Origin of the sequence: Pseudomonas segetis, from assembly GCF_900188155.1 — a bacterium.
GTDB classification, from domain to species: Bacteria; Pseudomonadota; Gammaproteobacteria; order Pseudomonadales; family Pseudomonadaceae; genus Aquipseudomonas; species Aquipseudomonas segetis.
The window spans coordinates 826,117-882,505 of the sequence record NZ_FZOG01000002.1 but is presented as its reverse complement, the minus strand read 5'-3'; the positions used below and the strand labels follow the sequence as shown (position 1 = coordinate 882,505).

Sequence of the window (56,389 nt, the reverse complement as noted above, 5' to 3'; positions counted from 1 at the left end):
CCCGTAACCTGATCAACGCGCCGGTGCTCAAGGCCTTGGGGCACAAAGGTTATTTGATCAATATTGCCCGCGGTTCAGTGGTCGATGAGCCGGCGCTGATCGATGCCCTGCAACAGCATGTGATTGCCGGTGCGGCCCTTGACGTATTTGCCCATGAGCCCAAGGTGCCACAGGCCTTGCGTGAGATGAACAACGTCTTGCTGCTGCCCCATGTCGGCAGCGCAACAGTGCAGACCCGGCAACAGATGGAAGACCTGCTCACAGCCAATATCAAGGCTTTCGTCGAGTCAGGAAAGTTGCTGACGCCGCTTTGACTCGCAAGCGCTGAGGTCAGTCTTTAGACCTCAGCGCTGACCGAGGCTTAAGCCTGCTCTGGCAGTTTAGCCACGACTTTGATCTCGAACTGGAAACCATAGAGCCAGGTCACGCCCACGCAGGTGATATTGGGAAAGGGCGCATCACCCCAGAATTCAGGCACCACCTGCCAGATTCGTTCGAACTGTTTTTCGGGGTCGACGATAAACACCGTCACATCAACCACATCATCAAAGCTGCAATCAGCGGCTTGCAGAACCCCATTGAGATTGGTGAATGCCAGCCTCACCTGATCTTCCAGGTTCGGTTCGGGTGAGCCGTCTTCCTTGCTGCCCACCTGGCCGGATACAAATAGAAAACCGTTGGAACGAATCGCTGGCGAGTAACGGTTGCGTTCGTACAAGGCCTGGCGGCCAGCTGGAAAAACTACATCGCGCTTGTTCATGGTCCGTCTCCTTAATCGGCCTCGTTTGGCCCGTAATTAACTTGAAAACGACTTTATGGGCTTGTGCTCGGGCGATAAACCGGCAACCTTGTTCATCACTGTTTGTAGAAACCAAACAATCAACAAGGCTGGATGCTATGGACCGTTTTGATGCGATGCAGGCGTTTGCCCGGGTGGTGGAAACGGGCAGCTTTACCAAGGCGGCTGAAACCTTGCACATGAGCAAGACCACCGTGAGCCAGCTGATCCAGCAACTTGAGGCGCGCCTGAGGGTCAGGCTGCTCAACCGCACCACCCGCAAGGTTGCGCTGACCGCCGATGGCGCGGTCTTCTACGAGCGGGCGGTCAAGCTGCTCAATGATATGGATGATGCCGAAACCAGCCTGTCTGCAGCGGCGTCATTGCCCCGTGGGCGCTTGCGGGTGGATGTGCCGAGCCCCTTTGCCCGCCTGATATTGATCCCGGCCTTGCCTGACTTCCATGCCCAGTACCCGGATATCCAGATTGATATGGGCGTCAGCGACCGCATTGTCGATATCCTGGGTGAGCATGTTGATTGCGTGGTGCGCGGCGGCGAGATAACCGACCAGTCACTGATAGCCAGGCGCATTGGCGACCTGCAATTGGGCATCTACGCCGCGCCGAGCTATTTGCACCGCCTTGGCACGCCAACGCACCCGCGAGAACTTGAAGATTCTACCCAGCGTACGGTTGGCTTTATTTGGGCGCGCACCGGCAAAGCGTTGGCCTATACCCTCACACGTGGAGATGAACGCCAGCATGTTCTGGGACGCCATGTCTTGGCGGTGGATGATGGCAATGCCTATCTCGCTGCCGGGCTCGCTGGACTGGGCGTACTGTGGTTGCCGGACTACATGGCCAGGGATCATGTAGCCGCTGGCGAGTTGGTGCCTTTGTTTCAGGACTGGCAGCTCGAACCCATGCCGATGTATGTCGCATTCCCGCCTAACCGGCACATCAGCATCAAGTTGCGGGTGTTCATCGACTGGGTGGCTGGGCTGATGCAGCAGCACGCGCCGTTGATCGAGCGTGGGGGTAATACAGGTTGATGCCGGTCATCATTTTTGAGCGGCAATTGGTCTAAAGTAGTGGGCTGGTGACGGCGCCCCACCGTGCTCGTCTATAGTGTCTGAATTTTACGCTCGCCATGACAGCGGAGGTTGCGATGCGCTACAACGGAATATTGCTGGGCTTGGTACTGGGTTTGCTCGGTGCCTGTGATTCTTCTTCGGGAACAGCCCCAGCCCCGGTTGCCACGGCGCAAGCGCCTGATGCACCGGCCGTTGCCGCCAGCCCCGCGCAGCCCAAGCCGGCAATCGACCGAGAAGCGCTGGCCGAGCGCTACGCTGGTCGTGAGCTCAGTGTGATCGACGCCTCCGAAGTACAGCTTGACGGTGCCAGCGCGCTGTCGGTGAGCTTCTCCGTACCGCTTGATCCCGATCAGGATTTTGCCAAGCGCCTGCACCTGGTCGACACCAAGACCGGTAAGATCGACGGTGCATGGGAGCTGGCCGACAACTTGATGGAATTGCGCCTGCGCCATCTTGAACCCAAGCGCAAGTTGGTGCTGACGGTCGATGCCGGTGTGCGCGGCTTGAATGGCGCCACGCTTGGCGATGAAAGCATCACCCGCCTGACAACCCGGGACCTGCAAGCCAGCGTTGGCTTTGCCAGCCGCGGTTCGTTGCTGCCGACTCGCCTGGCCGAAGGGTTGCCGGTGATCGCCCTGAACGTCGACAAGGTCAATGTCGAATTCTTTCGCATCAAGCCTGAATCGCTGCCCGCGTTTCTCAGCCGCTGGGGGCGTAGCGCCAACCTCGACACCTGGGACGCGCAGTCGCTGTTGCCCATGGCTGATCTCGTCTACGGCGGGCGGTTTGACTTGAATCCTGCACGCAACACGCGTGAAACACTGGTGCTGCCAATCACCGGCCTTGAGCCGTTCAAGCAACCCGGGGTGTATCTGGCCGTGATGCGAGCGGCAGGCGGCTACAGCTACTCGCAACCCGCGACGCTGTTCACGCTCAGTGACATTGGCTTGTCAGCACACCGTTATCACAACCGCCTGGATGTATTCACCCAGGCGCTTGAGGGTGGGGAAGCGCAGGACGCAGTCGAGCTTGAGTTGCTCGATGCAAAAGGCAAGGTGCTGAGCACGGCAAAAACCGACAGCAAGGGCCACGCCCAGCTGCCGCTGACCAACAAGGCCGATGTGCTGCTGGCGCGCAAGGGGACACAAACCAGCCTGTTGCGCTTGAACAGTTCGGCGCTGGATCTGGCCGAGTTCGATATTGCCGGGCCCAAGGCGCACCCGTTGCAGTTCTTTGTCTTTGGCCCGCGTGACCTGTATCGCCCGGGTGAAACCGTATTGCTCAATGCGTTGCTGCGTGATGCCGATGGTCGGCCGCTTAAGTCGCAGCCGGTGAATGTCGAAGTGCGCCGCCCGGATGAGCAGGTCAGCCGCAAGTTCGTCTGGACTGGCGACGACTCAGGTTTTTATCAATATCAACTGCAGTTGGCCGAAGAGGCGCCAACCGGGCGCTGGCAACTGGTGCTGGATTTGGGCGATGGCTCGCCACAGCTGTATGAGTTTTCGGTCGAAGACTTTTTGCCTGAGCGCATGGCGCTTGAGCTGAAGGGCAGCGAACAACCGCTGGCGCCGCAACAGGACGCGCAATTTGCAGTGACAGGTCGCTACCTTTACGGCGCGCCGGCGGCGGGTAATCGCATCAGCGGTCAAGTCTATGTGCGGCCATTGCGTGAGGCCGTCAAGAACCTGCCCGGTTACCAGTTTGGTTCGGTGACCGAAGAACAGCTCGATCAGGATATCGAACTGGATGAGCAAAAGCTCGATCCGCAAGGCAAGGCGACGCTGGATGTGGAGTCGCGCTGGTCGGACATCAAGTCGCCCGTGCAATTGATTTTGCAAGCCAGCTTGCAGGAGTCTGGCGGGCGGCCCATTACCCGGCGCCTGATTCAGCCGGTATGGCCCGCCGAGCGTTTGCCCGCGGTGCGTGGCCTGTTCGAGGGTGACGAGGTTGATGCCGATAGCCAGGCTGAGTTTGAAGTGCTGGTGGCTGACCCCGATGGCAATAAGCTGGCAGCTGACCAACTGACGGTACGCCTGGTCCGTGAGCGCCGCGATTACTACTGGAACTTCTCCGACAACGACGGCTGGAGCTATCACTACAACGAGAAGTACCTCAACCTGAGTGAGGAAAACCTCAGTGTTGCGGCCGATGGCACCGCCAAAGTCAGCTTCCCGGTGGAGTGGGGGCCATATCGCGTTGAAGTGATCGATGGGCAAACCGGTATGTTGAGCAGCCTGCGTTTCTGGGCTGGCTATCGCTGGCAAGACAACGCCGATGGCGGCGCTGTGCGCCCGGATCAAGTCAAGCTGGCCCTGGACAAACCGGCGTACGCCGAGGGTGAGACCGCCAGGGTAACAGTCACTGCACCGGCAGCAGGCAAGGGCTATTTGATGGTCGAGTCGAGCGACGGGCCTTTGTGGTGGCAAGAAGTTGAAGTCCCAGCCGAGGGCAAGAGCTTCGATATACCAATCGCCAAGGACTGGGCACGCCATGACCTGTATGTCAGCGCATTGGTGATCCGCCCTGGTGAGCGGGCAAGCAATGCCACGCCCAAGCGTGCCGTGGGGCTGTTGCATCTACCGCTGCAGCGAGCCGAGCGCAAGTTGCAGCTGAGCCTCGAGGCACCGGCGAAAATGCGCCCGTTGCAACCCTTGAACATCAAGGTCAAGGTGCGTAACGCCGACGGCAGTATCCCCAAGCAAGCGAAAGTACTGGTGGCGGCCGTTGACTCAGGAATCCTGAGTATCACCGATTACGCAACGCCGGACCCCTTCGCTAACTTCTTCGGTCGTAAAGCCTATGGCGCCGACCAGCTGGACGTGTATGGCCAGTTGATCGAAGCCGGGCAAGGACGCCTTGCCAAGCTGGCATTCGGTGGCGACGCGGCGTTGGCGGCTGGCGGCAAGCGCCCGGATACCAGCGTGCTCATTGTCGCGCTGCAAGCCAAGCCCCTGAGCCTGGATGCGCAGGGCGAAGGCGTGGTCAGTCTGGATATTCCGGATTTCAACGGCGAGCTGCGGTTGATGGCGCAAGCCTGGAGCACGGATCATTTCGGCATGGCCGAGGCTAAAACCCTGGTTGCCGCGCCGCTGGTGGCCGAGCTGTCGGCGCCGCGCTTTATGGCTGGGGGTGACCAGACCACCTTGGCGCTCGACCTGACCAACCTCTCGGGGCAGGCGCAAAGTCTCAAGGTCAATGTCACCACCAGTGGCCAGCTACGCAGTGAGTACAGCGAGCAGTCGCTGCAACTCAAGGATGGGCAGCGCAATACCCTGCACATCCCGGTCAGGGCGCTTGGCGGTTATGGCCAGGGCCATATCAAGGTGGCCGTGCAAGGTCTGGAGGTACCCAATGAGGTGCTCGGGCCCTTTGCCCGCGATTGGGACTTGGGGATTCGTCCCGCTTACCCCGCGCAGGTCAAGCAGTATCGCAGCGTGATCAAGGATCAACCCTGGAGCCTGCCGGAAGGTGCGCTGGATGTGTTTGAGGCGGCTGGGCTTGAGGCGCGGCTGGCGGTTTCCAGTCGCCCGCCGCTCAACCTGGGTGAGCAGATTCGCGCGCTCAAGGCGTACCCCTACGGTTGCCTGGAACAAACCACCAGCGGCTTGTATCCGTCGCTCTATGCCGATGCCAGCATACTCAAGCGTCTGGGCATCACTGGCGAGCCGGCACAGCAGCGCAAACGCTCGATCGAACTGGGGATCGAGCGCTTGCTGAGCATGCAGCGCTACAACGGCAGTTTCGGCTTGTGGGGCGCGGACAGCCCGGAAGAATACTGGCTGACTGCTTATGTGACTGATTTTCTGCTGCGTGCCCGCGAACAAGGTTTTGCGGTACCGGCCGAGGCGCTTAAAAAGGCCAATGAGCGGCTGTTGCGCTATGTACAGGAACGTAATCTGGTTGATGTCGATTACAGCCAGAATGTCGAACACAGCCGGTTTGCCGTGCAAGCCTATGCGGGCTACGTGCTTGCGCGCAGCCAGCAAGCTCCCCTGGGCGCCTTGCGTAGCCTGTATGAGCGTCGTGGCGATTCGCGCTCTGGCTTGCCACTGGTGCAATTGTCGATTGCCTTGGCGAAGATGGGCGACCAGCCCCGCGCTGACACAGCATTGGCCGAAGGCCTGGCACGGCAGCGTGCGGCCAACACCTGGCTGGCGGATTACGGCAGCCCTCTGCGCGATGATGCCTTGATCCTGTCGCTGCTGGAGGAGAACAACCTGGCGGCGAGTAACCGTGAACAGCGCTTGTTCAAGTTGGCCGATGAGGTGGCAAGTCATCAGTGGTTGTCGACCCAGGAACGCAATGCGTTGTATCTGGCCGGGCGCAACCTGCTGAGCAAACCCGAGCCTGACTGGAGTGCGGCCTTGCGCAGCGGCGACTTCAGCTTTGACCTGAGCAATCAGCAGTCCGGTATCAAGCTCGATGGCACTGAGCTTGCCGCGCCATTGACCATCAGTCATCAAGGCGATGATGCGTTGTACCAGCAACTGAGTATTTCCGGTTACCCGGCACAGGCACCGGCCGCTGGAGGTACGAACCTGAGCATTGAGCGTGATTACCTGGGCATGGATGGCAGGCCCCTGGATGTCACTGATCTGCAAAGTGGTGAATTGGTGCTGGTGCACCTGACTGTGCGCGCTACAGAGCAGCGAGTGCCGGATGCCCTGGTGGTGGATCTGCTGCCTGCCGGGCTGGAGCTGGAAAATCAGAACCTGGCGCAAAGCGCGGCAAGCCTGGATGACGCCAGCCGCCAGGTGAAGGATTGGCGCGATTCGATGCAGAACGCAGGTATCAAGCATCAGGAGTTTCGTGCCGATCGCTATGTGGCTGCATTGAATGTAAGCCGTTACCAGAGCAGTCATTTGCTCTATCTGGCGCGGGCTGTTACGCCGGGAAGCTACCGTGTGCCACCGCCGCAGGTTGAGTCGATGTATCGACCCAGCTGGCAGGCTTTGGGGCATGCCCCGGCGCGCATGGTGGTCAAGCCGCGTTGATCGACTGGCAGCCCGTGGCTAGCTGCTGCGGGCTGCAACACAGCGCGTTGAGGGCTCGTCCCTTCGGGGCGCAACAACGGCAACGACCGTCGCACGAACGACTGCCGCAGCAACGGCTGCCACAGCAACGACTGGCGTACTAAAGTGCGTTCAGCCTAAAGGATTTGAGCGGCTTTTCGACAGGATATGGCTGGTGCAGTAGTTGCTCAGCGGTGCTCAGGTAATCAAGCCGCTCAGCAGCCACAGGCCCAGGAAAGCCCAGATCAAACCTGCGATAATGCCAGCCCGCATAAAGGCGCGAACCGCTTTGTAGAGCATTAGCAAACCAATGATCAGGACCAGAACACTGAGGATGGACGGGGTAATGCCAAGGGTTTTCGACATGCCATTGATAAAGCCTCCAATGGCACCACCAAATGCGTTGAAAAAGCCGCTGAGGGCATCGACTATAAACTTGACCACGGCGCCAAATGCCTGGCCGAGTGACTCAAAAAAACCTGCTACCTGCATCGTGTTATTCCCTTCAATTCCGGGCTCATCATACCCGAGCCTGAGCAGCCTGCCTTGCTCACAATAACCGCCAGTGTGCCATTCATTCGCCTTTGCTGCTGGCGTATTGGTCTGCAAAGAGCAGTGCCGGGTTCCCCTTGCGCCGTGAAATATTCGCTGTACAGGGGATGGCTTTGACCGCGCCAATGCTCGCCAGGCGTTGGCGGCTGCCCATGCGTTGGCGGCTGCTGGTTGTGATGCCAGTGGTGCTTGTCGCCGGTTTATTGATACTCGACAGGGTGTTTCCCTTGCCGATGCCCGGTGATGACCAGGCGCGGGTGGTGTTGGCCGAGGATGGCACGCCGCTGTGGCGTTTCGCAGATGCCGAAGGTGTATGGCGCTACCCTGTCACCATCGACCAGGTTTCGCCCTATTACCTGCAAGCGCTGCTGACCTATGAAGATCGTTGGTTCTACCAGCACCCGGGCATCAACCCGCTGGCGGTGCTGCGTGCGGGTTGGCAGAATCTTAGCGGTGGGCGGGTGGTTTCAGGCGGCAGTACCTTGTCGATGCAAGTGGCTCGGTTGCTTGATCCGCACTCGCGCAGCCTGGCGGGCAAGCTCAAGCAAGTCTGGCGCACGGTGCAGCTTGAGTGGCATTTGTCGAAGGCGCAGATCCTCACGCTGTACCTCAATCGTGCGCCTTTTGGCGGCACCTTGCAGGGGGTTGCAGCAGCGAGCTGGGCATACCTGGGGAAGCCTCCCAGCCAGTTGACCCGTGCTGAAGCCGCGTTGCTCGCGGTGCTGCCCCAGGCGCCGAGTCGCCTTCGGCCTGATCGCCATCCGCAGCGGGCGCAAGCCGCGCGAGACAAAGTCCTGCAGCGTCTTGCTGCCTTCGATGTATGGCCGCAATCGGCGGTTAATGACGCGCTCGAGGAGCCGGTATTGCTGGCGCCCAGACAAGCACCTCGGCTGGCGCCGCTGTTGGCCCGCCGCTTGAATACGCCGGGCAGCCCACCGTTGATTCACACCACTATCGATGCGGCCCTCCAGCGCCGCCTTGAAGACCTGCTGGTGGGTTGGAAGGCCCGGTTACCCGCACATACATCGGCGGCGATACTGGTGGCCGAGCTGCCAAACATGGCGGTGCGCGCCTATCTTGGCTCGGTCGACCTGGCGGACAGCCAGCGTTTTGGCCATGTGGACATGGTCAGGGCAACGCGTTCACCGGGCTCTACGCTTAAGCCCTTTTTGTATGGCATGGCCCTGGATGCGGGGCTGATCCACTCTGAGTCGTTGTTGCAAGATGTACCGCGTCGCTACGGTGATTACCGGCCGGGTAATTTCGCCGCTAACTTCAGTGGCCCAGTGTCGGCCAGTTCAGCCCTGGCGCTGTCGCTGAATCTGCCAGCAGTACAGCTGCTTGAAGCCTACGGGCCTAAACGCTTTGCCGGAGAACTGCGCAGCGCGGGCGTGCCCCTGGCATTGCCGCCATTGGCCGAGCCTAACCTGTCGTTGATTTTGGGCGGTGCGGGCAGTCGGCTTGAAGAGCTGGTCAGTGGCTACAGTGCTTTTGCCCGTGGTGGAAAAGTCGCGCGGCTGCGTTACCAGCCTCAAGCACCTTTGTATGAGCGGCGCCTGTTGTCACCAGGGGCCGCCTGGATCATTCGGAAAATACTCAGCGGTCAGGCGCGGCCCAGTACCGACCCCCATGCAGAGCTGGTGCAACGGCCAACCCTGGCGTGGAAAACAGGCACCAGCTACGGTTTTCGCGATGCCTGGGCAATAGGCGTGGCGCCGCGCTATGTGATCGGGGTATGGATTGGCCGCCCCGACGGTACGCCCGTGGCGGGTCAGTTTGGATTGGCATCTGCGGCGCCGCTGTTGCTGCAGGTGCATGACCTGCTGGTCAATCGCGACAGCCAGCGCGGTATTGCCCTGCCACGTGATCGGCAACCTGCCAGCGTTGGCGTCGCGGCGATTTGCTGGCCGCTGGGGCAGCCACTCGACAGCAAAAGCGATAATTGCAGGCGCCAGCGGTTTGCCTGGACCTTGGACGGCACCACGCCGCCCACCCTGCAAGCCCAAGACCAGCCACTGGGCCTTGGCCTGCTTGAGCGCGTATGGCTGAATTCGCAGCAGTTGCGTGTCGACGCCAGTTGCCCCGGTGCCACCGCGCGTGATGTGGCCCTGTGGCCCGCACCGCTTGAACCCTGGCTGCCGCGCCGGGAGCGTCGAGCCGCACGCTTGCCCGCGCCGGACGAGACATGTGCGCCACAGGCCGCACCTAACACAGCGCCACTTTCGATTGTGGGCGTGCGTGATGGCGATCGTTTGCGCCAGCCGGCAACCAGTGACCGGGCGTTGCGTATTGAGCTGACTGCGTTGGGCGGCAACGGTCGGCGCTGGTGGTTTCTGGAGGGCAGGCAGGTTGCTGAAACCGCAGCCGATGAGCGCTTTGTCCATGTTTTCAAGCGTACCGGCGAGTTCCAGTTGAGCGTGCTGGATGAGAGCGGGCAGACGGCGTTGCTGCACTTCAGTGTTTTACCCTAGGGCTGGAGGATACAGTGCACTGTACAGCCTGAATTTTCCCTGACTGTACTGCTCTTGTTGCTCTCGGCAGTGTTTAGATAGAGGCTTTGCAAGCGCGAGCCCGGAGTACGCCGATGACGCCCAAAGACGTGTTTTTTGCCCTGTTGGTGATCCTGGTCTGGGGGCTCAACTTTGTGGTGATCAAGGTCGGCTTGCATGGTGTGCCACCGATGCTGCTCGGCGCCTTGCGTTTCACCTTGGCGGCCATTCCGGCGATATTCTTTATCAAGCGGCCCAACTTGCCGCTGCGCTGGTTGATTGCCTACGGCATGACGATTTCGTTCGGTCAGTTCGCCTTCCTGTTTTCTGCCATGTCGGTCGGTATGCCGGCGGGGCTCGCCTCCCTGATCTTGCAGTCCCAGGCATTCTTCACCCTGATGTTCGCCGCCCTGGTGCTTGGCGAGCGGGTGCGGACCAGCAATATCATGGGGTTGGTGGTGGCGGCAGCAGGTTTGTTGCTGATTGGCATGCAAAGTGGCGCGGGTATGACCTTGGCCGGGTTCGGGCTGACGATTTGCGCCGCGGTTATGTGGGCCATGGGCAACATCATCACCAAGAAGGTTGGCCAGATAAACCTCGTCAGCCTGGTTGTATGGGGCAGCCTGGTTCCGCCGCTGCCATTTCTGGCGATGTCGCTACTATTTGAGGGCCCGGCGCAAATCGAGACATCGCTGCGCAATATCAGCCTGTCGTCGATCATGGCCATTGTCTACCTGGCGTTTATCGCAACCATCCTTGGCTACGGCTTGTGGAGCCGCTTGATGTCCCGTTATCCGGCCAGCCAGATCGCGCCCTTCTCGATGCTGGTGCCGGTTATCGGCTTGAGCTCATCGGCGTTGCTGCTCAATGAACAGTTGAGCCAGCTGCAAATGCTGGGTGCGCTGCTGGTGATGGCCGGATTGCTGATCAATGTATTTGGCGGCCGGGTATACGGGCGGCTGGTCGCGCCCCAATCCTGAGCAGGTCGCACCTGCCGATTGCGTCTTCTGACCGGCCTTTACTTGGCGCTGGCGAGCGCACTGCTTTACTCTTATGCCATCACATGGATGTCAGAGATGACTGGACCGGGATAAATGGCGGCCCAGTCATTGCGTTTGGCATCATTTTGGGCGCTCGAATAAAGGCGTCGAACTGACCAGGATCAGGGGCATAAGATGTCGTTATCTTCGCGTTTCAAGCAGTTTTTTCATTGTCTGTTGATGTTTTCGGTACTCAGCGTCCCGGCGGCATATGCAGCAAAACCTGTGGTTGTTTCGTCGAAGATCGATACCGAGGGCGCAGTCCTTGGGCAGTTGATCGCACAAACCCTCGAACGCGGCGGCGTGCCGGTTAGCCTGCGTCTGCAGCTTGGTGCCACCAGCATAGTGCGCAAGGCGCTTATCGCCGGCGAAATTGATATCTACCCCGAATACACCGGCAATGGCGCCTTCTTCTTCAATCGTGCAGACAGTGATGTCTGGAAGGACCCGAGCAAAGCCTACAACACGGTCAAGGAGCTTGACCTGGCTGCCAACCAGCTGGTTTGGTTGCCGCCAGCCAATGCCAATAACACCTGGGCGATGAGCGTGCGCGGTGACCTGGCCCGCGAACATAACCTGGTGACACTCGATGACCTGGCCAAGTACCTGAAGCAGGGCGGAGACTTCAAGTTCGCCGCCAGTGCCGAGTTTGTCGACTCGCCAACCGCCTTGCCAGCCTTCCAGAAAGCCTATGGTTTTAGTCTCAAGGCCGATCAGCTCGTGGTGCTTTCAGGAGGCAATACTGCCGCCACCTTACGGGCCGCCGCGCTGCAAACCAACGGTGTAAATGCCGCCATGAGCTACGGCACTGACGGCGGCTTGAGTGCGCTTGATCTGGTTGCATTGACCGACAGCAAAGGTGTGCAACCGGTGTATCAGCCTGCGCCTTTGGTGCGTGCCGATGTGCTCAAGGATTATCCGCAGATTGAAACCCTGCTGGCGCCTGTATTCGCGGCGCTGGATGAAAAAGTCCTGCAAAAGCTCAACGCCGATGTGGCGGTCAATGGGGCAGATCCACAAGCGGTGGCGCGTAACTTCCTGGATGGCCTCGCTGATTGATGACAAGTGAGCCCAATCGCGTTGTCCTGACCCTGGCGTTGCTGGCGCTGTTGATCGTCTGCCTGGGCGACTTTGCCAGTGTACAGGCCAATCGAATTGTCCCGGGGCAGGGGCTGGGCTTGCTGGCCGGTCTGGGTTGGCCCTGGATGACAGGGATTGTGGTCGGCTTGCTCGGCTTGGCGGGCCTGGCCCTGCGGCCGACAGGCAGGCGCTATGGGCTGATGCTGGGCCTTAGTGGCGCCTTGCTGATCCAGCTTCCGGTGGCGCTCGCCTGGTTTATCCAGCAGCACATCAGTGCCGAGCAGCCATACGCGCGGGTGGGCTTGGCGGCCAGCTGCTGGAGCCTGTTGTTCATTGGTGCGCTGTTGCTGGTTGAGTTGCAGCAGCGCGTTGTCGCTGGGCGGCACTGGGTCAAGTTGATCCTGGTGCTGTTGTTCGGTGTCAGCTGGCTGTTGATTGGCACGGGCGCCTTGGCACCTCTGGCCTTGCTGCGTGAGTACAGCAGCCGCAGCTCGACCTTCTGGCAATTGCTTTACGGGCACCTGAGCCTGGTAGGCGGCGCATTGCTGGCGAGTTTGTTGATTGGCTTGCTGGTGGCCTGGCTGATCCTGCGCGTTCAGCCTTTGCAGCGTCCGGTATTTGCCCTGCTCAATTTTTTTCAAACCATCCCGAGCCTGGCCTTGTTTGGCTTGCTTATCGCGCCACTGAGCTATTTGTCCGCGCATTCGCCCCTGCTGCAGCAGCTCAATGTGCGCGGTATCGGCTGGGCCCCGGCGTTGCTGGCCTTGATTGCCTACAGCCTGCTACCTGTGGTGCGTAATACCTGTGTGGCCTTGCAAGGCGTTGCCGCCGATGTGATCGAGTCGGCGCGCGGCATGGGCATGAGCGGTTGGCAGGTCTTCACCCAGGTGCAACTGCCGCTGGCATTGCCGGTGATTATCGAGGGGGTTCGCATTACCACTATCCAGGCGATTGGTCTCACCGCGGTCGCGGCGCTGATCGGGGCCAGTGGCTTTGGCAGCTTTATTTTCCAGGGGCTGGGGCAGGGCGCGATGGATCTGGTATTGCTCGGCGCTTTGCCGACCATTGTCCTGGCGCTGCTGGCGGATGCCTTGTTCAGTAGCCTGGCGTCATGGGCCAGGGCGGGAGTGCAAAGATGAGTGATGCTGCCATGATCGAGTTACGCAATGTCAGCCGCCAGTTTGGCGATATTACTGCGGTCGACAAACTGTCGCTGCGTATTGAAAAAGGTGAAATCTGCGTTTTTATCGGCACTTCCGGCTGCGGCAAATCAACTACCTTGCGCTTGCTCAACAAGTTGATCGACTGCTCCAGCGGCGAGATATGGGTCGATGGTGAGGATGTTGCCAGCCTCGACAGCAAGCTGCTGCGCCGGCGCATGGGCTACGCGATCCAAAGCACAGGCTTGTTCCCTCACTGGACGGTGGAGCGCAATATCGGAGTTGTTCCACGATTGCTGGGTTGGCCGGCTGACAGGATTGATGCGCGGGTTCGAGAGCTGCTTGAGTTGCTTTCGCTGCCCTACGCAACCTTTGTGCATAAGTTTCCCAGCCAGCTTTCCGGTGGCCAGGCCCAGCGTGTGGGTGTTGCTCGCGCGTTGGCGGCCGACCCGGATATCCTGTTGATGGACGAGCCCTTCGGCGCGCTCGATCCCATCACCCGTGAGGCCTTGCAAAACGAGCTGCTGAGAATCCAGTCGCATATCCACAAGACCATAGTCTTTGTCACCCACGACATTGACGAGGCCTTGCGCCTGGCAACGCGGATCGTGGTGATGGACAAAGGCCGAATTGTCCAGCACGACACGCCGGAAAACCTGCTGAACAATCCGGTCAACAGCTTTGTCGAGGACCTGCTTGGCCAAGGTGAACGCGGTCTCAAGCGTGCCAGCCTGGAACGGGTCGAGGACTTTATGCTGCCCCTTGGCGCAGCAGGCCTGCCAAGCCTGTCCATTGAAGCCGGCAGCAGCTTGCGCCAGGCCCTGTCGCTGATGCTGTGGCAGCGCGCCGATCTGTTGTGTGTGCGTGATCAGGCACAGGTGCCGCTGGGCATTTTGCCGATCAGTGCATTGCTGCAAAGCAAAAGCTCATGATCGCCATCATCAAGTATTGGCGGGGGCCGCTTTTCTGGTTGGCATTACTGTTACTCGCCGTATTTTGCATGGGCCAGTTCGAGTTCCTGTTCCGCCAGTTGACGCCCGACGCGGCCGAGGTGATTTATCACCGTGAAAGCTTCGCTCAATTGCTCCTCAACCACTTGCTGGTTGTTGCCGTGGCCGCATGCCTGGCGATCATTATCGGGGTTCTGGCCGGGGTAGTTGTTACGCGCAGCTGGGGACGGGACTTTTTACCCCTGGTCAGCCAGGTCGCATCCATTGGCCAAACCTTTCCGCCGGTTGCCGTGCTGGCGTTGTCAGTGCCGTTACTTGGTTTTGGTGACCTGCCGACTATTTTCGCGCTGATGCTTTATGGCTTGTTGCCGGTGTTGCGCAATACCCTGGCGGGGTTGCAAGGGGTTGCGGGTTCTACCCTGGAAGCGGCTCGGGGGATTGGCATGTCGCCATTGCAGGTATTGCTCCAGGTTGAACTGGCGCTGGCCAGCCCCGTGATCCTGGCCGGTATCCGCACCTCTGTAACCATTACCATCGCCACGGCGGCGATTGGCTCGACCATTGGCGCCAGCACGCTGGGCAACCCGGTGATTGCCGGCCTGGTCAACGGTAATACAGCTTATGTATTGCAGGGCGCTGTGCTGATTGGCTTGCTGGCCGTTTGCGTCGACAGCACCTTCGAGCGCATCCAGCATGGGCTTGCCCTGCGTTACGGTGGTTGAGCCTGTCCTCAGCGCAGAATCAACAGAGGGCAGAGGCTTGAGGCGATCAGCTGGCTGGTCGTGCTGCCGAGCAGGAACTGGCGAATGCGTGAGTGGCCATAAGCGCCCATCACCAGCAGGTCGATTTTCTGCTGCAACTGGTAGGTACGAATTGAAGGCTCTACGTCCGCTTCACGCCAGGCAATGCTGACCTCGCTGGCCGAGGGCCTGATGACCTCGGCGGCCTCTTCGAGCAGGGCCTGGCAGGCAGCGCGGTCGCTGCCAACCATCAATAAATGGCAGTGCAGCCCTTGCAGCAGCGGGCTGTCTGCGACTCTCTGCAAGGCCTTGCGCGCAGTGAAGCTGCCGTCATAGGCGAACAGGTAGTTCTGCGGTGCAAGGAAGTCTCCGCACGTTACCAGGGCCGGGCATTGCAACGTGCGAATGACGGGTTCCAGCTGGCTGCCTACATGCTCTGCGATGTTGTCGTTGGTGGTGCTGTGGCGGCCGATGACCAGCAAGCGAATGCTTTCTTCCAGGGCAACGAGGCTTTCCACCAGGCTACCGTGTCGCTGGCGGGTCAGTGGCGACTCAATACCCGCCTGAATGGCACGTTGTTGCGCCGCCTCGAGCATCTGCTGGCTTTGCTCCAGCGCTCGCTTGCTGTGTTGCTGATCCACGCTGGCAAGTTCTTCAAGCAAGTGCTCGCGAGTGCCAAGACCGATGATGCCGCTCAGGTCACTGCGTTGCGGGTACTGGGTCTTGTCCAGAACATGCAACAGGGTCAGTGAAGTTTGCAGGCGCTGGCTTGCCCACACAGCGTAATCACAAACAGCAGGGGCGGTGGTCGAACCATCAATGCAGGCGAGTACTTCTGGCATGGGCATTCCTTATCGATATACGAAGTGTCTCAGTGACCTATCAAGGTGTCTGCCGCCTCGGGCTTATCGTGTACGCCGAACCGGTCGACAATAGTGGCACTGGCTTCATTCAAGCCTAGCACCATGACCTCAGTGCCCTCGCGGCGTAGCTTGAGCACCACTTTATCCAGCGCCGCCACCGCAGTGATGTCCCAGAAGTGAGCGCGGGTCAGGTCAATGGTGACCTTCTCGATCGCTTCCTTGAAGTCAAAGGCATCGGTGAACTTGCTCGATGAAGAGAAGAATACCTGGCCGATGACTGAGTAGGTACGGTGTGTGCCGGCTGCATCCATCTCGGATTCAATGTACAGGAAATGGCCAATCTTGTTGGCGAAGAACATGGCCGCCAGCAGCACGCCGACAAGAACCCCGTAGGCGAGGTTATGGGTGAAGACCACAACGGTCACCGTGGCCAGCATGACGATGTTGGTCGACAGCGGGTAGTGCTTGAGATTGCGAATCGAGTCCCAGCTAAAGGTGCCTATGGAAACCATGATCATCACCGCAACCAAGGCAGCCATGGGGATCTTGCTCACCCAGTCGCTGAGGAACACCACCATGATCAGCAGCACCACACCGGCAATCAACGTCGACAAACGTCCGCGCCCACCGGATTTAACATTAATCACCGATTGGCCGATCATTGCGCAGCCGGCCATGCCGCCGAGCAGGCTGGAGGCAATATTGGCCACGCCCTGGCCCTTGCATTCGCGGTTCTTGTCGCTGCTGGTATCGGTCAGGTCGTCGACAATGGTTGCGGTCATCATCGACTCCAGCAAGCCCACCACAGCCATGGCGGCCGAGTAAGGGAAAATGATCGCCAAGGTGTCGAAGTTCAGCGGCACATCGGGCCAGAGGAAGATTGGCAGGGTGTCGGGCAGTTCACCCATGTCACCCACGGTTCGGATGTCCAGGCCCAGGGCAATGGCGACAGCGGTCAAGGACAAGATGCACACCAGCGGGGAAGGAATAACCTTGCCTACGACCGGTACATAGGGAAACAGGTAGATGATGCCCAAGCCCGCTGCGGTCATTGCATATACATGCCAGGTGACGTTTGTCAGTTCGGGCAACTGCGCCATGAATATCAGGATCGCCAGGGCGTTGACAAAACCAGTCACCACCGAGCGCGAGACAAAACGCATCAATGAACCCAGCTTGAGATACCCCGCTCCGATTTGCAGCACGCCACAGAGCAAGGAGGCTGCCAGCAGGTATTGCAGGCCGTGATCCTTGACCAGGGTGACCATGAGCAATGCCATGGCGCCAGTGGCCGCGGAAATCATGCCTGGACGACCGCCGACAAAAGCAATCACCACCGCGATACAGAACGAGGCGTACAGGCCGACCTTGGGGTCGACGCCGGCGATGATCGAGAAGGCAATCGCCTCGGGAATCAGCGCCAGCGCCACCACCAACCCGGCGAGAATGTCGCCGCGTAGATTGAACAGCCAGGTATTTTTCAGTGTTTGCAGCATGAGCGTTTCCAATAAGGCGAATGTCCGCCGGCTGTTATGCCGCGCGCGAATTTTTGATAGTAAAGCTGGGTTACCCATTCTTATGGGTGCAGGTTAAAACTTTTGATGCACCCTGCAGGCACCTGGAAAAGGCGCACCGAGTGCGGTGCCGGATGTGATTTGGCCGGCAAAATAACACAGGAGCCTCGTAAAATCAGGGCTCTCCTCCAGCCTGGCAGGAGGCCTAGCCGCGTCGGATCAGCCAGATTCCGGCAACAATCAACAACAACCCGCCGATTTTTCCGGCGCTGATAGGTGCTTCCTTGAAACCGGCCCAACCAAAGTGATCCAGGGTTACCGCCATCGTCAATTGCCCGGCAATCACCAGCGCCATGAACAACACGGCGCCTACCCTTGGCCCTGCAAATGCAGCGGTCGCAATAAACATTACGCCGAGCATGCCGCCACACCAGTGCCACCATGTCAGCCCTTTGAGTGCGCCAAGCGAGGGGACTTCGCGTTGTGCCAATACAAGCAGCAGCAACGCCGTGGTGCCCACTGCGAAGGAAATCAGTGACGCCGCCAGTACGCTCGACACCTGTTTGGCTAATTGACCATTGATACCCGCCTGTAACGGCAGGCAGGCGCCTGCGATAAAGGGCAGGGCGAGTAACCACCAGATCGGTGCGGGCATGGATGATGTCCTTGGGTGAGGCAGGGGCGCCGTATTATGCCGCAAACCCGCCACTGCCTACAGACCCAAAGTTTCATGCCGGACCCGACATGCAATGAATTGGGCAATCCAATAACAATAAAGGCTGGATAATTAAAGTTGTAAGGGCTATAGCTTAATAGGCGAGTGGTTAATTGTGGGGCGAATGTATATAACTTTGTGACTAGTCGTTCGTTAGTAGTTTCTCGCTGTTGGGAGAGGGTTATATAAACTGTTAATACCAAGATACGGGTTGTTGTGAATGGGTTATTGGACTTTTATAAGTCACGGGTTGTCTGGGGTTTGAAGTACTAAAGCCCTGAGATGTACAACACTTATAGAGGGACTTTGATCATGAATAATTCCACAATAATTAAAACAAGTAGTGCACTCGCGCTGATACTAATGATTTCGCTCTCTGCGGGTTGCAGCAGTGGCGGTGGTGGTTCGAAAAGTGTTGTAGATGGCAGTGCATCCGACCCAGCCACCGTTGACAACGGCACAGGCAACGGCGGTGGAACTGGTAATGGCGGAGGTACCGGCAATGGTGGCGGAACAGGTAACGGCGGTGGTGGCGATGGCACAGGTAATCCACCGGTGGTGACTAATCCAGATCCCGATCCAGATCCGGGCACCGATCCTGGTGCAGGCCAGACGCCCCTGGTGACTGGCGATGTTGTGGATAACCTTGGCAACACCACCGGGGCTGTTGGCGATGGTTTAACTGATCTGGGTGATCAGATTTCCAACACGCCAATTGCAGGCAGCACGGACTTGACCTCGGGCGTAGGTGGCTTGGTTTCATCAACAGGTGCGGCGGTCAACAGCATCAGCGACGGTTTAAGCGATGGCCTGGGCCAACTCGGTACGGACAGCAACTCGGTAGGTATTACCGTGGCAGGCGTGGGCAATGCGGTGGGCGATCTCGGCACAGGTGTCTCCAGCGTGGGGAACTCGCTGCAGCTTGTCGGTGACAGCGCCGCGATCCAGAAAGTACCGCTGGTGGGTGGCGTCGTCAGTAAAGTCGGTGGCGTTGTCGATGGCGTGGGTGAGCGTGTGACCATGCTGGGTGACACCTTGAGTATTGCCAGCACCACTGGGCCTTTGGGCCAGGTGACCGATCAGCTTGGTTCAAAAGTGTTGGTGCCTGTGGTGAGCATTGTCGAGGGCACAACACAAACCCTCGGCACTGCGACCGGGTTGGGTGATCCTGTATTCGGTGTGGTTGCCAAGGTGGGCGATACCCTCGGTGGGCTGGGTGACAAAGCGGGTGGCGTCGGTGGCGGTAACGCATTGACCACAACAGTGGGTGGTGTATTGAAAGGGGTTGGCGGCACTGCTGGTGCAGCAGGTGGCTACGTCAAGCCTGATGGCGAAGGCACCACAGGCCTGCCTTTGGCGGTTGGTGGACTGAACAGTCTGGTGGCAACCACAAGTGGTGTAACCAGTGGTCTGGCTGAGAAAACCAAACTCAGCGGCCCCGTTGCCGGCTTGCTCGAAACCACAGGTGGGGCGGTGCAGTCGCTTAGCCAGGGCATCAATATCGGCAGCGGCAACGGCATTGTCGGCGGCGCAGCCGGTAACGGTGGGGCGCTTGGCGGGACTGTTGCCTCGCTTGGTTCCTTGGTCGGTGGCACCGGCCAGCCCAACACCAATTCTGGCCTGACCGCACCATTGACTGTAGCGGGTGCGGCGCTGGGCAAGGTTGTGACTCCGGTGGTAGGTGGGGTCAGCAGCGTAACCCAGCAAGTCGGGGCTGCTACCAAGCTTGATACTCCGGTCAACGCTGCGCTGAACCAGGTGGGTGGCGTGGTGAGCGGTCTTGGAACCCAGGTTGCGGCGGCGAGCAACAACCCGGTGATCAAGCAAGTGGGTAATACCGTGAACACTGTTGGCCAGACTGTTGGCGCCCTGGGAGGCTTGGTCAAAGGTGCCACAACAGGAACTGGTTCAACCGGTGGACTGGGCGGTTTGCTGGGAGGTTTAGGTGCGGGTGTCGCTGCTAACGGTGGAGCAAGTGGTGGTCTGACTGGTGGCCTGCTCAACCGGAAATAGTTGACAGCCTTAGGCGCTGAGCCCTCTCCCTGGGGTTCAGCGTCATTTTTGTTTGTGTGGTTTCAAACGTGTCAGTAGTTTGGTCATGGAGTGTCCTATGCGCGCTTTGTTAGTCCCTGCTTTACTGAGCCTTTCGTGCTCTCAATTGGCCTTGGCAGCACAACAGTTGCCAAGTTATCTCAATAGCAATGATGTCGAACGAAATTTACCGACGCCCAACCTTCCGGTCGACGCCTATCGACCGAGTACTCCCGAGCTGCAGGTGCCTGAACCCCAGCCATCGCAGCTGCAGATGGGCTCCAAGGTCATGGTCAGGAATATCCAGGTTGCCGGCGGCAGCGTTTATTCCCTGAATGACGTGGCGGCGATCTTTCAACCCCTGGTGGGTCGTGAAGCCAGTATCGGCGAATTGATCAGCGCAACTCGCAGCATTACCCAGCGCTATCAGGATGATGGCTACTTATTGTCCTATGCCTACCTGCCGCCACAGTCTTTCAACGAAGGCGTGGTGCGTGTCGTGCTGGTCGAGGGCTATGTAAAGAACTACCAGCTGAGTGGCGACATTGGCGCTGTGTCCAACTACGTGCGCAAGTTGCTGGATAAGATTCAGGGTGAGCGGCCGCTGACTCGCAAGACGTTTGAGCGCTACACCACGCTGTTGACAATGATCCCGGGTGTCTCTGTCGGTGCTCAGGTTCCGCCGCCAGGCACCACCGATGGCGCCACCACCTTGATCGCGCAAGCATCGCGTAAGCCATGGACATCAAGCATGAACTTGAGCGATAGCAGCCGGGATGATATCCAGGCGATATTGTCGGGCAGCAGCAATGCCCAGACCGCAATGGCCGAGCAAATCACCGTCAGCGGCTTGTTTCCGCCTGGAGAGGACGAAGAGCGCTACTACCGCCTCGATTACAGCCAGTTTCTCGGCAGCGAAGGCACTCAGCTAAGCCTCTATGGCTCGACCTACAAGAGCGAGCCCCATGATCGTCTGCGCCTGGATAATGGCATAGAGCTGACCCGCAAGCGCCAGAACGACCGCTACTCAATTGGCTTATCCCATCCGTTGATTGCGGCGCCTGATCAGCTATGGACAGCCGGTGCGCGCCTGTATGCGGTCAACGACCAGAGCCAGTTCGATGTGGTGGGGTTTCCGCTGAGTATCGATAACGACACTGATATCCGGGTGCTGGGCCTGGAAACAGACTGGCGCCAAGCCGATAGCCAGCGCTTGCGCATCCTCAGTGCCGGCCTCTACCAAGGCATCGATGGCATGGGTGCGAACACGGACAACACGCTTTATGACCTGGACTTCCTGCGACTGCGTTTGTCCGGCGTGCAAAGTGACCAGTATTGGGCGAACTGGCAGGGCGTGATCTCGGCGGCTGTGTACTGGACCGATGACAACCTGCCGGATGCCGAAACCGTCGTACTTGGCGCGCAAAACTTTGGTCGTGGTTACCCCAGTGACCAGGCTTCCGGCGACAAGGGGTGGGGCGCGTCGTACGAGCTCAACTACAGTTACCGGCGCGAGAGCGAATGGTTGCGGCTGTTGCAGCCCTACATCGCGGTCGATGCGGCGCGCAGCTGGTACAACGACTCACCACTGCCGACCTCGCAGCTCTCCTCGGCGGCGCTTGGCCTGCGCTTCGGTGATGCGCGTTACTACAACATCTCTGTGGAGGCGGCAAAACCTATGTCTGACGTCGCCCTGGACAGCAACAACCGGCGTCCACGCCTGACCTTCAGTTTTAGCTACCAACTTTGAGTCAGTGCAGGACGAACACCGCTGGGCAGGGTGTGCGCCGCTTGTCCGCCACGGATCGGCGGGTAGCCATGTTTCGTGGTGTAAATGGCGGACAGAAAAACGCTGTCCGTCCTACGGGATAAATATCTTCCGTAGGGTGTGACAACGCGCAGCTTGTCTGCCACGGGTCGGCGGGTAGCCATGTTTCGTGGTGTAAATGGCGGACAGAAAAACGCTGTCCGTCCTACGGGATAAATATCTTCCGTAGGGTGTGACAACGCGCAGCTTGTCTGCCACGGGTCGGCGGGTAGTCATGTTTCGCGGTGTAAATGGCGGACAGAAAAACGCTGTCCGCCCTACGGGGTGAATATCATCCGTAGGGTGCGACAACGCGCAGCTTGTCCACCATGACCGGGCTAGGTGCTCGACTGAGACATAAAAAAAGCTCCCGGCCACTAAGGGCGGGGAGCGCGTGGAGTTAAAGCGAGCCGACGCTCAGTAGCGTGCGGCCTGCACCGGCATGGGCGGCAGCAGTCGGTGCAGGATCTCGAGCAGTCGGGTGTGGTAAATCGGTTTCTTGAAAAAATCGATCACATTCATCCCCAGTACGTCAGCCACTTCATCTGCTTCGGCGTGACCTGAGGTAACGATAATCGGCAAGTGTTGGCGCGAACAATGCTCGCGCATGTGCTGAATCAGTTGTGCACCGTTTTCTTCCGGCATGCGCAAGTCGGTGATCACCAGCCCAATGTACGGATGGTGGGTCAGTTGCTCGAGGGCCTTGTGCACCGATATTGCGGTGTGGCAGCAATAGCCCTCCAGCTCCAACAGCTCTGCCAGCTCCAGCAGAATATCCTCTTCATCATCGACCAACAGCAGCTCGTGGCGCTCGCTGGATTGATGCTGCATGGCCTAACTCCTAGTTTGATAACTAACTTATGAAGTTAGCGTGAACTATGGAGTGGCTGTAGGTGCTATCCCACACTCGGAGCCGAGTGCGTCGCAAATTTGCCCGAAAACTGTATCTAACCCGGTTTTGATATCGCTTGAGAAAGAGACCAGTACCACAGCAACTAAGGTTGCGGTAATGGCATATTCAATGCCCGCCGCGCCTTTTTCTTCTTTTAGAAAGGTGGTGGCTTTAACCACGGCGGCTATATGCAGTTTTCGAATCATATTAATCAGGGACATCTTAATCTCCTTATATACAGACGTACTCGCACCTTGAGCATTGTCCAGAGCTGGCACCAGCGCAACTGTAAAAAGTAATTAGACCCATGGGTATAGTTATAAAGTCATAGTGGTGAAATGGTGCAATTCCAGCTATCACTGTAACAAGCCGGTAAACGCTTTGGCGCGGGGTTTTACGCCCGAGTGGCGAGCGCGATGGAAAGCTGTTTACTGCCACCTGTATTGATGCCGCGCATTTAAAACAATAAGGCATTCACTAGTTGTCAGGGCAAAGGAGAAAGTCACCATGGACAGCCGGGTAACCATGGCGTTGGCTGGGGTTTTACTGCTGGGAGCAGTGGTTGCAGGGTATTGGGGAATTACGCTGAGCCAACAACCGCCACCCAGCAATAATGCAGCCGTAGCGCCAGCAGTCACTGCACAACCTCAAACCCTGAGCACGCGTATCGACGAGGCCGCAGATAACGCACAGCGTTCAGCCGTGGTGGTTGCAGTCAAGGCATTAGCCCCCTTTGTGCCGATCAAGGCTGAAGATCTTGCCATCGAGCAGCTGCGCGTGGCGCCGCAAGGCAGCTTCTCAAGTATCGAGCAGGTTGTCGGGCGCAGCAGCTGGAACCCCATTGGTGCGGGCACCTGGCTGAGCGAGGACAGCTTTGCCGCTGGCGGTCCGCTGGCGCAGATGATTCGTCCACAGGAGCGTGCAGTCGCCGTTGCGGTTGATGAGGTTATCAGCGGTGGCGGCCATGTGCGTCCCGGAGACTATGTGGATGTGCTGCTATTCATGCAGGAACAGGACGGCCAAAAGCAGCAAACCGCTCAGGTTGCAGTGCCTGCTGTGCGGCTCTTGAGTTATGGCCAGGAGCTGGGGCCGAACCTCAATGGCCAGGCGGTGCAGATCAAAGACAAGGACGACGCGAAAAAGCAACCCAAGGCCGGTCGCAGCGTCGTGCTTGCGGTACCGCAGGAGTTGGTGACTCGCCTGATGCTGGCCAGCCAGGCCGGTACTTTGCGCCTGGCCGTGCGCAGTGCTGACGAAGACTTGCACAAGCGTTACGCCGCAGGTGAGACCAATCTGGCGGCGCTCGATGATAAAACCCGCAGCCTGCTGCCGCTCAAGAGTCTTGAGGGCAGGGCGTCACCGCGTGCGGTGACAAGCCCGCGCGCTGTTGCCCGCAGCCCTGGAGTCCAGGTGTTTCGCGGCGTAGAAAATTCTTGGCAAACACCCTGACCTGCAAGGAAGCCAAAGCATGATCTGTATGAGTCGTCGGATCGCTTTCACCCTGGGCCTTATTGGCTGCGGCATGCTTCACCCCTCATTGCTGTTGGCTGCACCGGCGGCTTGCTCATCACTTGCGGCAGTGTCCGCGGTGATTGAAGTAGGGCAAGGCATGCAGCAGCAAATCCGTTATCCAATGGCGATCAAGCGTCTGGCGGTGGGTGATCCTGAAACCGCCGACGTGCGTTTGACCGGTAATGACAGTTTTTTGCTGACCGGTAAAAAGTCGGGCGCTACCAGCCTGATGGTCTGGACCTCATGCAGCGCCGAGCCACGCAGCAGCATGGTCTATGTCGAAGGTGTGGCAACGGCTGCCTTGGCCCGGCCTGTTCATCCCGACCCTCTGCAACTGCCTATCAGCCAGGTGCAGACGGACATCCGCTTTGTCGAAGTCAGCCGCAGCAAGATGAAACAGGCGAGCACCTCGATATTTGGCACCGGCTCCAACAACTTTCTCTTCGGCGCGCCAGGTACTGTCGGCGGGGTAACTGTTTCTCCCGGTCAGGTGGGTGGTATCAGTCCGGCAATCCCGCTGGTGAACAACGGCTTCAATGTTGTCTTCGGCGGCGGCAGCAGCAAAGTGCTGGGGATCTTGAATGCCCTGGAGGGCAGCGGTTTCGCCTACACCCTGGCCAAACCCAGCCTGGTTGCGCTGAGTGGCCAGAGTGCAAGTTTCCTTGCCGGTGGCGAATTCCCTGTCCCGGTGCCAAGCAGCGGCAGTGACAACATCAGCATCGAATACAAGGAGTACGGCGTGCGCTTGACCCTGACGCCGACAGTGGTGGGGTCCAACCGGATCAACCTCAAGGTCGCCCCCGAGGTGAGCGAGTTGAATTTCGCCGCCGGTATCGAGATCGCCGGCACCGTGGTTCCGGCGCTGAATGTACGACGCACAGACACCAGCATCAGCCTGGCGGATGGTGAGAGCTTTGTGATCAGCGGCTTGATCAGCAGCAGCAATACCGCCCAGCTGGACAAGTTTCCTGGCCTGGGCGACATCCCGATCCTGGGCGCCTTCTTTCGTTCGACCAACATCAACCGCGAAGACCGTGAGCTGCTGATGGTCGTCACGCCTCATCTGGTCCAGCCGCTTGCGGCCGATGCACAAATGCCTTCTTTGCCAGGGGAAAACCTGCGTACTTACGATCCGAACTTTTTCAAGATGTACTTCTTCGAGAACGGCAATTTCGACAAACGCTCCGGCTTGTCGCAATAGGGGTTGATTATGAGTCAGACATTTTTAGCCTTGACCCGTAATGACGCCGACCTTGAATGGCTGCGGGGCTCATTGAGCTCGTTGGGCGAAGTGCTCAAAGTCGGTCATGGTGCCTTGAACGAAGTGCTATCGCTGGCAGACGTGACCGGTGCCGGGTTGTTATTTGTCGGCCTTGATCGGGAAAACCTGGTGGCGCAGAGCTCACTGATCGAAGGCGTGCTTGAAGCCAAGCCGATGCTGGCAATTGTGGCGCTGGGCGATGGCCTGGATAACCAGTTGGTATTGAGCGCCATGCGTGCTGGGGCGCGTGACTTTATTGCCTACGGCGCGCGTACCAGCGAGGTGACGGGCTTGGTGCGTCACCTGAGTCGACGCATGCCGAGCCTGCAACCGAGTCCCCAAGCCGGCAAGCTGATAGCCTTGTATTGTCGCCAGCAGGATATCGATGCAAGTGTGATTTCCAGCCACTTGGCACTGGCGATCTCCCAGACCAGTCAAACCACCTTGCTCCTCGACTTGGGATTGCCGCCAGGCGAGGGCTTGGCCACCCTGGGGTTGCAGGCGTCATTCAATTTTGCCGATGCCATGCGCAATATCCGACGTATGGATGCAAGCCTGATCGACAGTGCCTTCAGCCAAACCGCTTGTGGCATGCGTGTCCTCTCGCAAGCGGCCAAGGATCAGCCTCTTGAAACGGCCACGGCAGCGGAGTTGTACCTGCTGCTCGGGGCGCTGCGCCAGCACTTCCAGTTTATTGTGGTCAATCTTGCAGGCCAGCCCGACAGCGAGGCGCTACGCCTGTTTGTGAGTAACGCCGAACGCTTGCTGTGGTGCACCGATCAAGGGGTTTCTGGTTGTCAGCGCAATCTTGAACTGCTGGCCAACTGGCGAGAGGCCGGGCTCAAGCTACACAACGCCAGCTTGCTGGTTGACCGGTACATGCCCAGCGTCGCCCCGGACAGCGAAACCCTGGGCAAGACCTTCGCGCTACCGGTGATCGAAGTGCTGCCTTCCAGCCCCGAAGTGCGAATGAGTGCGCGCAACCTGGGGCGTAGTTTGTTCGATGTGGCGCCCCGTGAGCGGATCAGCAAGGCGCTGCGCCAGTTGGGTTGCCTGCTGGCCGAGCGCCGTAAAGATGCGCGGGCATCACGCTGGCCATGGCCGAGGAGGAAGTCCGCATGAGTGGCGAAACACTGTTTGGTGGCACCGCTCGCTACAGCCAGGAAGGTCAATATGACGGCCAGGGCCTGAAGCTGATCCTGCACCGTTTTATCATCGATGCCATCGACGATGAAGGGGTCAATATTCTTGAAAGCCCAAGGCCCCAGGTTTCACGTTTTGTCACGGATCGGGTGGTGGATTACGTCAACCGTCATCATCTGGCCGTGTCGCGTTACGAAATGGAGCGGCTGGCCGAAGAACTGGTCGATGAACTCACCGGTTTTGGCCCGCTCGAGGTGTTGCTGCATGACAGCTCGGTGACCGAGATTCTGGTCAATGGCCCCAATCGCGTGTTTATCGAGCGCGACGGCATGCTCCATCAGAGCGACCTGCGTTTTATTGATGACCAGCATGTGCAGCGAGTCATTCAGCGAATCCTGGCCCCGCTTGGGCGCCGGCTTGATGAATCTTGCCCAATGGTCGATGCACGTATGCCGGATGGCAGCCGGGTCAATGCGATTATCCCGCCAATCGCCCTTGATGGTCCTTGCCTGTCAGTGCGTAAGTTTCGCAAGGACTTGCTGCAAAGCGCGGATTTGCTCGCGCACCAGTCGGTTGATGAAGCCGTCCTGCAATTTATCCGGCTGGCCGTGAGCCAGCGCTGTAATGTTCTGGTCAGCGGCGGCACCGGCACCGGCAAGACCACCATGCTCAATGTCATGAGCTTGTTGGTTGCAGACCACGAGCGGATTGTCACCATCGAAGACACCGCCGAGTTGCAGCTTAACCACCCGCACGTTGTACGCCTGGAAACACGCCCGCCCAATGCCGAAGGTCATGGTGAGGTGGCGGCCAGTGACCTGATTCGTAACGCCTTGCGGATGCGCCCGGACCGAATCATTCTTGGTGAGATTCGCGGCGTGGAAGTGATCGACGTGCTGCAGGCCATGAACACCGGCCATGACGGCTCAATGAGCACCGTGCATGCCAACAGCGCGCAGGATGCGTTACTGCGCCTGGAAACCCTGGTCGGGCTCACTGGCCGTCAGGTCGCCGAGCGTACCTTGCGCCAGATGATCTGTGCTGCGCTCGACATCGTTATCCAGCTCACCCGCCTGCCCAATGGCCGCCGTTGCGTCAGTGAAGTGGTCGAGGTGGTGGGCATTCGGGATGATGTCTACGTGACCAATACCTTGTTCCGGCTCGAACGTCATTCCGGCAAGTTCCTCCGCGAAGCCATGAACCCTGCCAGTGAAAAACTCCAGCATGCCTGGCGGGAACTGCAATGAGCGCGCCGCTGCTGCTGGCTGCAGTCTGCCTGGTGTTGGCGGCATTGGGCCTGCTGGTGATGCAGTACGGTTGGCGCCAGTCACGTGCCGAGCAGGTCATTGAGCGGCTCGGTCAAGCCAAGCCGGAAATGATCAAGGACAGTCGTTGGGGCTGGCTGGAACGTGCCTTCCTGCGCGCCGGCTTGAAGCTGCCCAGCGAGCGGCTTGGACTCTTGTTCAGCCTCTGGATGGTACTGCTGGTGCTGAGCCAGTTGCTCGGCGGCTGGCTGTTTACCTTGTTTGCGCTGGTGTTGCCGCCATTGGGCCTGCATATGCTGCTTGGTTGGCGTTATCGTCGGCGCCTGCGGCGGGTGGTGCATCAGTTGCCGCAGATGCTCGACCAGGTCATGCGCAGCCTGCAGACTGGCCGAACCCTGGGTGATGCCCTGGTCAAGGGGATCGATAACGCTCCGGAGCCCCTGCATGGCGCATTGGCGCGGGTGCAGCGCAACGTCAAACTCGGGGTCAGCTTGCCGGAGGCATTGGATGATGTCGCCGAACTCTATGAGCAAGAGGAGCTGCGGATTCTCGCCTTGGGGGTCAAGGTCAATCATCGCTTTGGTGGCAGTGCCAGCGAATTGTTGGCAGGCCTGATCAAAGTGATCCAGGAGCGCGAGCAAATCGCCCGGCAGCTTCGTGCAATGACCGGTGAAACCCGGCTGACGGCCGTGGTTCTGGGCTTGCTCCCGATTTCGATGGCCGCCTATATATTGGCGGTCAACCCCAGCTATTTGATGAGCATGTGGCTCGATAGCAGCGGCCAGAAAATGCTCCTGTGTGCCTTTATCCTGCAAGTGCTGGGCACCCTGATGCTCTGGCGCATGCTGAGGAGTATCTGACATGGCCTGGGCTGCGATGGTCTTGCTGCTGTCCATGGCGGCAGCCTTGTTGATTGCCAATGCGGTGCAGCAACAACGGGTGCGGGCTGTTGTCGCCAAGCGCCTGAGCGGTAGCCGTGAGCAAGCCGATCACAAGCACCGGCGCGGCGATGTACTTATCCAGCAGCTTGGTCGCAGTGGCCTGGGGCGCAAGTTGCTGAGCATGGATGGTGAGACGCACCTACTGCTTAACCGCATCGGTTGGCGTCGGGCTCATCAGCGGGCGTTCTACATGGCCTGCCAACTCCTGCTGCCATTTCTTATGTTGGGGCTGGTAGTCCTGGTCATTTCATTCCTGGCGCAGCCTCCGGAAAAGGCCTGGGTGTACTGGATACTGGCCCTGGGTTGCGGTTTTCTGTTGCCCAAGCGGGTGCTGGCTATGACCGCGACCCGGCGTCAGCAGCAACTGGTTAACGAAGTCTCCATATTCATTCCGCTGTTGCGCATCTTATTCGATGCCGGCTTGACGGTTGAGCAGTCTTTGCGGGTTATCAGCCTGGAAAGTAAAAAATTGCTGCCGGTACTGACCACGGAGCTCGATGCGGTGCTCAAGCATGTTGACTCAGGCCTGGAACTGGCCGACGAACTTAGCATCATGGGCAAGCAGTTGGATGTCGATGAGCTGAGTGACAGCCTGGCGATTCTGCAACAACTGATTCGCCAGGGCGGCGGCGCAATGAGTTCTTTGCTGGCGCTGAAAAAACTACTGGATGAACGCCGCTTGACCAACCTGCAGGAGTACATCTCCAAGCTGTCAGGAAAGATGTCAGTGGTGATGATGCTGTTTCTGTTTCCTGCATTGCTGATCGTCCTTGCCGGGCCAGGCATGAGCGCAATAGGCCGCGCACTTGGAGGTATTTCATGAAGTTGGCAACAGTGTTTTGCAGCGCGTTGTGCGCAGCGGTTTTAACTGGCTGCGCGTCGAACCAGGTGATGCCCGGATATGCCGCCGATAGCGGTAAAGCCTGTGCCAACAAACCCAGCCAGGAACAGGAGTTGGCGCTGAACCTGGCCAAAGAAATGGCGGACGAGGGACGCCTGTATGCGGCGCTGGCCAACTTGCAGGGGTTGCCGCAATCCTCGCCCGAGGTGCGCCTACGCCAGGCACGGATCATGCGCAGCATTGGTCGCGGAGAGGCGCAAGCGCTTTATCAAAGCCTGATCGGGACTTGCCTGAGCGCCGCCGGCGAGCAAGGGCTTGGGCAACTTGCTGCCGCGCGCGGTGATCAGGTCGAGGCCATGCAACGGCTCGAACGCGCCGCAGCGTTGGCTCCCACCGACGCCAAGATTCGCAATGACCTTGGCGTGGTTTATCTCACACAAAAGCGTACTGACGATGCACGGTTCGAGTTTCTGACCGCCGTGGAGCTGAGTCAGTCAGACAGCTTGCCAACGACCAATCTGCTGGCCCTGTTGTTTGTGGAAAACAAATCGCAGCAAGCCGCTGACCTGGTCTCGCGTCTGCACTTGAGCGCGGCGCAGGTTCGTGAAGCGTTGCAGCGATCCGAACAGCTGAAATCAGCTGCAACCCCGCTGCCACTGGCTACCCAGGATGGCGCAAGTGATTCGACTGGTGGCTCAGCCGCTGTCGCATCTGTAGGTGTAATCGGTGAGGCCGTCAGCCTAATTCAACAGGACATCCAACCATGAATAGCTCATCCATAAAGCCTCTGGCCATTTGCGGTTTGCTGGTGTTGGGCTTGCTTGTGCCTGTTCCTTCACAGGCCGGGGACGCCGCGACCACCAGGCCGATACCCCAGAATTCAAAAACCGAAAGTTGGTTGGCTATCCAGCGTGAGGGGCGGGCTGCGTCCACGAAACTACAAACCGCGACCCCCGCCGAGCGTGAACTGGCTTACCAGCGCTGGCTCGACAGTTACAGCCACCCGATCCCCGAGTTTTACGAACAGGAGCAGGGCGGGAAAATGTCAACGGGAGGCAGCAACTAGCAGGGCGGACAACGCTTTCTTGTCCGCCATCTCGACGGTGGATAGATACAACGATGGTGGACAGGTTGCAGTTGTTTCATCAACGCGCAGGAGCACGAGCATGGCAGGCAGATGTTCTCCTCAATATGCACTGAGCTATCAACGCCAGCGCGGTGCGATCGGCATCATGGCCGCCTTGGTGATGCTGATGGCGCTTACCTTTTTGATGCTGGCAATCGACACGGGCCGCCTGTATCTGGAAAAGCGCAGCCTTCAGCGGGTGGCGGATATGGCGGCGCTGGAAGCGGTGTTGCGTGATGGAAATTGCCAAGCCGGGGCCGGGGCCACGACCGCGCAAAGCTATGCGGCCGAGAACGCGCAAGTCCGCAATGGCTTCACCCTTGATGCCAAGCGCACCTTGGTTGCCACCTGCGGGAATGTCGATGAAAGTGGCAGCCGCCGCAGCTTTCTTGCCGATATCACGGGCAGCGCGATCCAAGTCGATGCCCGGCGCGAGGTGCCCGCCAGCCTGATTCTGGGCGGACTATTTGGCGAGCAGGTGACTATTGCCGCCCAAGCGGTTGCCGCCAAGCGTGAGCCGCTTGCCGCATTGACCTTGCGCACGACCTTGGCAACGGTTGATTCCACCCAGTCGCCGCTGCTCAATGCACTGGTGGGTGGTTTGCTCGGAGGCTCGGTCAATCTCTCGGCTGTGGGCTGGGATGGTTTGGCCAAGAGCCAGATAAACCTTGTGGATTACCTCGATCAACTGGCTATCAACCAGGGCATTACCGTGGGCGATTACCAGTCCGTGCTCGATGAAAACCTGTCGCTTGGCACCTTGTTGGATGTGGCCGCCACCACGCTGCAGCAGGCGGGTACGAGCGCCGATCTGGATGCGGCGATTGCAGGGCTTAATGCCCTTTCCGCTGTGGTACCAGCCGCCTCGCCACTGCTGCAATTGAGCGACCTGATCAATGTCCAAAGCGCCACGCAGAAGGCGGGGCTGGATACCGCGCTCAATCTTCTGCAGTTGGTCCAGGGCACGATCGAGCTGGCCAACAGTAAAAGCGCCGCCATTGCCAGCCTGCCCATTACGGTACCAGGGCTGAGCAATGTAACCCTGAATATCAAGGTCATAGAACCGCCACAGCTGTCGGCGATTGGTAACCCCGAGCTGGCCAAGGCCGATCCCTATGGGCCGAACCAGATTGCCGTGCGCTCGGCGCAAATCCGCACCGCATTGAGTATTGATTTGAGTGGGACGACCAATGCTTTGGATAGCCTTTTACAGCCTGCGGGTGCTACCTCATCTGTTGGCAGCTTTTTGAATAGCGTTCTCAACCTTAACTTGCTCGGGGCAGTCGGTGATCTGGTGCAGGGAATTCTTTGTGGACCATGCGCAAGTAAAAGCATCAGTGCTGCACAGGTACTGCCTGGTGGTCGGATTGATGTGATGCTGGATGTCGCCGAGGCCCAGGCACGGGTTACCGATTACAGCTGTACCAGCAGCACCGATAAGACCCTTGAAGTGGATGTGACGACATCCGCTTTGAACCTGGCCGTTGGGCAATTGGGCGATGATCCGGCAGATGTTCGGGATAAGGTATTCAACTCGCCCAACCTACCTGTCGCGGCCCCATTGGCTTTGATCAAACTCGGCGAGCAAAGGGTCAGGCCAACATCATGCCTGCTGACTATTTGCTTCGATCCTCAGTGGCAAACAACCAGCGGAAGCTGGGTGTCAGACCGCAAGCAAGCTGCATTTACCGTTCGCTCCGGACTTGGCCTTACCCTTAACTCCAGCGTGATTGGCAGTGGGGTTAATGCGCCGCCCTTGCTCTACAGTGCGCCCAGCGCAAATGAACTGCCAAATGTTGGCGAGACGCCTTATTACCAGTCTGCTAACGCCAATAACAACGTGGCGGGTAGTTTGGCCACAACCTTGGCGGGTATTGATCTTGAGCCCTATGCCAGCAGCAGTCCAGGCTTGCTGGATGGCCTGATAACGACTTCAGTTAACCTTATCAGCTCACTGCTGGGTAGTTTGGAAGGTGTGATTCAGGGCGTACTTGCGCCGCTGGTTGATCCCTTGGTCGATACCCTGCTCAATGGTCTGGGCATTGAGTTGGCCAAGGCCGATGTGGGCGCCAACCTGACCTGCGGCAGTCGCGCCGAGTTGCTGCTATGAACCCCGGCGCGCACTGTGTTCGAGTTAAATCAGGCCCTGCGAATCAGCAGGTCAAAGGACAGCTGCGCGCTCGGCGCAGCAGCCATTTAGTGAGCGATCGCCGCAGAGCCTTCACTCTTTCGATTCGGCGACAACGCCAGCGCCAATTGCGTGCGGTTATGCATGTGGGTCAGGCGCAGTACTTGCGACACATAGAGTTTCACCGTGTTTTCGGTAATCCCCAGCTCGCAAGCAATCTGATAGTTGGTCAAGCCCTTGCCAATCAGGCGTGCGACTTCCAGTTGGCGCGGAGACAATTGATTGAAGTGCGCAGGGATTGCATCAGCACATTCTGTGGCAGGGTTGGGTTCAGTCTGGCCAAAGTGGCTGCGCATCTGGTGCAGGTCCAGGTGCAGCTCACCGATCGACTCAGCCAAAAAATGCAGCTTCTGGTTCATCTGGTCGAGCTTGGCGCCATCGTCGAGGCGTTCCTGCAAGTGCCGTTCAAGGCGTCGGACCGCCCGGCCAACTTCATCCATATTGATGGGTTTTTGATAGAAGTCGGCAACCCCTGCGCGCATAGCCGCGACCACATCCTGGGTTTCGGTTTGGCCCGTGAAAATAATCGCCTCGAACTGACGATTACCGTCGTAGGTTTTCTCCAGGGTGTTGATCAGGCTGATGCCACTTTTCCCCGGCAAGTGCAAATCGCTCAGCACAATGCCTATTTGCGGGTCAGCGCAGAACAACTCTATTGCCTCGTGCGCACTGTGACAGCCAATACAGGTGTAGCCGCTGTGGCTAAGAAACTCACAAAGCTCGTCAACGATATCCGGCTCGTCGTCCACAACGAGGAGTTTAATCAAGCGTTGATGCCTTTCCATGTCAGCTCATCCAGTCATTTTAGTTTTTTTAGTATCGATGTTGTGTTTGCAGCGAAAGCCCGGGCGATAAGTGCTGAATGCTCAAGATTGGTGGTTTCAAACAGTCAGTACGCTCGTCCCATACTTAAGGTATAGCACTTTGTCTGTATTCAGAAAGTTTTAGTCAGAATAAGGGATGTCAAAAATCCGCCAAAAAGAAATAGCCCGTAGGGGTAAGTCGATTTGGAGTGAGGTTGCAGATATTTGAGTCGCTCCTGGGTTGTGCGGCTGAGGGTCGGCCAGATGTTCTGGGCGGCGGCCGCCCAAGCGAGAAGAAAGATGCCCGCGGCGGCAATCGTTATCAGCAGTATCTGGCTGTTGCCGCAAAGGCCAATAAATAGCAAAAGCTTGAGGTCTGCCGCGCCCAGTTTGTTGAGCATGTAGCCGGGCAGACTGAGTAATACGGCGAAGCCCGCGGCGATAAAGGCATCTACTGCGGTGTAGCCGAGCAGGCTTTGATCACGTAGCAACAAATAGAAAAGGGCGAAGGCAATGCCACCGAATGTCAGCCAATTGGAAATGCGCTTTTTCTGGACATCCTGCAAGGCGCAAATCGCCAGCCAGAGAAGCAATATGGCTGTATTCATGAGGTTAAGGGCCTGTGAGTAAAAACAACAAAATGGTACGTTCGTGCATGGTTGTAAGTATTCGGCAATTCAACCTTGCTTTACAACCCTGCAAAACCTGTGGAATTAGTGATGGAGGCATTTGAAATGCGGCACCTCGTCAAGGGCAGTTTTGCTCACCACCAGAAGGGTGCCGCCGCGATCGAATTCGCCTTGGTATTCGTACTGTTCTTCGCCATTTTCTACGGCACTGTTAGTTATAGCCTGCCATTGTTGATGATGCAGTCATTTAACAACGCCTCCGCCGAGGCTGTGCGCCAAGCCGTGGGCCTGGTGCCGGGGCAGGCGGACTACCAGCAAGAAGCAATGACTGTGATTGATCAACAATTGAGCTGGATGCCCAGTTCGAGTCGTGACCTGGTTGCAGTCGCCATCACTCCACCGGGGGCCGATGGTGTGATGACGGTGCAGATCAGCTATCCGTACAACGCAAATCCGCTGGTGCCATTTCTTGTCATTCCGGGCATTGGACGATTGCCAAACTTGCCGGATGACCTTGTCGCAACTGCTAGCATCAAGCTGAATAATTAAGGAAAGGTCATGGCGAGCTGGTTCGGCTTCAATCCAAAAAATGATCTGGCAGCCAGTAATCAAGCGCCTGGGGACGCAGGAGCGCAGGCCCCATTGAATATGACGCCAAGTCCGGCGGGGTTGAGCTTGTATCTGGACACTCAAGGCTTGGTTACCCGCATTGCCGGGCCTTTGGCTGCGCGCCTGGCCGTCACGGCAACACAGCGCCCGCTCAATGACTACCTCTGCAATAGCTCGGCCCTGGCTGCTGATATTCCGAGTTATCAACAGCAATTGCTTGAACTTGATTTCAACGGTCGTGGCGGCTCGGTTATAACCCTGCGGGGCTGGTTGCAAGCATATGCCGAGGGTTGGTTATTGCAGCTATTGGATGTGTCTGACCTGGTCGAGCAGGCACGCAGCAGCGACCTGCGCCGCCATGTGCTGGCCGAGGCCGCCGACTTCGCCCAGCGCCTGGGCTATCAGTCAGGCGAGCGCTTGCAGACCGCAACTGTCGAGGTGCTCTGCGAGTTGCGCCAACGATTGCGAATCCCCAGTGTGGCGATAGCCTTGCGCGACCAGGCAGGCGAGTGGCGGGTCTATGCCCAGCAAAACGCTTACAACAGCCAGGCATGGCGTGACGAGCAGGCTTTGGGGCGGGTATTCGATGACATGTCGCAGGCCAGTCCACAGCAACTGAGCGCGCTGACATTAACCAAGCATCCTGGGCTTCAGGTGCTGTTTCCCCAGGGCCTTGGCTTTATTACGCCTTACCAGCATCAGGGGGTTACAACTGCCTGGCTGCTCTGTGCAGGGTTTGACGCCCAACTCCATGCCCCGGCCCTGCAGATTGCCGACTGGACGCGATTGTTTGACCAGATCGGCAGCGCCTTGACCGGGCGTATCCAGGCCTTGCAACAGGCCCATCAACAAGATCGGCAAAGCGCATTGCAGGGCCTGCTTGGCGCCGGTTGGTGGACATTCAACAGTCATGACCAGCGTTTGCAACTGGCGCCAGAACTGGCTGCTACGCTGGGGATCGAGCACGCTGGCGAGCTTGAGTTGTCAGCCTGGCTTGAGCACATCCATGGCAGTGACCGCGATGAGTTTCGCGTGCGACTCAATCGCCTGGTTGAGGGCGGGCACAGTTTTATCCAGTGCCTGCGTCTGCAGGTCGCCGGGCCTTGCGCTGGCTATAGCTGGTATCGCCTGCAAGCCCTGGCCAAGGGCGTGGGCAAGAGCCTGCGCATTTATGGTTTCCTGATCGATATCAGCGACATCAAGGAACAGCAGGCCAAGGCCTCGCAGGCCCATGAGCGGCTGAGCAACCTGATCGCCAGTGCGCCGGCGGTGATATATGTGCAGCGCCACGACGATGGGGCTTTGCTGCTGGAGTTCTGCAGCGACAGTTTGCAACCCTTGCTGGGGTGGAGCCTGGCTGAGCTGCAGGCGGGCCTGCTTGCCGAAATAGTCCATCCGGATGACCACGAAATCTTCTTTGACCGTGCACGGCAGTTGCTGCGCAGTGGCGCGGTCAGTTGCCGCTATCGCTTGCGTGATCGCCAAGGTCAATACCATTGGTTGTTGGATGAGTCGAAGCTGCTGCGCGATGAGCTGGGTCGCCCCCGTGAAGCCGTCGGCCTGTGGCTGGATATTACCGAGGCCACGCTTGCTGCCGAACGTATCCGTGAAAGTGAAGAGCGCTATCGAATTCTGGTCGAGGATTCACCAGCGATGATTTGCCGTTATCTGCCGGACCTGACGCTTAATTTCGCCAACCGGCCACTGGCGGATTACCTGGAACGCAGCACCGAGCAGCTGATTGGTGTCAACCTCGGGGAGTGGCTTTCCAGCGAGCAGCGTGATGCCTTTGCGCAACGGCTGCTTGGCCTCACGCCCGAGCAGCCGATCAGCACCGCTGAAATATGCATGCAGTTACCGGGGCGTGAGCATGCCTGGTGGGTGTGGGCCGATCGCGGCATTTTCGATGAGCAAGGCAAGCTGGTTGAAGTCCAGGCTGTCGGGCGCGACAACACCGAGGTCCGCAAGGCCCAGCAGCAACTGTTCCAAGGCGCCAAGATGGCAACCCTTGGCGAGATGGCGACCGGCATGGCCCATGAGTTGAACCAGCCGCTGAATGTAATGCGCATGGCGGTGGCCAATACCCTCAAGCGTATCTCGGCGGGCGAGGTGCCTGCCGAATACCTGGAAGACAAGCTCAAGCGGATCGAGGCGCAGGTGCTGCGCGCGGCGAGGATTGTCGATCATATGCGCGTGTTCGGGCGCCGCTCCGAGGCTGAACATGCCTTGTTTGACCCCATGCAGGCAATCGAGGGGGCCATGTCGCTGCTGCGCGATGGTTTATTGGGCAAGGGGGTCGAACTGCAGTTTGCGCCGGTGGATTTCAGGGTCAGGGTCAGTGGTCATGGCGATCAACTCGAGCAAGTGTTGATCAACCTGATGGTCAATGCGCGGGACGCGCTGTTCTCGCGCCTGGAGCGTGAATCCGACTTTGCCCCGCGCATTGCCTTGTCCGCTACGTTGTTGCCCGAAGGGGTGCTGATCGAGGTGCAGGACAACGCGGGGGGCATAGAACCGCGCTTGCTGGAGCGCATCTTCGAGCCGTTCTTTACCACTAAACCGGCGGGCAAAGGCACGGGTTTGGGGTTGTCGGTCAGCTTCGGCATCATCGAGCAAATGGGTGGGCAACTCAGGGCGTTTAATCGCGAGGAGGGTGCCTGTTTCAGCATTCTCTTACCGCCCGCTTTAAACCCCAACCCATAGTATGGCTAGCCATACAAAAGATCTGTCTCCTGCTGGTAAATAGTCAGGCACAAGCTAGTCTTCATGATGCTACGTTCCGGCAATGTATCGGGACGACAACTGCCTGATGCAGGAGAATCACGATGGATATGAATCGTCGACAGTTCTTCAAGGTCTGCGCTGTAGGCCTTGGAACGTCGAGCCTAGCGGCGTTGGGAGTTGCACCGCCCAATGCCTATGCCGACCAGATACGCCATTTCAAACTGGCGCGTACGATAGAGACGCGCAACACCTGTCCATATTGCTCGGTCGGTTGCGGCCTGATCATGTATAGCCAGGGCGACGCCGCGAAGAACGTTGCGCAAAATATTATCCATATCGAAGGCGACTCTGATCACCCGGTCAACCGTGGCACCCTTTGCCCCAAAGGCGCAGGGCTGCTCGACTTCGTGCACAGCGAAAGCCGCTTGAAGGTCCCGCAGGTGCGTGAGGCCGGTTCCAACGAGTGGAAAGAACTCGGCTGGGACGAAGCGCTTGATCGCATCTCCAAGCATATGAAGGCGGATCGTGACGCCAATTTCATCGAAACCAACGAGCAGGGCCAAAGGGTCAATCGCTGGTTGAGCACAGGCTTTCTCGCGGCGTCGGCATCGTCCAACGAAGCGGGCTACATCACTCACAAGGTGGTGCGTTCACTCGGCATATTAGGATTCGATAACCAAGCACGTGTCTGACACGGCCCGACGGTGGCAAGTCTTGCCCCGACGTTTGGCCGCGGCGCCATGACCAATCACTGGACCGACATCAAGAATGCCGATCTGGTTTTGATTATGGGCGGCAATGCTGCTGAAGCGCATCCGTGCGGCTTCAAATGGGTGACCGAAGCCAAGGCGCATAACAACGCCAAGCTGATTGTGGTTGATCCGCGCTTTACCCGTTCCGCCTCGGTGGCGGACCTGTATGCGCCTATTCGTACCGGCTCGGATATCGCCTTCCTCGGCGGCCTGATCTCCTACCTGATCGAAAACGACAAGTATCAGCACGAGTACGTGCGTAACTACACCGACGTCAGTTTTATCGTGCGCGAAGGCTATGACTTCGAGGCCGGTTTCTTTAGCGGCTACGACGAAGCCAAGCGCGGCTATCCGGACAAGTCCGGCTGGGGCTACGAGATTGGCGAGGATGGTTTTGCCAAGGTCGACCCTACCCTGAGTCACCCACGCTGCGTGTTCAACCTGCTGAAGAAGCATTACAGCCGCTATACGCCGGACATGGTCAGCAGCATTTGCGGCACGCCGAAAACCCAGATGATGCAGGTGTGGGACACCATCGCCGAGACTTCGGCGCCGGGCAAGGTCATGACCATCATGTATGCGCTCGGCTGGACCCAGCATTCCACTGGCTCGCAGATGATTCGTGCTGGCGCCATGTTGCAGCTGCTGCTGGGCAATATTGGTATGCCGGGCGGCGGCATGAACGCCTTGCGCGGTCACTCCAATATCCAGGGACTGACTGACCTTGGCTTGCTTTCAAACTTGCTGCCGGGTTACCTGACCCTGCCCAGCGACGCCGAGCAGGACTATGCGGCCTACATCGCCAAGCGCGCCAGTAAACCGCTGCGTCCGGGGCAACTGTCGTACTGGCAGAACTACGAGAAGTTCCACGTCAGCCTGATGAAGGCCTGGTACGGCAAGAACGTCAGCGCGGACAACAATTGGGGCTACGACTGGTTGCCCAAGCTCGATGCGCCGGCACCGGGTTACGACGTACTTAAAGTCTTCGACATGATGTATCAGGGCAAGGTCAATGGCTACTTCTGCCAGGGCTTCAACCCTATTGCCTCGTTCCCGAACAAGGCCAAGATTGGCGCGGCACTGGCCAAGCTCAAGTACCTTGTCATCATGGACCCGCTGGCCACCGAGACCTCCGAGTTCTGGCGCAACGTCGATGAGTTCAACGACGTCAATACCGCGGATATCCAGACCGAAGTGTTCCGCCTGCCAACCTCATGCTTTGCCGAGGAAGACGGCTCGCTGGTAAACAGTGGCCGTTGGCTGCAGTGGCACTGGAAGGGCGCCGAGCCGCCGGGCAAGGCGCGCACTGATATCCAGATCATGGCCGGCTTGTATCACCGCCTGCGGAATATGTATGCCACGGACGGTGGTAAATTCCCGGATCCGATCCTCAATCTGGACTGGCCGTATTTGCAGCCGGATGAGCCCTCGGCGGAAGAACTCGCCAGGGAGTATTCAGGCAAGGCGATAACCGACCTGACCGACCCTGCAACTGGCGCCCTGTTGGTCAAGGGCGGTGACCAACTGGCGGGCTTTGCGCAATTGCGCGCCGATGGCAGCACATCCAGCGGTTGTTGGTTGTTCTGCGGCTCCTGGACCCAGCAGGGCAACCAGATGGCGCGGCGTGACAACTCAGATCCCTACGGTATCGGCCAAACCCTTGGCTGGGCCTGGTCCTGGCCTGCGAACCGGCGGATTCTCTACAACCGCGCCTCTGCCGATGTGTCAGGCAAACCCTGGCAAGACCTGAAAAAACCGCTGGTGTTCTGGAACGGCAAGTCATGGGGCGGCGCCGATGTGCCGGACTTCAAGGCTGATTCACCGCCGGAGGCGGGGATGAATCCGTTCATCATGAACCCGGAAGGGGTGGCACGATTCTTTGCCGTCGACAAGATGGCCGAGGGCCCGTTCCCGGAACACTACGAACCCTTTGAAACGCCGATTGGGCGCAACCCGCTGCATCCTGACGATCCGCGTGTCACCAGCAACCCCGCTGCTCGGGTGTTCAAGGGTGACATGGAGCTGTTCGGTAGCGCGGCGGATTTCCCCTATGCCGCAACGACCTACCGGCTGACCGAGCACTTCCACTTCTGGACCAAGCACTGCCGCCTGAACGCGATTGTGCAGCCCGAGCAGTTCGTGGAAATCAGCGAGGCCCTGGGTAAAGAGCTGGGCATAGCCGCAGGCGATTGGGTCAAGGTGTCGAGCAACCGTGGCTACATCAAGGCGGTGGCGGTGGTCACCAAGCGCCTCAAGCCATTGACGGTCGATGGTAAAACCGTGCACCAGATCGGAATCCCGATTCACTGGGGGTTCTCCGGTACGGCGCGCAATGGCTACCTGACCAATACCTTGACCCCCTTCGTTGGCGACGCCAACACGCAAACGCCGGAGTTCAAGTCCTTCCTCGTCAACGTGGAAAAGGCATAGGAGCTGACGCATGGCTACTCAAGACATCATCGCCCGCTCCGCCACCACGACCCATTCGCCGTCCATCCGGCAGATTGACGAGGTGGCCAAACTTATCGACGTGTCCAAGTGCATCGGCTGCAAGGCTTGCCAGGTGGCGTGCTCGGAATGGAACGACCTGCGTGACGAGGTCGGCCATAACCACGGCACCTACGAAAGCCCGGCAGACCTCAGCGCTGATTCCTGGACCCTGATGCGTTTTGCCGAGCACGAAGACGAAGCAGGCAAACTCGAATGGCTGATCCGCAAGGACGGCTGCATGCACTGCGCCGAACCGGGTTGCCTAACGGCGTGCCCAAGCCCGGGGGCGATCGTGCAATACGCCAACGGTATCGTCGATTTCAACCAAGACCATTGCATCGGTTGCGGTTACTGCATCACCGGTTGCCCATTTGATGTGCCGCGTATCTCGAAAAAAGATAACAAAGCCTACAAGTGCAGCCTCTGTTCAGACCGTGTTGGCGTCGGCCAGGAACCGGCCTGCGTCAAAACCTGCCCGACTGGCGCGATTGTCTTCGGCAGCAAGGAAGACATGAAGGATCACGCCGCCGAGCGCATCGTCGACCTCAAGTCACGTGGCTACGAAAATGCCGGTTTGTATGACCCGCCTGGTGTTGGTGGCACCCATGTGATGTACGTGCTGCATCATGCCGACAAGCCCGCGCTGTACTCCGGCTTGCCTGCTGACCCGTCCATCGATCCTATGGTCCATGTCTGGAAGGGCGTGGCCAAGCCTCTGGGGTTGCTGGCGATGGGGGCGACTGCTCTGATCGGCTTCTTCCACTACCTGCGCGTTGGGCGCAACGTGGTTGAAGAGGACGAACCGGGTGCAGTTGGCGATGCGGCCGTGCACAAGGTTGATCCAGCGGTGCATGAGTTCGACCCTAAAGCCCCGCGCTGAGTGAAATGACCAACCTCTGCAACGGCCAGCCCGGTGCAGAGGTTAGAGGGAGTCAAGATGAAACATGACATCCAACGTTACACCGCAGGCGAGCGCAGCAATCACTGGGCGGTCGCGATTCTGTTTGTCCTTGCGGGGTTATCGGGCCTGGCGCTGTTTCACCCGGCCTTGTTCTGGTTGAGCCACCTGTTCGGTGGCGGGCCCTGGACGCGTATTTTGCATCCCTTTATCGGCATTGCCATGTTCCTGTTTTTCATATGGCTGGTGATGCGCTTCATGAGCCATAACATGATCCATAAAAGGGACGTGCAGTGGCTCAAGCAAGCGGGCGATGTGATGGCCAATCGCGAAGGCAATATGCCGGAAGTCGGTCGCTACAACGGTGGCCAGAAGCTGCTGTTCTGGGTGCTGCTGGTGTGCATGTTGCTGTTGCTGGTGACAGGCATAGTCATCTGGCGTGAGTACTTCAGCCATCTGTTTGGTATCGAGCTGATTCGCTTATCCGTGCTGCTGCATGCACTGGCTGCGCTGGTACTGATTGTCAGCATCATCGTGCATATCTACGCCGGTATCTGGGTCAAGGGCTCGGTCGGCGCGATGCTTACCGGCTGGGTTAGCAAAGGCTGGGCGCGCAAGCATCACAGCCTTTGGTATAAAGAAGTCGAGAAGGGCGAGAACAAACATTGAGCCAAGGTGGCCATGCGGGTGCATTGCACCTGTATGGCGCCCGCTGTCATATGCACTCATCAAGCTGTTTTGTGAAAGGAGTCCTGCGTGCCAGACAGAATATTAGAGCGCGGCGAAATCGAAGCGTCGGCAAATATCCCACCGTTTCTCAATCCCTCTAACCCAGCATTATTCCAGCGTCGTGCCGAGCGCTTCAGAGCCCTTGCGCAAAACCATCCACTGAGCGGCTATCTACTGCTTATGGCGCAGCTTTGTGACGCGCAACATGCCGCGCTCGCGAACCTACCCGCCTTGCCGGGGCCGGATCAGCGTGCGCTGGAGCTGAGCCGCGAACACCGCATGCCGCCGCTGGCGTTCGAAGCCCTGGTGCGTGGCGATGACTGGCTGCAGGCGCTCGATAAAGTGCTCGAGCAGTTCAATGCGCAAGGCAATCCAGCCGTTACAGCGGCCCTGCAGCAATTGGCGCAAGCGGACAGCGGCCAGCGCAAGGCCTGGGCGGTGAACCTGTTAAGTGGCCAGTTTGATTTGCTGCCCGCCGCCGTGGTGCCATTTCTCGGCGCCGGGTTGCAGGTGGCGTTCAGCCATTGGCTGCTGGCATTGCCCGAAGGCACCTTGTCCGAGCGCGAAAGCTGCACTCAATGTCCCGCCTGTGGTTCGCCACCTGTGGCAGGCATGATTCGCCATCGCGGCAAGCAGATTGGCTTACGTTACCTGAGCTGCTCGCTGTGTTCCTGCGAGTGGCATTACGTGCGGGTCAAATGCAGTCACTGTGAAGAAAGCAAGGAGTTGGCGTACCTGTCGCGTCAGCTTGATGATGCGAAGCCCGAGGCTGCGCCCATTCGCGCCGAGGTTTGCCCGAATTGCCAGGGCTACTTGAAGCACTTCTACCTTGAATACGACAGCGAAGCCGACGCCCTGGCCGATGACCTGGCCAGCCTTGACCTGGATATGATGGTTGCGGACGCAGGCTATATGCGCCGGGCACCAAATCTCTTGCTTGCCCCCGGCGCTGAGTGAGAGCCTACACTGAGGTGTGCCCCATACGTTAAGGACGCTTGATGACGCCCGTTCGTCTACCTTCGGTCGATCGCTTGCTGCGCAGCCCGGCCATTGCCCCATTGCAACAACGCTATGGCCGCGAAGCCATGCTCAGGACCCTTCGCGATTTGCTCGATGAACTGCGTGAGCCTGCGCAAAAGGGTGCCTTGGCCGCCATTGAACTCAGCGAGGCGGTGCTGGCCGGACGCGTAGGTGAACGCCTCGCTGCGCAGCACGCCAGTAGAATCCGCCGCGTGTTCAACCTCACTGGCACCGTGTTGCACACCAATCTCGGCCGCGCCTTGTTGCCGGAAGAGGCCATAGAGGCCGTCAGCCTCGCCGCGCGTTATCCGCTCAATCTTGAATTCGACCTGGCCACTGGCAAGCGCGGCGACCGCGATGACTTGATCACCGGCCTGATCCGCGAGCTGACCGGCGCCGAAGCGGTCACAGTGGTCAACAACAATGCTGCCGCCGTACTGCTGACTCTCAACAGCCTGGGCGCCCGCAAGGAAGGGGTGATCTCCCGTGGTGAGTTGATCGAGATCGGCGGAGCGTTTCGCATTCCCGATATCATGTCGCGTGCCGGGGTGAAACTGGTTGAGGTCGGCACCACCAATCGCACCCACGCCCGCGACTACGAAGCGGTGATCAACCCGCGCACTGGCTTGCTGATGCGCGTGCACACCAGCAACTACAGCGTGCAAGGCTTTACCGCCAGCGTGCCGACGGCGCAACTGGCCGGCATTGCCCACGCCAACAATCTGCCCCTGCTCGAAGATTTGGGCAGCGGCACTCTGGTCGACCTGACCCGCTGGGGCTTGCCCAAGGAACCAACGGTGCAGGAAGCCCTGCGCGATGGCGCGGATATCGTCACCTTCAGCGGCGACAAGCTCCTGGGCGGCCCGCAGGCAGGCTTGATCCTTGGCAGCCGCGAGCTGATCAACAAGATCAAGAAGAACCCGCTCAAGCGTGCCTTGCGGGTCGATAAGCTGACCCTGGCCGCGCTTGAGGCCGTGCTTAATCTGTATCGCGATCCGGACCGCCTGGCCGAGCGCCTCACCAGCCTGCGCCTGCTCAGTCGTCCGCAAGGGCAAATCATGGCCCAGGCGCAGCGCATTGCCCCACTGGTCGCGCAACAGTTTGGCCAAGACTGGCAAGTCTCGGTGCAAGCGGCCCTGGGCATGATCGGTAGCGGCGCCCAGCCAGTTGCGCGCCTGCCCAGCGCGGCCATCTGCATTCGACCCATGCAGTCCAAGCGCCTGCGTGGCCGCGCGTTGCGCAGCCTGGAAGAAAACCTGCGCTGCTTGCCGATCCCGGTGCTCGGTCGTATCGATGATGACGCCTTGTGGCTGGACCTGCGCCAACTGGATGACGAAGCTGCATTTACCGCGCAACTGCACCTGCTCGCCGAGGATTGAAGCTTGATTGTCGGCACGGCAGGTCACATCGACCACGGCAAGACTGCATTGCTGCAAGCGCTTACCGGGCAGCAGGGTGACAAGCGCCCGGCCGAACGCGAGCGCGGCATCACCATTGACCTGGGCTACCTCTACGCCGACCTGGGCGATGGCCAGCTCACCGGGTTTATCGACATGCCGGGCCACGAGCGGTTTGTGCACAACATGCTCGCCGGTTCCAGCGGCATTGACCTGCTGCTGTTGGTGGTTGCTGCGGATGATGGCGTCATGCCGCAAACCCGCGAGCACCTGGCGATTGCGCAACTACTGGGCATCCGCCGCGCGATCGTGGCGCTGAGCAAAATCGACCGGGTCGATAGCCAGCAAGTGGTCAAGGTGCAGCAGCAAATCACTCAATTGCTCAGTGCCGGGCCGCTTGCGGGTACTGAGATCTATCCCGTATCGAGCGTTACAGGTGATGGCATCGCTGAGCTGCGCCAAGCCCTCAGGAACAGCGCGGAGCATGTGCAACAACGCAGTGTCAGTGGCTACTTTCGCTTGCCCATCGACCGCGCATTCAGCGTTGCCGGTGCCGGCATTGTCGTCACGGGTACCGCCAAGGCCGGGCAGGTTGCAGTGGGCGATGAACTGACGCTCAGCCCCAGTGGCCGCAGCGTACGCGTGCGCGGCATCCATGCGCAAAACCAACAGGCCGAGCAGGCCATTGCCGGGCAACGGGTGGCGCTGAACATCGTCGGCGAACGTTTGGCCTTGGAGCATGTGCGCCGTGGTGACTGGCTGCTGACACCGGCCTTGCACGCACCGACTACGCGCATTGATATTCAGCTCGAAATACTGCCCGGCGAAAGCCGCGACTTCAGCCACTGGACGCCGGTGCATGTGCATCTGGCCGCACAAGATGTCACGGGCCGTGTGGCGCTGCTGGAAGGCACCCAGGTCGAACCGGGTAAAACCGCCCTGGCGCAGATCCTGCTAAATGCGCCGGTGCATGCCGTGCATAACGACAGGCTGGTCCTACGCGACCAGTCGGCGCAACGCACCGTGGCGGGTGGCCGAGTACTGGACCCCTTTGCCCCGGCGCGCAACCGGCGCTCCGAGCAACGCCTGGCGCAACTCAATAGCCTGCTGGTCGATGAGCTTGGGGACGCGCTACCGGCGTTGTTGCAACGCGCCTTCAATGGGCTTGATCCAACACTGCTCGAGCGTCAGTTCAATCAGCCCCGGGCGCTGTGGGCATTACCCGAGGATGTGCTGCAAGTCAGCACGCGGCTCGGTCCACGGTTATTCAGCAGCAGTGTCTGGCTGCAATTAACCGCGCAGTTGCTCGAGGGCTTGCAGCGCTTTCACGACGAGTGCCCGGATGAACTTGGCCCTGACCGTGATCGCCTGCGACGTTACGCATTGCCCGCACTGGAGCGACCGGTGTTTATCAGCCTGCTCGAACAGCAGCTTGCATCTGGCGCTGTCGCCAGCAGTGGCCCCTGGCTGCACCTGCCTGAGCATCAGGTGCAACTGGGTGAGACCGATGAAGCCTTGCGCGAACAGATCTGGCCTTTACTGATTGCCGGTCACTTTGATCCACCCTGGGTGCGCGATCTTGCCAGCAGCCTGCAAAAGGATGAAGCCGAGGTGCGTCTGCTGCTGCGCAAACTGGCCAGGCTCGGCCTGCTTCACCAAGTGGTCAAGGACCTGTTCTACCCCGAGCAGACCTTGCGCCAGCTCGCTGCAATCGCAGTGACTATCGAACAGCAAAACGGCTCGATCAAACCCGCAATCTGGCGTGACAACATCAACATCGGCCGCAAGCGCAGTATTCAGCTACTCGAGTATTTCGACCGCATCGGCTTCACCCGCAGGCTGGTTGGCGAGCGCAGGATCAGGACGGATTCTGCCCTGGCCGAGATCAAGTAAGACCTGCTAATCACCGGATAAATTTCAGGACATATCATGGCTTCAGCCTTCGCCCACGCAGTGGTTCCACTGGTTGTCTACGCCGCTTTCAAAAGCCCGTCGATGAACCTGCGTCTGCTGGTCTTGGCCATAATCCTGGCCATCGCCCCGGATGCGGATGTACTGGCTTTCAAGTTCGGCATTGCCTACAGCTCGGAGTGGGGGCACCGGGGTTTTACCCATTCATTATTTTTCGCAGGCTGCGTAGCGGCTTTCTTCATGCTGTTCGCCAAGCCACTTAAATCAAAGCCCTGGGTCGTCTTCGCCATGAGCTTTATCGCCTGCGCATCCCATGCGGCATTGGATGCGCTAACCAACGGCGGGCTAGGGGTCGCCTTGTATTGGCCGTTTAGCACGGAGCGCGTGTTTTTCCCGTTCAGGCCGGTGCAGGTGTCGCCGATTGGGGTTGGCGCCTTCTTCACCGAAAGAGGCCTGAGGGTGATCACTTCTGAGTTTGTCTGGATATTTATTCCAGGGTTTGTAATCGGTTTGCTTGGGGTTTTGATCAGGCGGAAAATAACGGCGCGTAAACCGGCGATAGGTGATGGGCAAGAAGCCTGAGCCTATCCATCATCCCAAGTGATTTTCTCAGCTTGGCGGGCGTGTTTAATCAGTAAGCGAAACCAGTAGGTCTATCGCTGACAAGGGCAGGTAAATAAGGGTTATTGCGGCGTAGATTCTCCGTGACTTTGCCAAGAATGCCACGGTGGGCAAGATGATCATCAAGGCATCCAGCGCCGCCCAATACGCCAACATGGGGCTGTGCAGAATAAATACGTTGAGGATAAAACCGAGCACCAGAAATGCTGACAGTGAAAGCAGGGCGAAGCGACCGTCCTTCTCGAAATATACTTGCGCCCCATCGACCTCATCTTCACTGCGGTTGGGCAGCAACAAAGACGCCGTGATAAAAAGCATCAGCGTTAGCAGTACAAAGAAAATAAATTCCAAAAACGAAAAGCTATCCTCGAGCTTTGGCAACTGATTGATCGCCCACCAAAACTCAAGCTGAGTCGAAAACAGCACTGTCGCCCAAGCAACCGGCACCCAATCGATGGGCGCTGTATGGCGAATACGGAACAAGGTGACAAGCCCCGTCAGCAACCGGGTCACAGACAGGCCAAGGATCATCGACAAAATGGTTGCGATTACTGGGAAGTTACTCAAGTGTGCGGCTCTCGCAGTGGCTAGGCTGGTGTCAGGAAAATCAGGGGTGTCCGGTATTTATCTTAGCTGCGGATACGCTGCCCATTGGCAAAATGATTGCTATGGTTTTCAAGATTCTTGCATTGCGCTCGGATCGAGCTGCATTGATGGGTTATGCTCGGTTTGACGATTCAACGACGCGTTGAGACAAAGCAATATGGAAGGCAATCACGCCCGGTGGCGTGGCCGGGCTTCAACCCCGGTAGGGGACGGCAGCCGTTCCTAGGTGGGTTCGACTCCCACTGCCTTCCGCCATTTTCTTGCCTCAACCGAGAGTCGTAGAGGCAAGCGGGCTTGAATCGAAGGTGGTTAAAAACGTGGTCTGTCTCCTATTGCTATAAGACAGACCGCATAACAGGAACGAATTACGCCTATAACGACTTGGTTCAAAGTATGAAAACCAATGGTGGGAAAGCTGATCCTGTTGACGTCATAAAAATGCCGGATGGCAAGCTGACGAGTATGGATAACACTCGTATTGCTGCGGCAAGAGAAGCTGGTATTGAAGTCAAAGCGAATGTTCGTGAATTCAGTGAGCCACTCACTACTGCCGAAATGCAAAGATTTGCGAAGCCTGAAAAAGGATTCAATCCAAAAACTTGGGGAGAAGCTATAACAGGAAGAATCAATAGCCAGTCAGGTGGGTTTGCAAAAGGAAATCCATATGGGGCTTCTGATGCCCCTAGAATTACGGGTAAACAGTAATGTCTTCCTGGTACTTGTTTGATGAGGCAATGCTTCCTGAAGGGTTTAAATTCCCTATAAGTTTTTTAGAGTTTACGTGTCAAAAAATACTTCCAGATTTAGAGCCATGGTGGTTTTTATGTAAGTACAAGTCTAATGCGGATTTTTGGCTTGAAGAACTTAAACGGCTCTATCCGGCTAGAAGTTTGGTCCCTTTTGCAAAACTTGAAGATTCAGATGATTTTGCTTGCTTTGATGGGAGTGAGGATACGGACAATTTGGCAGTGTTTTTTATTCATGCCTATGCTTCTTCTGGCTGGGAAGAGAGAGGGAGAGTAGCTAATTTTTCTGATTGGTTGGAAGTAGCGAAAATGGATTCTGCTCGCTACAAGCAGGAGCGAGCAGAAGATTAATTGTTTTCCTGTATGAGATTTATAAGAATATGGTCTGCCAACCAAACGCCATTATCCGCCTGAAAGAACTTGAAGCCTTGTTGGTGCATCTGCAAGGCTTCAACTTATAATACGACAGGCTTTCCGTAACGTTTACCGACTTCAATGGTGGTCTGTTCATCTTGGGAAAGATGGACATGATGACGAGAGCCAGGAACCAGTCATTTCTCGTTGATTGAGTCCATAAAACGAGTGGCTGTACCGTGATATAGAAATTCTGGCGAACAATAGGGGAAGAGAACAATAGGGGACAGACCACGTTTAATTCAAAATCCCAGCTAGAAAAACGTGGTCTGTCCCCTATTGCTACCGTGACAACTCAAATTTTGAGAAATTTCTTTTTAACAGTGCTCTACCCCCTACTCTAAACTCCTTCGGCGATTCCGCCTTACGTACGGTTAAGGGGCGGGCTTTAGCCCGTCTCAGCGAGCGTAGCGAACGATTTGAGCCATTAATTAGGCATTACGTGCCTTGCCAATTAGAGACTCAAGTTGAATGGCTAGATTTTGAATTGATTTGAAAAAATCTTTGTCATGATCTTTGTTGTTTCTGAAATCTTTAATCAGTGCATTCATAGCTTTGTAGGGAAGCGACTCGGCTTGAGTCGTTTGGCCATGAGCTTGCAGTTTTATATAGAAATTCTCTGAGTCCCACTCGACGATGACCTCAGGGAAGTTTGTAAATGTGAAATTATTTACCCGCAAATCGTGGATTAGAGACTGGGCAACTAGTCCGCCAATTTCGCAGGAACTGATTTCTAGGCTGGTGAAGTATGTGCTCATGAGTACTCCGATTTTAGATTTTGACTAACGCCGCGCACAACTTACAAACTGTCTAGTCACGCAGTGGCGAGTTGCTGCGATTTGTTAGCAACTACTCCTCTTCAATAAGCTTTCTGCTCTTTCTAACTTCAAATATGCATATTCATAATTAATTAGATTGTCTTCGTACGTAACAGAAGGATTTGAGTTTGCATGATAAGAAAGACATTGCTGTAAGGCGCGCTTTACCGTTTTATAGGAAAGTGCATTTTCTGCCATTTCAGAGCCTTCTGATTGGCTTATAGCTTCATATTCTGCGTCTAAACTTTCCAGAGCTTCTTTCGCCGCTGACACAGATAAAGGTGTATGACCACGAACCTCAAGGATTTTGGTGAAAAGATGCGTAATAAATTTATTGCTCATTTTAATACTCCCTTTTGCTAACGTTTGGTTAAGGGACGGGCTTTAGCCCGTCCCAGTGAGCGAAACGAACGATTTGAACCAGTTGTTAGAAGGTAACACAATTCTCTGCTATTTTTGCTTTTTCTATTAAGTGGCTAATTAGATCTTCGAAGAGCCCATGACGTATGTTTCCGGCCCAGCGCTCGATTTCTTGGATTGTTCTTGGTAGCTCGCGCGCAGACTCATAGAAATTAAAGATGGCTTCTGCTGTAGCTGACCCTAATGAAGGTATTTCTAAGCGGCACATGTTGAATGATTCTGTTGATAAGGCTGATTTTATGCGCTCAGCGATTTCCTGCATGCCCAGTGGCTCAATAAAACTCGGCATATTTTCTGCTGAAGCTTGCGTAATTATAGAAAGCTCACCCTTTAAAGATTCTATGTTTGAACGGATTTCACGCAAAAGAACTGCTGAGATGTTCTTGGTGCTCCTTTTTCCTTTCGCGCGTTCATAAGCTGCGCTTAGGCCGAAACCCAAAACAACACCAAGAATTGTAAGAGCAAGTTCAAACATCCATATCTCCGAATTGCCTTCTAACGCCGCCAACACGCGCAGCTTTGTAGTGGAGGCGAAGCCGCAACGAAAAAACTGTCGCTGTGATTGACATTGTTAAAACAGCTCATTATCTACTTCTGCTTGAATGCCTTTTTGAGTTTTGCGATGCCTTCACCTAGAGGTGGAATTTCGATTTTCAGTTTAGTCAAACCGAACTCGAATTTTCCACCAGAGACAATGAGGGCGGCTGTCAAGGCAACCCCTATACCCAGGAAAACGATTTCAAAAGGATTTCGACGCATAATATCTTGGATGTACAGCTCTTCTTGGGTAGATAGCATCTGTTTAGTTAATCGATTAAAGCCGGCTGCTGAAAGACTGCTTGCGTGATGGAGAATTGCCCCAGATAGGTGCTCCACGCTCGTATTAACAGCAATATCCCCATCGTCCTCCATTTCAAACCGTACTTCCTCGAGTGCCAAAATATAACAAACCCTCAAGAGTTGAAAATACTCAGAAAATTGGTTGATGGGCACAGGCCGACCGTCAGAATTTATCGTCACTTCAACTTCTTCCATTAATCTCTCTCTCTTGAGTTTTAACAGTTAAGTGGACCGACGGCTTTATGATTGCATATTAGTGACTTCTTCATAACAAGATTTCGCTCGGTCGATTCAATGCGTAAAATATCTATATAAAACAATTGGTTATCTTATTACTGTTGCATGCGACCTGTATTCGCTTGACCTCCTAATTTTGTGCAACCAATAACACTGTGCAAAAATACAGTTCTGATGCGATATGGATACCACACCAGCCAAGCCACGCCTGCGAGAACAGTTTCGTAACGTCATTAGGGTGAATCACTACAGCATTCGCACCGAGAAGACCTACTGGTAACAGGGGACAGATCACGTTTTTCTCTCAGCCAAGATCAGTACGAACTGATACCAATGTGCCATATCAATCATGCGGAGGGTAGAGATCAAGAATCTATGCGTCGAAAAAGTATCGAAAGCAAAGCGATTTTATGTACAAGTTCGAGCAGTGCAAAAGGCTCAAACCCCTGCATTGAGCGGGTCAGAGCAGCAATTACATAGTAAATTGTAGGGTTCAACTCCCACTGCCTCCCGCTATTTCCCGCTCTCAATTTATCTGCACTCCGTAAAGCAATTTCGAGCTTGGGCTAGTGCTTTGGTGGACAAGCTTCGCGTTGTCGCACCCTACGAAGTCTTGCTATCCGCTTTTTTATCCACCATTGGCCTGGTGTGGCTAGGGTATTTCTCGGTTGTGATCGCGGGGTTAGAACCTGGGGGGACAGTCTTTGAATTGTTGCGCCCTACGCGGGGAAGTGTTTCGCCAGAAACCCCAGCAGCAGCTTATTTACCTCTTTGGCTTTTTCGCTTTGTATCCAGTGGCCGCAGTCGCTTAGCTGGTGTTGTTCCAGGTTGTTGACGCGGTTTGGCATGCGGCTGATTGTGTGGGCTTCGAGGGTGGCGACTGGGTCTTTGTCGCCGACCAGGAACAGGGTGGGTTGGGTGATTTTTACATCCTGCAAGTGCTCGGTTTTCTGCCAGTTGCGCTCGAAGTTGCGGTACCAGTTGAGGGCGCCGTGAAAGCCGTGTTTGCGGAAGGTTTCAACATAGGCCTGAAAGTCGTTTTCATTGCACCATTGAGGTAGCTCATTGGGTGTTTCGATGCCGTCGAATAACCTGCTGTTGGCTGGGCGGTCTTGCAGTAGCAAGTCACTTGAACTGGCGCCTTGCATAAAGATGCGCAGGCTGCGCGCTATGTCGGCATCCAGTTCCTGCTCGGCCACGCCGGGTTGCTGAAAGTAGAGGATGTAGTTGAAGCGTTCGGCAAAGAGTTCGCGCATGACTTCGATTGCCGGGCGCTTGCCGCGTCCGGCGAAGGGCACGGACATGGCTACCAATGTGTTGACCCGCTGCGGTTCGAGTTGGGCGAGGTGCCAGGCGATCATCGCGCCCCAGTCATGGCCGATGATGCAGGCGTCGTGCTGGTTGAATGCGCTCATGCAGGCCTGGATATCGGCGCAGATTGTCAGCACGTCGTAGGCCTCGACGTCTTGCGGGGCGTCACTGCGGCCGTAACCGCGCATTTCAGGGATAAACACGCGATAACCCGCGCCAGCCAGCGCCGGTATTTGCTCGCGCCATGAATGCCAGCATTCGGGGAAACCGTGCAGTAGCCAGACCGGCCTGCCATTTTCGGGGCCAGCCATGTGTAGATGCAGGTTGATGCCGTTTACTGCCAGGTCCTGCGCTTGCATGCCAATGTCCTCGCGATTGCCGATAAGCGCCACGCTAGTAGAGGAGGGTGCAGGCTCTAAGCAGCATTCATCAGTCGAATGGCAGGTTACGCAATGGGTCAGTTCAGCGCAGTGCTTGAACGCCGTTATCATCCGGGTTGAAGCCATCCAGGCGCATGCGTTCGGCGAAGGCGGCCAGGGCTGCATCGCCGGTCAGCAGTTGCTGGCGGGCGCTGGTCCAATCATTGGGTTGCAGGCGAATCATCCAGCCTGCGCCGTAGCAGTCCTGGTTGATTAGCGCCGGGCGACGCACTACTTCGCTATTACTGGCAATCAGGATGCCGGCGATGGGGGAGCGGGCAGAGGACGCCGCCTTGGCGAATTCGACGATACCAAAGCTGCGGTCCGCCTCAATGACCTGGCCGTCCCGCTTGGGGGTGAAGGCGAATATCTGGCCGTAACTGGCGCAGCCATAAGCGCTGAGGCCAATGGTTAGCGTGGCGTCGGTTTCCTCGCGCAGCCAGAGGTTGTGGTCCGGGGCATAGAGCAGGTTATCGGGGAACTCCAGGGTGTTCAGTTTCATAGGCTCAGGACTTTTTCGTACTCAAGAATCATCTGGGCCAGCTCGCCGCCGCTGGCGATGTCATCCAGCTCGGGGATAAGACCACTTTCGTCGATCACAAGGCCCGGCGCCCGGCACATCAACAAGCGTACGCCTGCGCTCTTGGCCTGCTGGATAAAGTGCCTGACGGACTCGCCATCTGCGGCGGCATAAAGGTTGTCGGCCACCTCGGCTTGCGCCAGCTGTGCCGCCTCGCCGCTGAGGAAGACAGTCACTTGCGCGTCCATGCAGGCCAGCAGGGTGGCGGTGTAGAACGGCGCGGCGCAACGTGCTGCCGTGCTTGGCCCGCTGGTGACTACTATCAAGACGCGCTGAGCGGTTGTGTTGCTCATAAGGCTTTGTCCATCTGGATTAATGCGGCGCGCATGCCGTCTGGGGTTTCGCGCTCGACTATGGCGTAGGGCTTATATCCCAGTTGGCTGTAGAGCAGCAGGCCTGCGGTATTGCCGTTGAAGCATGACAGGCGCATACGCTTGGCGCGCAACTGGGTGCGTGCCTGCTCCTCCATGATCATGATCAGGTGGCGCGCGATGCCCTTGCCACGGGCATTGGGCGCCACCATCACATTGCCGAGCGCGCAATAGAGGCCTTCCTGCCATTGATAATAGTTGGCAAAGCCGACTACTTCATCGTTGAGCAAGACAACCGTGCTGCCGCAGCGTTTGTCGATTGCATCGGCGACCTGAGCCGGCGTGAGTGGCCAGCTCGCCTTGGGATAGCTGTAGAACAGTTCTTCGGCACTCTGCATAAAGGTGGCAATGATGAGCAGGTCACGCGCCTCGGCAGGTCGGTGGCTGAGTCGATGAGGGGTGATCATCAATGCGGAGGGTATTGGCTGAGCACCTTGGCCACGGTTTCGCGGATCGCGGCTTCGCGCTCGGTTGGGCTAAGGGTATTGCGCGGCATGACTTGCTGTGCGCTGCCGCGCCATACCAGTTTGTTGTCCTTGCCGTCGTAGAGGTCTACCTGCAAGGTGCCGACCTTGTAGTCGACCGTCTGGGTTTCGGTGTAGATCGGTCCGCCCCAGTAGCCACCACCCCAGGCGTTATTCCAGCCTCCGCCGTAGTTGGTTGTGTACAGGTTTTGCCGGTCGTCTACGATAAGCGCAACCTGGACGCTGAGATCGCCCTGGGTGTTGGCCGGTGCCGCGCGTAAGCCTCGTTGCTCAAACTGGTCCTTTAGCGCATCACGGATGCGTTGCTCTGTCAGGTCGCTCTTGATGCGTGGATCATCTGGCGAGTAGGTCAGGGCAGGGGTTTTCCACGACCAGCTCCGGTAGCTGGCAAAGTCACGGTTGGTGTCGTAGTCGCGATCAACCTGGATGCTCTGGCAGGCGCCAAGCAGCAAGATACTGGCGAGTAATAACAAATGGCGTTTCATTGCGTGTCTCCGGCAGTAACTTAAGGTTTATTGATGCATGCAAGTCTGGCCTTGGCCACCTGGCGAAACAGTCGGTCTTGAAACTGAGCCGTTCAATTTGGCGGATAGCTTGAGAGCGCGTTATTCGTGGCTTCGCGCAGGGCTTTACTGCGTTCGCTTTCATCGTTGCCGCTGAGCGCCGTGGCCGAGCCGCTCCAGATGGGTTGGCCGTCGCGGCTGTCGAAAAGATCAATTCGCACCACAGCAACTTCTTCCTGATAGGTGCGCACTATGGGCACGCTGCCATAAGCGCCGTATCGATCATAGCGATCATAATAGCCGCTGCCAGTCCCGTAGTAGACCCCTCCTTGATCGTAGGCCTGGCGCAGGCGGGTTTCCAGGCGCACGCTGGCAGTGACCCACAAATCAGCGGTTTTACCGCTTTGAACCGGACGTAGACCGGCGCGGTCGAGGCTATTGCTCACTGCGCTGCCGATCATTTCACTGCTCGCCCAAGCGCTGCCGGCGGGGAGCTGCTTATTGGCCCAGGCCCAGCTGCGATAGCGTCCGTAGTCCCGTGGAGGGGCGGGATAGGCGCTCAGGTCGACATGCCCGGCTGCTTGCACCGGCGCAGGCGGCAATGGCTTGGAGGACGCTTGATACGGGTTGCTGGACTGGCAACCAGCCAGGGCAAGCAGCGCTGTCAGGCTCAAGATCAAGGTTACTGCATGCTTCATCATGCGACTCCTTTAACGTGGACGGCAGATCCAGTGCAGGTAGCGACCTAAACCTGAAAATGTCGGGTGCCGTCGGTAAGCGAGTTCCATCTCTAAAAGGTCGATGAGTTCTGCCTTTAGCTGAAAATCCCGTGGCATGTAGTCGTGGAAAACCCTTACGCCACTTTGTATTTCGACTTGCCAGTCCTGACTAAGTTGCGTTGCGAGTTCATGCGGGTCAACCGGGCGTTGTGGTGTCAGGCTTTGTTTTTCACCGGAAAACTCGGCTTTGCGTAGCTTGCGAAAATGCCCTTTGAGCAGGTTGCGGTAGATCAAGGCATCCTTGTTATAAAAGGCCAGCGACAACCAGCCTCCCGGCGCAGTG

General features: G+C 57.7%; 53 protein-coding genes, 1 tRNA gene and 1 pseudogene (2 of these 55 running past the window's edge). 32 read left to right on the top strand and 23 right to left on the bottom strand.

The genetic code is table 11. From position 1 onward, the window contains the following. On the top strand, nucleotides 1-314 hold the end of the coding sequence (locus CHB79_RS09960; RefSeq protein ID WP_089359746.1) for a 2-hydroxyacid dehydrogenase. It extends 619 nt beyond the left edge of the window; only the last 314 of its 933 coding nucleotides appear in the window; the start codon falls outside the window, past its left edge; it ends in the stop codon at nucleotides 312-314. Nucleotides 315-361: 47 nt separating this feature from the next. Here CHB79_RS09960 and CHB79_RS09955 read toward each other — a convergent pair whose 3' ends face one another. Then, entirely contained in the window at nucleotides 362-760 is a 399-nt protein-coding gene (locus CHB79_RS09955) for a RidA family protein (protein WP_089359745.1), read from the bottom strand. A 137-nt stretch (nucleotides 761-897) separates the two neighbouring features. Here CHB79_RS09955 and CHB79_RS09950 point away from each other — a divergent pair, with 137 nt between their 5' ends. Together CHB79_RS09950 and CHB79_RS09945 are read left to right on the top strand one after the other, a co-directional pair. Beyond that, nucleotides 898-1,830, top strand: a complete 933-nt coding sequence (locus CHB79_RS09950; protein ID WP_089359744.1) for a LysR family transcriptional regulator — start codon at nucleotides 898-900, stop codon at nucleotides 1,828-1,830. A gap of 116 nt (nucleotides 1,831-1,946) precedes the next feature. Continuing rightward, on the top strand, nucleotides 1,947-6,866 hold the full coding sequence (locus tag CHB79_RS09945; RefSeq protein WP_089359743.1) for an alpha-2-macroglobulin family protein: 4,920 nt from the start codon (nucleotides 1,947-1,949) through the stop codon (nucleotides 6,864-6,866). A gap of 216 nt (nucleotides 6,867-7,082) precedes the next feature. Here CHB79_RS09945 and CHB79_RS09940 read toward each other — a convergent pair whose 3' ends face one another. Together CHB79_RS09940 and CHB79_RS22300 are read right to left on the bottom strand one after the other, a co-directional pair. Then, nucleotides 7,083-7,376, bottom strand: coding sequence for a hypothetical protein (locus tag CHB79_RS09940; RefSeq protein WP_010490572.1), 294 nt, complete (start codon nucleotides 7,374-7,376; stop codon nucleotides 7,083-7,085). An 82-nt stretch (nucleotides 7,377-7,458) separates the two neighbouring features. Further along, the gene (locus tag CHB79_RS22300; protein WP_281254630.1) at nucleotides 7,459-7,590 is read right to left on the bottom strand and encodes a hypothetical protein; all 132 of its coding nucleotides are present in this window, start codon (nucleotides 7,588-7,590) and stop codon (nucleotides 7,459-7,461) included. Between CHB79_RS22300 and pbpC the strand changes: the two genes are divergently transcribed. From pbpC to CHB79_RS09910, 6 genes are all read left to right on the top strand, one after another. Then, nucleotides 7,589-9,907, top strand: a complete 2,319-nt coding sequence (gene pbpC, locus CHB79_RS09935; protein ID WP_089359742.1) for a peptidoglycan glycosyltransferase PbpC — start codon at nucleotides 7,589-7,591, stop codon at nucleotides 9,905-9,907. The genes CHB79_RS22300 and pbpC overlap by 2 nt on opposite strands. Before the next feature lie 113 nt (nucleotides 9,908-10,020). Continuing rightward, entirely contained in the window at nucleotides 10,021-10,905 is an 885-nt protein-coding gene (locus CHB79_RS09930; RefSeq protein WP_089359741.1) for an EamA family transporter, read from the top strand. Between the two features lie 195 nt (nucleotides 10,906-11,100). Beyond that, nucleotides 11,101-12,024, top strand: a complete 924-nt coding sequence (osmF, locus tag CHB79_RS09925) for a glycine betaine ABC transporter substrate-binding protein OsmF (protein ID WP_141133423.1) — start codon at nucleotides 11,101-11,103, stop codon at nucleotides 12,022-12,024. Then, a complete protein-coding gene (locus CHB79_RS09920; RefSeq protein ID WP_089359740.1) occupies nucleotides 12,024-13,184 on the top strand; it encodes an ABC transporter permease in 1,161 nt (386 codons plus the stop codon). Before osmF ends, CHB79_RS09920 begins: the two co-directional genes overlap by 1 nt. After that, complete coding sequence (locus tag CHB79_RS09915) at nucleotides 13,181-14,137, top strand: ABC transporter ATP-binding protein (RefSeq protein ID WP_217898856.1); 957 nt, start codon at nucleotides 13,181-13,183, stop codon at nucleotides 14,135-14,137. The genes CHB79_RS09920 and CHB79_RS09915 overlap by 4 nt, the downstream gene beginning before the upstream one ends. Next, nucleotides 14,134-14,877 carry an ABC transporter permease gene (locus CHB79_RS09910; protein WP_342744816.1) on the top strand — a complete coding sequence of 248 codons (744 nt, stop codon included), beginning with the start codon at nucleotides 14,134-14,136 and terminating at the stop codon, nucleotides 14,875-14,877. The genes CHB79_RS09915 and CHB79_RS09910 overlap by 4 nt, the downstream gene beginning before the upstream one ends. A gap of 8 nt (nucleotides 14,878-14,885) precedes the next feature. Here CHB79_RS09910 and CHB79_RS09905 read toward each other — a convergent pair whose 3' ends face one another. From CHB79_RS09905 to CHB79_RS09895, 3 genes are all read right to left on the bottom strand, one after another. Continuing rightward, the gene (locus tag CHB79_RS09905; protein WP_010490588.1) at nucleotides 14,886-15,737 is read right to left on the bottom strand and encodes a universal stress protein; all 852 of its coding nucleotides are present in this window, start codon (nucleotides 15,735-15,737) and stop codon (nucleotides 14,886-14,888) included. A gap of 29 nt (nucleotides 15,738-15,766) precedes the next feature. Further along, nucleotides 15,767-17,254: a SulP family inorganic anion transporter gene (locus CHB79_RS09900; RefSeq protein WP_089359739.1), complete on the bottom strand. Its 1,488-nt coding sequence runs from the start codon at nucleotides 17,252-17,254 to the stop codon at nucleotides 15,767-15,769. Nucleotides 17,255-17,477: 223 nt separating this feature from the next. Next, on the bottom strand, nucleotides 17,478-17,927 hold the full coding sequence (locus CHB79_RS09895) for a DMT family transporter (RefSeq protein WP_089359738.1): 450 nt from the start codon (nucleotides 17,925-17,927) through the stop codon (nucleotides 17,478-17,480). A gap of 423 nt (nucleotides 17,928-18,350) precedes the next feature. Between CHB79_RS09895 and CHB79_RS09890 the strand changes: the two genes are divergently transcribed. Further along, nucleotides 18,351-20,000: a collagen-like triple helix repeat-containing protein gene (locus tag CHB79_RS09890; protein WP_245851420.1), complete on the top strand. Its 1,650-nt coding sequence runs from the start codon at nucleotides 18,351-18,353 to the stop codon at nucleotides 19,998-20,000. A gap of 97 nt (nucleotides 20,001-20,097) precedes the next feature. Beyond that, on the top strand, nucleotides 20,098-21,768 hold the full coding sequence (locus CHB79_RS09885; protein ID WP_010490595.1) for a ShlB/FhaC/HecB family hemolysin secretion/activation protein: 1,671 nt from the start codon (nucleotides 20,098-20,100) through the stop codon (nucleotides 21,766-21,768). 474 nt (nucleotides 21,769-22,242) lie between these two features. Here CHB79_RS09885 and CHB79_RS09880 read toward each other — a convergent pair whose 3' ends face one another. Both CHB79_RS09880 and CHB79_RS09875 read right to left on the bottom strand, forming a co-directional pair. Further along, complete coding sequence (locus CHB79_RS09880) at nucleotides 22,243-22,656, bottom strand: response regulator (RefSeq protein ID WP_089359736.1); 414 nt, start codon at nucleotides 22,654-22,656, stop codon at nucleotides 22,243-22,245. Between the two features lie 45 nt (nucleotides 22,657-22,701). Then, entirely contained in the window at nucleotides 22,702-22,938 is a 237-nt protein-coding gene (locus CHB79_RS09875) for a Flp family type IVb pilin (RefSeq protein ID WP_245851417.1), read from the bottom strand. Between the two features lie 286 nt (nucleotides 22,939-23,224). Between CHB79_RS09875 and cpaB the strand changes: the two genes are divergently transcribed. From cpaB to CHB79_RS09830, 9 genes are all read left to right on the top strand, one after another. Next, on the top strand, nucleotides 23,225-24,166 hold the full coding sequence (cpaB, locus tag CHB79_RS09870) for a Flp pilus assembly protein CpaB (RefSeq protein WP_089359735.1): 942 nt from the start codon (nucleotides 23,225-23,227) through the stop codon (nucleotides 24,164-24,166). 73 nt (nucleotides 24,167-24,239) lie between these two features. Next, nucleotides 24,240-25,430 carry a type II and III secretion system protein family protein gene (locus CHB79_RS09865; protein WP_176443177.1) on the top strand — a complete coding sequence of 397 codons (1,191 nt, stop codon included), beginning with the start codon at nucleotides 24,240-24,242 and terminating at the stop codon, nucleotides 25,428-25,430. Between the two features lie 9 nt (nucleotides 25,431-25,439). Next, nucleotides 25,440-26,612: a CpaE/TadZ family protein gene (locus CHB79_RS09860; protein WP_089359733.1), complete on the top strand. Its 1,173-nt coding sequence runs from the start codon at nucleotides 25,440-25,442 to the stop codon at nucleotides 26,610-26,612. Next, complete coding sequence (locus CHB79_RS09855; protein WP_089359732.1) at nucleotides 26,609-27,880, top strand: TadA family conjugal transfer-associated ATPase; 1,272 nt, start codon at nucleotides 26,609-26,611, stop codon at nucleotides 27,878-27,880. The genes CHB79_RS09860 and CHB79_RS09855 overlap by 4 nt, the downstream gene beginning before the upstream one ends. After that, nucleotides 27,877-28,758, top strand: coding sequence for a type II secretion system F family protein (locus CHB79_RS09850; RefSeq protein ID WP_089359731.1), 882 nt, complete (start codon nucleotides 27,877-27,879; stop codon nucleotides 28,756-28,758). Before CHB79_RS09855 ends, CHB79_RS09850 begins: the two co-directional genes overlap by 4 nt. 1 nt (nucleotide 28,759) lies before the next feature. Next, a complete protein-coding gene (locus CHB79_RS09845; protein WP_010490610.1) occupies nucleotides 28,760-29,662 on the top strand; it encodes a type II secretion system F family protein in 903 nt (300 codons plus the stop codon). Then, a complete protein-coding gene (locus CHB79_RS09840) occupies nucleotides 29,659-30,447 on the top strand; it encodes a tetratricopeptide repeat protein (RefSeq protein WP_089359730.1) in 789 nt (262 codons plus the stop codon). The genes CHB79_RS09845 and CHB79_RS09840 overlap by 4 nt, the downstream gene beginning before the upstream one ends. Continuing rightward, entirely contained in the window at nucleotides 30,444-30,746 is a 303-nt protein-coding gene (locus CHB79_RS09835; protein WP_089359729.1) for a DUF3613 domain-containing protein, read from the top strand. The genes CHB79_RS09840 and CHB79_RS09835 overlap by 4 nt, the downstream gene beginning before the upstream one ends. A gap of 100 nt (nucleotides 30,747-30,846) precedes the next feature. Then, nucleotides 30,847-32,916: a TadG family pilus assembly protein gene (locus CHB79_RS09830; RefSeq protein WP_089359728.1), complete on the top strand. Its 2,070-nt coding sequence runs from the start codon at nucleotides 30,847-30,849 to the stop codon at nucleotides 32,914-32,916. An 86-nt stretch (nucleotides 32,917-33,002) separates the two neighbouring features. On the opposite strand, the gene CHB79_RS09825 is transcribed toward CHB79_RS09830, so the two are convergent. Together CHB79_RS09825 and CHB79_RS09820 are read right to left on the bottom strand one after the other, a co-directional pair. After that, nucleotides 33,003-33,779 carry a response regulator transcription factor gene (locus tag CHB79_RS09825; protein WP_010490616.1) on the bottom strand — a complete coding sequence of 259 codons (777 nt, stop codon included), beginning with the start codon at nucleotides 33,777-33,779 and terminating at the stop codon, nucleotides 33,003-33,005. Nucleotides 33,780-33,928: 149 nt separating this feature from the next. After that, entirely contained in the window at nucleotides 33,929-34,405 is a 477-nt protein-coding gene (locus tag CHB79_RS09820) for a prepilin peptidase (RefSeq protein ID WP_089359727.1), read from the bottom strand. 126 nt (nucleotides 34,406-34,531) lie between these two features. Here CHB79_RS09820 and CHB79_RS09815 point away from each other — a divergent pair, with 126 nt between their 5' ends. From CHB79_RS09815 to CHB79_RS09770, 9 genes are all read left to right on the top strand, one after another. After that, nucleotides 34,532-34,975, top strand: a complete 444-nt coding sequence (locus CHB79_RS09815; protein WP_245851415.1) for a TadE/TadG family type IV pilus assembly protein — start codon at nucleotides 34,532-34,534, stop codon at nucleotides 34,973-34,975. A 9-nt stretch (nucleotides 34,976-34,984) separates the two neighbouring features. Then, entirely contained in the window at nucleotides 34,985-37,738 is a 2,754-nt protein-coding gene (locus tag CHB79_RS09810; protein WP_089359725.1) for a PAS domain-containing sensor histidine kinase, read from the top strand. A gap of 122 nt (nucleotides 37,739-37,860) precedes the next feature. After that, entirely contained in the window at nucleotides 37,861-40,941 is a 3,081-nt protein-coding gene (fdnG, locus tag CHB79_RS09800; protein WP_141133422.1) for a formate dehydrogenase-N subunit alpha, read from the top strand. 10 nt (nucleotides 40,942-40,951) lie between these two features. Beyond that, on the top strand, nucleotides 40,952-41,881 hold the full coding sequence (gene fdxH, locus CHB79_RS09795; RefSeq protein WP_089359723.1) for a formate dehydrogenase subunit beta: 930 nt from the start codon (nucleotides 40,952-40,954) through the stop codon (nucleotides 41,879-41,881). 57 nt (nucleotides 41,882-41,938) lie between these two features. Beyond that, the gene (locus CHB79_RS09790; protein WP_089359722.1) at nucleotides 41,939-42,568 is read left to right on the top strand and encodes a formate dehydrogenase subunit gamma; all 630 of its coding nucleotides are present in this window, start codon (nucleotides 41,939-41,941) and stop codon (nucleotides 42,566-42,568) included. An 87-nt stretch (nucleotides 42,569-42,655) separates the two neighbouring features. Further along, a complete protein-coding gene (gene fdhE / locus CHB79_RS09785) occupies nucleotides 42,656-43,585 on the top strand; it encodes a formate dehydrogenase accessory protein FdhE (RefSeq protein WP_089359721.1) in 930 nt (309 codons plus the stop codon). Nucleotides 43,586-43,626: 41 nt separating this feature from the next. Further along, entirely contained in the window at nucleotides 43,627-45,027 is a 1,401-nt protein-coding gene (gene selA, locus CHB79_RS09780) for an L-seryl-tRNA(Sec) selenium transferase (RefSeq protein WP_089359720.1), read from the top strand. Nucleotides 45,028-45,030: 3 nt separating this feature from the next. Further along, entirely contained in the window at nucleotides 45,031-46,938 is a 1,908-nt protein-coding gene (gene selB / locus CHB79_RS09775) for a selenocysteine-specific translation elongation factor (protein WP_089359719.1), read from the top strand. A gap of 36 nt (nucleotides 46,939-46,974) precedes the next feature. Continuing rightward, nucleotides 46,975-47,538, top strand: coding sequence for a metal-dependent hydrolase (locus CHB79_RS09770; RefSeq protein ID WP_089359718.1), 564 nt, complete (start codon nucleotides 46,975-46,977; stop codon nucleotides 47,536-47,538). Between the two features lie 45 nt (nucleotides 47,539-47,583). Here the strand turns inward: CHB79_RS09770 and CHB79_RS09765 are convergent, their stop codons facing one another. Next, nucleotides 47,584-48,144, bottom strand: coding sequence for a hypothetical protein (locus CHB79_RS09765; protein ID WP_245851412.1), 561 nt, complete (start codon nucleotides 48,142-48,144; stop codon nucleotides 47,584-47,586). Between the two features lie 198 nt (nucleotides 48,145-48,342). Between CHB79_RS09765 and CHB79_RS22040 the strand changes: the two genes are divergently transcribed. From CHB79_RS22040 to CHB79_RS09755, 3 genes are all read left to right on the top strand, one after another. Continuing rightward, a tRNA-Sec gene (locus CHB79_RS22040) sits at nucleotides 48,343-48,438 on the top strand. Between the two features lie 138 nt (nucleotides 48,439-48,576). Next, nucleotides 48,577-48,888 carry a hypothetical protein gene (locus CHB79_RS09760; protein WP_089359716.1) on the top strand — a complete coding sequence of 104 codons (312 nt, stop codon included), beginning with the start codon at nucleotides 48,577-48,579 and terminating at the stop codon, nucleotides 48,886-48,888. Beyond that, nucleotides 48,888-49,280 (top strand): hypothetical protein, encoded by a 393-nt coding sequence (locus tag CHB79_RS09755; RefSeq protein WP_089359715.1) that lies wholly within the window; start codon nucleotides 48,888-48,890, stop codon nucleotides 49,278-49,280. The genes CHB79_RS09760 and CHB79_RS09755 overlap by 1 nt, the downstream gene beginning before the upstream one ends. Here CHB79_RS09755 and CHB79_RS22190 read toward each other — a convergent pair. The 12 genes and pseudogenes from CHB79_RS22190 to CHB79_RS09700 all read right to left on the bottom strand — a co-directional run. Further along, nucleotides 49,277-49,540, bottom strand: a pseudogene (locus CHB79_RS22190) (RNA 2'-phosphotransferase); the annotation flags it as partial. The gene CHB79_RS09755 and the pseudogene CHB79_RS22190 overlap by 4 nt on opposite strands. 234 nt (nucleotides 49,541-49,774) lie before the next feature. Next, entirely contained in the window at nucleotides 49,775-50,101 is a 327-nt protein-coding gene (locus CHB79_RS09745; protein WP_089359714.1) for a hypothetical protein, read from the bottom strand. An 84-nt stretch (nucleotides 50,102-50,185) separates the two neighbouring features. Continuing rightward, on the bottom strand, nucleotides 50,186-50,503 hold the full coding sequence (locus CHB79_RS21910) for a hypothetical protein (RefSeq protein WP_141133421.1): 318 nt from the start codon (nucleotides 50,501-50,503) through the stop codon (nucleotides 50,186-50,188). Nucleotides 50,504-50,588: 85 nt separating this feature from the next. Further along, the gene (locus CHB79_RS09740; RefSeq protein WP_089359713.1) at nucleotides 50,589-51,056 is read right to left on the bottom strand and encodes a hypothetical protein; all 468 of its coding nucleotides are present in this window, start codon (nucleotides 51,054-51,056) and stop codon (nucleotides 50,589-50,591) included. Nucleotides 51,057-51,169: 113 nt separating this feature from the next. Then, nucleotides 51,170-51,616 (bottom strand): hypothetical protein, encoded by a 447-nt coding sequence (locus CHB79_RS09735; protein WP_089359712.1) that lies wholly within the window; start codon nucleotides 51,614-51,616, stop codon nucleotides 51,170-51,172. A 761-nt stretch (nucleotides 51,617-52,377) separates the two neighbouring features. Continuing rightward, complete coding sequence (locus CHB79_RS09730; RefSeq protein ID WP_089359962.1) at nucleotides 52,378-53,328, bottom strand: alpha/beta fold hydrolase; 951 nt, start codon at nucleotides 53,326-53,328, stop codon at nucleotides 52,378-52,380. Between the two features lie 103 nt (nucleotides 53,329-53,431). After that, on the bottom strand, nucleotides 53,432-53,890 hold the full coding sequence (locus CHB79_RS09725; protein ID WP_089359711.1) for a glycine cleavage system protein H: 459 nt from the start codon (nucleotides 53,888-53,890) through the stop codon (nucleotides 53,432-53,434). Beyond that, the gene (locus tag CHB79_RS09720; protein ID WP_089359710.1) at nucleotides 53,887-54,261 is read right to left on the bottom strand and encodes a DsrE family protein; all 375 of its coding nucleotides are present in this window, start codon (nucleotides 54,259-54,261) and stop codon (nucleotides 53,887-53,889) included. The genes CHB79_RS09725 and CHB79_RS09720 overlap by 4 nt, the downstream gene beginning before the upstream one ends. After that, the gene (locus tag CHB79_RS09715) at nucleotides 54,258-54,746 is read right to left on the bottom strand and encodes a GNAT family N-acetyltransferase (RefSeq protein WP_010489571.1); all 489 of its coding nucleotides are present in this window, start codon (nucleotides 54,744-54,746) and stop codon (nucleotides 54,258-54,260) included. The genes CHB79_RS09720 and CHB79_RS09715 overlap by 4 nt, the downstream gene beginning before the upstream one ends. Then, nucleotides 54,746-55,309 carry a DUF4136 domain-containing protein gene (locus tag CHB79_RS09710; protein WP_089359709.1) on the bottom strand — a complete coding sequence of 188 codons (564 nt, stop codon included), beginning with the start codon at nucleotides 55,307-55,309 and terminating at the stop codon, nucleotides 54,746-54,748. The genes CHB79_RS09715 and CHB79_RS09710 overlap by 1 nt, the downstream gene beginning before the upstream one ends. Before the next feature lie 92 nt (nucleotides 55,310-55,401). Further along, complete coding sequence (locus tag CHB79_RS09705; protein WP_089359708.1) at nucleotides 55,402-56,025, bottom strand: DUF4136 domain-containing protein; 624 nt, start codon at nucleotides 56,023-56,025, stop codon at nucleotides 55,402-55,404. A gap of 12 nt (nucleotides 56,026-56,037) precedes the next feature. Next, on the bottom strand, nucleotides 56,038-56,389 hold the 3' portion of the coding sequence (locus CHB79_RS09700) for a methyltransferase domain-containing protein (protein ID WP_089359707.1). 398 nt of this gene lie beyond the right edge of the window; 352 of the gene's 750 nt are visible here — the last part of the coding sequence; its start codon lies beyond the right edge, outside the window — the gene reads right to left on this strand; its stop codon occupies nucleotides 56,038-56,040.

Excerpts from the sequence above, each read along its gene's own strand:
- CHB79_RS09955 (WP_089359745.1), bottom strand. The coding sequence starts at position 760 with ATGAACAAGCGCGATGTAGTTTTTCCAGCTGGCCGCCAGGCCTTGTAC.
- CHB79_RS09950 (WP_089359744.1), top strand. The coding sequence starts at position 898 with ATGGACCGTTTTGATGCGATGCAGGCGTTTGCCCGGGTGGTGGAAACG.
- CHB79_RS09945 (WP_089359743.1), top strand. The coding sequence starts at position 1,947 with ATGCGCTACAACGGAATATTGCTGGGCTTGGTACTGGGTTTGCTCGGT.
- CHB79_RS09940 (WP_010490572.1), bottom strand. The coding sequence starts at position 7,376 with ATGCAGGTAGCAGGTTTTTTTGAGTCACTCGGCCAGGCATTTGGCGCC.
- pbpC (WP_089359742.1), top strand. The coding sequence starts at position 7,589 with ATGCGTTGGCGGCTGCTGGTTGTGATGCCAGTGGTGCTTGTCGCCGGT.
- CHB79_RS22300 (WP_281254630.1), bottom strand. The coding sequence starts at position 7,590 with ATGGGCAGCCGCCAACGCCTGGCGAGCATTGGCGCGGTCAAAGCCATC.
- CHB79_RS09930 (WP_089359741.1), top strand. The coding sequence starts at position 10,021 with ATGACGCCCAAAGACGTGTTTTTTGCCCTGTTGGTGATCCTGGTCTGG.
- osmF (WP_141133423.1), top strand. The coding sequence starts at position 11,101 with ATGTCGTTATCTTCGCGTTTCAAGCAGTTTTTTCATTGTCTGTTGATG.
- CHB79_RS09920 (WP_089359740.1), top strand. The coding sequence starts at position 12,024 with ATGACAAGTGAGCCCAATCGCGTTGTCCTGACCCTGGCGTTGCTGGCG.
- CHB79_RS09915 (WP_217898856.1), top strand. The coding sequence starts at position 13,181 with ATGAGTGATGCTGCCATGATCGAGTTACGCAATGTCAGCCGCCAGTTT.
- CHB79_RS09910 (WP_342744816.1), top strand. The coding sequence starts at position 14,134 with ATGATCGCCATCATCAAGTATTGGCGGGGGCCGCTTTTCTGGTTGGCA.
- CHB79_RS09905 (WP_010490588.1), bottom strand. The coding sequence starts at position 15,737 with ATGCCAGAAGTACTCGCCTGCATTGATGGTTCGACCACCGCCCCTGCT.
- CHB79_RS09900 (WP_089359739.1), bottom strand. The coding sequence starts at position 17,254 with ATGCTGCAAACACTGAAAAATACCTGGCTGTTCAATCTACGCGGCGAC.
- CHB79_RS09895 (WP_089359738.1), bottom strand. The coding sequence starts at position 17,927 with ATGCCCGCACCGATCTGGTGGTTACTCGCCCTGCCCTTTATCGCAGGC.
- CHB79_RS09890 (WP_245851420.1), top strand. The coding sequence starts at position 18,351 with ATGATTTCGCTCTCTGCGGGTTGCAGCAGTGGCGGTGGTGGTTCGAAA.
- CHB79_RS09885 (WP_010490595.1), top strand. The coding sequence starts at position 20,098 with ATGCGCGCTTTGTTAGTCCCTGCTTTACTGAGCCTTTCGTGCTCTCAA.
- CHB79_RS09880 (WP_089359736.1), bottom strand. The coding sequence starts at position 22,656 with ATGCAGCATCAATCCAGCGAGCGCCACGAGCTGCTGTTGGTCGATGAT.
- CHB79_RS09875 (WP_245851417.1), bottom strand. The coding sequence starts at position 22,938 with ATGTCCCTGATTAATATGATTCGAAAACTGCATATAGCCGCCGTGGTT.
- cpaB (WP_089359735.1), top strand. The coding sequence starts at position 23,225 with ATGGACAGCCGGGTAACCATGGCGTTGGCTGGGGTTTTACTGCTGGGA.
- CHB79_RS09865 (WP_176443177.1), top strand. The coding sequence starts at position 24,240 with ATGCTTCACCCCTCATTGCTGTTGGCTGCACCGGCGGCTTGCTCATCA.
- CHB79_RS09860 (WP_089359733.1), top strand. The coding sequence starts at position 25,440 with ATGAGTCAGACATTTTTAGCCTTGACCCGTAATGACGCCGACCTTGAA.
- CHB79_RS09855 (WP_089359732.1), top strand. The coding sequence starts at position 26,609 with ATGAGTGGCGAAACACTGTTTGGTGGCACCGCTCGCTACAGCCAGGAA.
- CHB79_RS09850 (WP_089359731.1), top strand. The coding sequence starts at position 27,877 with ATGAGCGCGCCGCTGCTGCTGGCTGCAGTCTGCCTGGTGTTGGCGGCA.
- CHB79_RS09845 (WP_010490610.1), top strand. The coding sequence starts at position 28,760 with ATGGCCTGGGCTGCGATGGTCTTGCTGCTGTCCATGGCGGCAGCCTTG.
- CHB79_RS09840 (WP_089359730.1), top strand. The coding sequence starts at position 29,659 with ATGAAGTTGGCAACAGTGTTTTGCAGCGCGTTGTGCGCAGCGGTTTTA.
- CHB79_RS09835 (WP_089359729.1), top strand. The coding sequence starts at position 30,444 with ATGAATAGCTCATCCATAAAGCCTCTGGCCATTTGCGGTTTGCTGGTG.
- CHB79_RS09830 (WP_089359728.1), top strand. The coding sequence starts at position 30,847 with ATGGCAGGCAGATGTTCTCCTCAATATGCACTGAGCTATCAACGCCAG.
- CHB79_RS09825 (WP_010490616.1), bottom strand. The coding sequence starts at position 33,779 with ATGGAAAGGCATCAACGCTTGATTAAACTCCTCGTTGTGGACGACGAG.
- CHB79_RS09820 (WP_089359727.1), bottom strand. The coding sequence starts at position 34,405 with ATGAATACAGCCATATTGCTTCTCTGGCTGGCGATTTGCGCCTTGCAG.
- CHB79_RS09815 (WP_245851415.1), top strand. The coding sequence starts at position 34,532 with ATGCGGCACCTCGTCAAGGGCAGTTTTGCTCACCACCAGAAGGGTGCC.
- CHB79_RS09810 (WP_089359725.1), top strand. The coding sequence starts at position 34,985 with ATGGCGAGCTGGTTCGGCTTCAATCCAAAAAATGATCTGGCAGCCAGT.
- fdxH (WP_089359723.1), top strand. The coding sequence starts at position 40,952 with ATGGCTACTCAAGACATCATCGCCCGCTCCGCCACCACGACCCATTCG.
- CHB79_RS09790 (WP_089359722.1), top strand. The coding sequence starts at position 41,939 with ATGAAACATGACATCCAACGTTACACCGCAGGCGAGCGCAGCAATCAC.
- selA (WP_089359720.1), top strand. The coding sequence starts at position 43,627 with ATGACGCCCGTTCGTCTACCTTCGGTCGATCGCTTGCTGCGCAGCCCG.
- CHB79_RS09770 (WP_089359718.1), top strand. The coding sequence starts at position 46,975 with ATGGCTTCAGCCTTCGCCCACGCAGTGGTTCCACTGGTTGTCTACGCC.
- CHB79_RS09760 (WP_089359716.1), top strand. The coding sequence starts at position 48,577 with ATGAAAACCAATGGTGGGAAAGCTGATCCTGTTGACGTCATAAAAATG.
- CHB79_RS09755 (WP_089359715.1), top strand. The coding sequence starts at position 48,888 with ATGTCTTCCTGGTACTTGTTTGATGAGGCAATGCTTCCTGAAGGGTTT.
- CHB79_RS09745 (WP_089359714.1), bottom strand. The coding sequence starts at position 50,101 with ATGAGCACATACTTCACCAGCCTAGAAATCAGTTCCTGCGAAATTGGC.
- CHB79_RS21910 (WP_141133421.1), bottom strand. The coding sequence starts at position 50,503 with ATGAGCAATAAATTTATTACGCATCTTTTCACCAAAATCCTTGAGGTT.
- CHB79_RS09740 (WP_089359713.1), bottom strand. The coding sequence starts at position 51,056 with ATGTTTGAACTTGCTCTTACAATTCTTGGTGTTGTTTTGGGTTTCGGC.
- CHB79_RS09735 (WP_089359712.1), bottom strand. The coding sequence starts at position 51,616 with ATGGAAGAAGTTGAAGTGACGATAAATTCTGACGGTCGGCCTGTGCCC.
- CHB79_RS09730 (WP_089359962.1), bottom strand. The coding sequence starts at position 53,328 with ATGCAAGCGCAGGACCTGGCAGTAAACGGCATCAACCTGCATCTACAC.
- CHB79_RS09725 (WP_089359711.1), bottom strand. The coding sequence starts at position 53,890 with ATGAAACTGAACACCCTGGAGTTCCCCGATAACCTGCTCTATGCCCCG.
- CHB79_RS09720 (WP_089359710.1), bottom strand. The coding sequence starts at position 54,261 with ATGAGCAACACAACCGCTCAGCGCGTCTTGATAGTAGTCACCAGCGGG.
- CHB79_RS09715 (WP_010489571.1), bottom strand. The coding sequence starts at position 54,746 with ATGATCACCCCTCATCGACTCAGCCACCGACCTGCCGAGGCGCGTGAC.
- CHB79_RS09710 (WP_089359709.1), bottom strand. The coding sequence starts at position 55,309 with ATGAAACGCCATTTGTTATTACTCGCCAGTATCTTGCTGCTTGGCGCC.
- CHB79_RS09705 (WP_089359708.1), bottom strand. The coding sequence starts at position 56,025 with ATGAAGCATGCAGTAACCTTGATCTTGAGCCTGACAGCGCTGCTTGCC.